This window comes from Kaistella sp. PBT33-4, from assembly GCF_029194425.1.
Taxonomy (GTDB): domain Bacteria; phylum Bacteroidota; class Bacteroidia; order Flavobacteriales; family Weeksellaceae; genus Marnyiella.
The window spans coordinates 517668-575338 of the sequence record NZ_JARFYL010000003.1 but is presented as its reverse complement, the minus strand read 5'-3'; the positions used below and the strand labels follow the sequence as shown (position 1 = coordinate 575338).

Here is a 57671-nt window from a genome sequence, read left to right as displayed (position 1 = left end):
GAAACAGCAGAAACATTAACGAAAATTGATGACGACTGGTTTGAAGTGGTGACCAACAAAGGTACAATACACAGAGCAAGAGCTGTGGCTATAGCCGGTGGGTTGGGAACTTTCTCACCGCGTAAGCCGGAACATCTCGAGAATCTGGACAAATTTGAAGAAAACGGTGTTGAGTATTTTGTTAAAGAGCCTGAACATTTCCGGAATAAGAGGGTAGTTATTGCAGGTGGGGGCGACTCTGCCCTGGACTGGAGTATTTTCCTGAGCAATGTGGCCAGTGAGGTGACGCTGATTCACAGACGCAATGAATTCCGCGGCGCATTGGATTCTGTGGAGAAAGTACAGGCGCTTAAAGATGCCGGCAAACTGAAACTGATCACTCCGGCCGAAGTAACCGCATTGCATGGCGATACACATCTGCAATCCATTACGGTTGATGCAGGTGGTGAAACCCGTGATATCGAAGCCGATTTCTTTATTCCTCTTTTCGGACTTACGCCTAAGCTGGGCGACCTGGCCAACTGGGGACTGGAAATTGAGAAAAACGCCATTAAAGTAAATAATGCACTGGACTATCAAACCAATATTGAAGGGGTGTACGCCGTAGGTGACATCAATACCTATCCGGGTAAACTTAAACTTATCCTTTGCGGTTTCCACGAAGCCACACTGATGTGCCAGAGTGTGTACAACCGGATGAATCCGGGTAAGAAATTCGTCCTCAAATACACAACGGTAAGTGGGGTTGACGGCTTCGACGGCAGCCGCAAGGAAGCGGAAAAGGCCGTGGTGAAGAAAATCGATTAAGTATTAATTAACTTTGAGTACCGTCATGTCTGATATCAACATAAAAATTACCGACCGCGAAGGCATTACGCACGATATTGCGGCACCCACGGATATGTCCATGAACCTTATGGAGGTTATCCGCGCTTACGAACTTGCCGAAGAAGGCACTATAGGTGTTTGCGGTGGTATGGCGATGTGTGCTTCCTGTCAGGTCTATGTTATCAATAATGGCGACAAACTGACTGAGATGGGTGATGAAGAAGATGCCATGCTGGGCGAAGCCTTCCATTTGCAGGACAACTCGCGATTGGGTTGCCAGATCCATATCAGTGAGGAAATAGAAGGTTTGGAAGTAGAAATAGCACCTTACCCATAAACCATAAGAAATACAGTTTACAGCGCGCGGATCTTTCCGGGCGCTTTTTCATTATAAAACTAAAAAAAATAGTCTGTCAAGACATTCCACTTTTATATAAATGCACTAAAGCCCATGTATTTTACATTTTTATGCAGTTCTTAGCCCTAAGGATATTCGGAATAGTAAAATAATATCTTTACATTTACATTTATATATGAGTAACGGATACTTTGGCAGTGCTATTCACGAACTGGCCGTTTTTTACAATACAGAGAATTTCTACAGTGCAGAGGCCCGGACTTCACAGCCTCCCAATATTGAGTTCTCCGGCCTGCGCAACTGGGACCGGTTCCGTTTTCAGAATAAACTGCAGAAAATTGCACAGGTTTTTCAGTTGATCCGCGATAAGCACGGCGTCTTGCCCATGGTAATCGGTTTGGCTGAAATTCAGGGTGACGCTGTGCTTCAGGAGCTGGTGGCGCAGCCTGTTTTTGAAGGTCGGTTTCGCGTGGTTCATTATGAATCCATGGATGAAAGGGGCGTGGATGTGGCGCTCATATATGACAGTTCAAAAGTGGAGGTTTTATCCAGCGAACCCATCAGTTACTTCTTTGAAATTGAAGGGACCGATCCCGAAAAATATGATACTACACGGGACGTGCTTCACGTAAAACTGAAGTATGGCATTTCCGCGGTTAATGTATTTGTATTTCATTTGCCTTCCAAAAGGGAAAAGGACATTAACAAACCCAGGCGGGATGTCATCCTCACGGATATCAGGGAAAGGATTGTTGAAATGACTGAATTGGGTGAAGCTGTTCTGCTTATGGGGGATTTCAATGAAAATCCGGATGAGGAAAACATTAGAAGCATTACTTATGGAAGCAATAATGAGAAAATACTTTCCAATCCGTTTCTGGAACTCTTTATGAAAGGTAAATTTTCAACTTATCACCGTCAATTTGGCTTACTTTTTGACCAAATGCTTATTTCTGATGATTTTTTTAAAGAAGAGGCACTTCTGAAGTATGAGTCAGCAGAAGTTTTTGATCACCCAAAGCTGAAGAGTTGGGACCGTAAGTTTGAAGGCAGACCATTCCGCACTTTTGTAGGTTCACGTTACCTGGGAGGATACAGCGATCATTTTCCCGTGCTGTTGAAATTCCGCAAAAATTATAAAAAAAATTGAAAAAAAATAGTATGAAAAACGCAACTAATATTGGCTATCTGCTGGATGCTATTGACAAGAAAATAATTCATATGCTTATGGATAATGCCAAAACATCTCTTGCGCATATCGCCAAAAATGTAGGCATATCTACTACGGCTGTTCATCAGCGTATTAAGAAACTGGAACAGGCGGGCGTTATTGAAAACTCAATCTCCTTCCTGAATGCACGTAAAATAGGTTACAAAGTGGTAGCCTATATCGGTGTTTTCCTGGAGCAGCCCAACCAGTATCCGGATGTGGTAAAAGCGCTGAAAGAAGTTAATGAGGTTGTGGAAGCTCATTACACCACCGGAAACTATACCGTCTTCCTGAAGGTCCTGTGCAAGGACAATGATCACCTGATGGAGATACTGAACAAACTTCAAAAACTGAAAGGCGTTACCAGAACGGAGACTTTCATTTCGCTGGAACAGAGCATCGGCCGACAGCTCAAAGTGTGATATTTTAATGAATTTTAGCTGAAGATAAATGGAAATCAATAAGTATCTGGACTCAACTTATCTGAAGACCCCGGAACAGTCGGGGCTTTCTGAAAAGGAAACACTTGAAACCGTCCTTTCGCTGGTGGATGAGGCAATTGCAAATAATATTTTCGCTGTCATGATCCGCCCGGATTATGTGAAACAGGTTAAAGAATATATTTCTGATAAAACGGCGGACGTAAAGGTGGGTACTGTGATTGGATTTCATGAAGGTACCAACTCCACAGAAGCAAAACTGGGTGAAGCCCGTAAAGCAATTGATGACGGCGCTGATGAACTGGATTTCGTGATTAATTATGAAGCTTACAAAAAAGGTCAATTTGATCTTGTAGAAGATGAGGTGGTGCAATGCACACGCTTCTGCCTCGATCATAATAAGGTAGCTAAATGGATTATTGAAATTGCCGCGCTTACCGACGCCCAGGTAGCAGAAATTACTACGCTGATTGCAAAATGGATCACTGAAAACTTCCCCGGAAAGGAAGACCAGGTCTTTGTGAAATCCTCCACAGGATTCTATGTTACAGAAGGTGGTAAACCAAACGGTGCTACTTTTGAGGGCATAAAAATCATGCTGGACCATGCCGGAAAGCTTCCTGTAAAAGCCGCCGGCGGTGTGCGCTCTCCCGATGATGCCGAAAAGATGATAAGTTTGGGTGTTAAAAGGATTGGAACGTCTTCAGCTTTGGCTTTACTTAAAAACTCGGGCTCTTCGGCAGGTTATTAAATCATTGCTCCATAAAAAAATGAACCCACAGACAATCTGTGGGTTTTATATTTTAGGAAAACTGATGTTCTCTGTAGAAATTACTGGCTTCTTCAATTACACCATCCATTTCTTCCAAAGTGAAAACCTCTAAAAATTTCCTTCTGAAATCCTTGAAATGTGGGATGCCGCGGAAGTAATTGCTGTAGTGCTGCCTCATCTCAATAAGTCCCAGACGTTCGCCTTTCCACTCAGCACTCCATTCCGCATGCTGACGGACCGCCAGCAGCCGGTCTTCGATGGTGGGCTCCGGTAAATGCTCGCCGGTGGCAAAGAAATGTTTTATTTCGTTGAAAATCCAGGGATAACCAATGGCACCACGTCCGATCATAATACCGTCGCAGTCGTATTTCGTTCTGTATTCCAGTGCTTTTTCCGCCGAATCGACATCACCATTGCCAAAGATTGGAATTTCAATATTCGGGTTGTTCTTTACCTTGGAGATATAGTCCCAGTCGGCCTGGCCTTTATACATCTGTGCGCGTGTTCTGGCATGGATCGTGAGTGCCTTGATTCCGGTTTCCTGCAGCCTTTCTGCCACCTCCATAATATTGATGGTTTCGGTGTCCCAGCCCAAACGGGTTTTCACTGTTACGGGTAAATGCGTGGAATTGACCACCGCTTTCGTAAGCCGGATCATCAGGTCAATGTCTTTCAGTACGCCGGCGCCGGCACCTTTGCAGACGACCTTCTTCACCGGACAGCCAAAATTGATATCCACCAAATCAGGGTTTACGGTTTCAACAATCCTGGCCGAAAGTGCCATCGCTTCCTCATCACCACCGAAAATCTGTATGCCCACAGGCCTTTCGTAATCGAAGATATCTAGCTTTTTACGGCTTTTCATGGCATCACGGATCAGGCCTTCAGAGGAGATGAATTCAGAGTACATCATATCCGCGCCATGCATTTTGCAGAGCCTTCGGAACGGTGGGTCCGAAACATCTTCCATAGGAGCCAAAAGCAGGGGGAAATCCGGAAGTTCAATATTGCCAATTTTAACCATTCTGCAAAGATAAGGAATTGGATTGTTAGAAGTAAAGACGTTAAGACGTTAAGTCGTAAAGGTGTAGTGGCGTTGGGGGTGAAATCGTAAAGTTGTAAAGCTGCAAAATCGGATGGCTAAAAAGATGTTCAGTTGTAAAGTTTTGAAATCCAGAAGTATTGGGTGTAAAAGTTGTTTAGTTGATTAGCGCCGGGGCAATTTGCTGGTCGTGAAGTGGTTTTGGAGAGCGAACCATCATTGCGAATTTACGCTTTCCTATACGCGACTTTACGCCCAACAACTTTACACCATTATTTCAGTGAGTTATAGAACGCATTCAATTGATTGGTGATTTTTTCAGTTTGATGCCGAAGTTCAATGTATTCTTCCTCAGAAATTAGATCCAGATCACATGCCAGGACTAGAAAACTGATAACCTCTAATCCTGTACTGTACGCAATATTTATGAATCTGGATTTATCCTTATTCGTGCTTTTTCCCGTGCCCTCCGCAATGTTTGCCATTATGCCCGTCGCTGCCCTCCTGAGTTGGTTAGTAATGCCGAACCTTTCCTCGTCTGGAAATTTACGGGATACCAGATATATATCCTTTACCAGATTGCGTGCGTTCTGCCAAACTTCAAGTTTTTCAAAGTAGAAAGTGTACATGGTTCATGGTATTGTGTTCAGTGTGAAACAATGTTGCCATAAAATCGAAGAATTGCAAAGTTGCTAGGTTGAACATCTGCAAATTGGCCCCAACTAAAGTACGCAATTCTTTTTTTACAAAATTAACTGAATAAACAACTTAACGAATTAACGACTTTACGCCTTACAACTTTACGATTTCCCACTTCTTAGAAACTCGCCTTCAGCTGCATACTCCCGATGTGAATCGTTCGCTCACCAGAGTTACGACCTTCATAGTTCACATTCAGCGTGATGAAGGAATTGATAGCCTGCTGCAGGAACAGACTCCACAGCTGGTTTTTTCCCGGTTTAAGCCCGTCCAGCATCTGGTTTCCAACAATGGAAAAGTTGTTTCCCGTAAAATCATTATTGATGAAAGAGAAATTGGCGCGTACCGACGTCCTGTTTCTTTCCCACTGAAGAGCACCTGTAAGATCAAGGGTTTTAAGAAATTCTTCACCGTCTGCCCTGTCTTTTTTTCGGAGTGCCGCAGATAGTTCGGCCTGCATGCTTTCGGAGAATTTGTACGTGGCTTTAGGTTTGGTTTCAAAATTATTCAGGATGAAATCGCGCGTGTCAAAGATCTGAGAGGCGTTTTCTATATGGTGCAACGAGTTTTCCCAATCGAAACGCAGACTTTTAGTAATACCGTAGCCCACATTCAGGAAGTGGGAATTTTGGTTCCGTTCTTCATTGCTGAAATTGGCGTTTACCAGATTATTATTGGCTATAAAACGGTAGTTCCCATTCCAGGCAGACTTTTCGGTTGGGTTAAACTGTGCCGAGACCAGGATATTTTGGTTTTTCAGGATCTGATCTTCATCTTTCTCGAAAGGGTTCAGCACCAGTACACGGTCCTTTTTGTAAAATGAGTTCTGCGAGTTCAGCGAAATGTTGAAATTCCAACGTTTCAGAAATTCATTCGATGAATTTAATACAGCCGACGGATTTACAAAAAGCGCCAACTGAAGTTTATTTTTATTGGACGGGATATAATTTACCGAGTTGGTGTAGATCCGGATGTACTGGGCCAGATCCGCATATTCAGCAATCTCGAATTCATCCAGCTGCTGCACACCGTCACCGTTGTAGTCGGTCCATTTATAAACACCCTGGCCGTCGGTCACCTTTATATACTGAAATTCGCGCTGCGCTTCCTGCCCGTTTCCCAATTCGTAAAAAGCCTGCAGTCGCATACCGTTATTGAACAGTTGCTGATTGTACAGAATGTTTCCGACTACAAAGTCATTGTTCAGCTGAGTCAACAGATCATCATTCTGATAATAAAACTTGCGGTAATGAACCAGGGCGTTAAGCGTAGTCCTCTCGCTTTTTATTATCTGGCTTTCCACCATAAGGCCCACAATATGATTTTGGTCTTCCAGCTGATTGTTCCGGATGGAATCGTTGTCGCGGAAATAGACCTTCGCCAAAAGTTTTGTACGCGCCGAGTCACCGATGCGTTTCTGAGCAAAAACCTCCTTCCAGCTGAAACTGGTCACATCAAACAGATCGGTGTCATTGAACTTTTTCACATTATGTTCCAGACTTCCGCCCAGTCCCCAACTTCCTTTTTCACCCTGACGTTCCGAAATGACAGCACTGCGGATGAACTTTGTGTCCTGAAATGTGGCTTTGGTGTCCAGATAGGAAAAATTACCTTTAATATTGAATTTACCCGTGATCCAACCAAAGTCCAGGTCATTCTTAAAGCCTTTGTAGAAGTCCTTTTCGTCCAGGAAGTTCATGCGGTAGTTCAGGAAGGATAAGTTTTTCCACTGGTTCAGGAAACTGAATATAAACCGGTTCTGTGTGCGGTTATTAAACTCGTTCGTCAGGTTAAAATCGCGGGAAAATTCCACATCATTAATGCGGTCCAGGATATGGAACTGCGAATTGATATGCTGATATTCAAACGTAGGAGTTCCCTTCCAGTTCTGATTAGTGAAAGTCTTGTGTCCGAAGATCCGTGCGGCGTAACCGAGGTTCTGCTTTGCATCTTTGGAAGAAAAAAGGTTGATGTCATAATTGCTGAAGGAAATGTCAGTGCCAATTTTCCCGTCATTCAGGAGATACTCGGCATTATAGGAGAATACCTGTGCTTTTTGGGGTGAAGGCAGTTTACGGACTGCCCGGTACTCGCCCTGATTGGGTCCCACATACTGGAAAACCCTTCCGTTATTTGTGGTTTGCGCCAGCGTATAATCGCCCAGCTGGTTTCCGAAATAGGTGAAGGCAACCTGGTAGAGGGTTAAGGTTTGATCGGCCGAAAATTCATAATAATCACCATTCGGGTCGTTTACGAGCCTGTAAAGGATTTTATTTACATCATATTCCGCAACTGTTCCCGACGGTGCAAACATGAGGTCAGGATTGTTGCCGGCATCTACCAGCACCTGTTGGTCGGCATCGCTGAGGTTTAAGGCCAGTGGTGCGTTTTTATTGTCCTGTTCCAGGAACCAACTGAAGCCCGTGCGAAAACGTTCGCGTTCGTGCCTAACCTCACCCGTGAAAAGATATCGGGAGTAATTTCTGTTCGTATAATTATAGGAAATCGTGATGAAGTTCTGCCGGAAGATGGGGCGGAAACTGGTAAAAGTTACTTCGCCGGTATTGTAGTTTACGGTATAATCCAGATTTTCACCTCTTTTCATCAGGATACCGTCTATATAGACCTGCTCTGACCCGGAGATTACGGTGATGAAGTTCTCGCCGTTTTTTCCCGTCAGCCGGTAAGGTCCCTGATTGCCTTCTATACCCTGGAAACGTATCCTGTGAAATTCACTTCTCGCTACGCCACCCGCGACGTCCAGAAACGTTTTGTTTTCTTTACCGAATGAGGTCTGAAACTGCAAACCCATGCTCCGGCGCTGGTAGCGCCCAAAATAGGTGCGGTTATCCTCCAGGTCCAGATGCCCGGCCCGCAGGATAGAACGGTCCTTAATATTGAGCTGCATGTAAATCTTGTCAAATTCCTCCAGGGTCTGCGTATAGCCGTCGGCCTGAATGGGCAGATTATGATCCGAGATTGAGGCAAGGATGGAAACGTCCGGTGACAGTTTGCCTGTAATCTGCAGGTCCATTGAGCTTTGCACCGAAGAACCCTGGTTATTGCCAAATGTGACTCCGCGGATTATCGATCCTTTGGAATTAAGGTCGCCCAGGAATTTCTGTCTGTCATTTTTTACAAGTACAGCTTCATCAACAATGACACGGTTCTGGGTACGGATAAAGTCCAGCGTATCGCGGGTAAAAACATCCTGCTCCAGTTTGGCTGTAAGAATGGAATCTTTTTTGATGCTGTCTTTTGGAAGATTAGGATTTTTCCAACTGAAAACCTGTGCTTTATGCAGAATAAAGCAGGACAGGAACAGGATGAAAAACAGGAATTTTTTTGCCAAAACGATTACACAAAAGCGGTGTAAAAGTAACGAAAAATATACTCCTGAATTGTGGTGTTTTACTTAACATAAAATTAAAGCTCAGGATTTTCTCTTTTCAATATTAAAGAGTAATTTTGCAGTATCAATAATTTAAACTTAAAATTTTATTAAAATGAAAAAAATCTTTACCATTTTCGGAGTGCTTGCGCTTTCAGTCGCAGCAAACGCACAGCAGCTATTGACTAATCCTGGTTTTGAAGGTGATTTGACAGGATGGGCTTCCGGGCCTACTGGATCTTACACTTCTCCTACTATTTCTACTACAGCGCCACATAGCGGGACCAAGTCTGCCGGATATGCAGGTGCCACGGCAACTACAGGTTTTTATCAAAACGTTCCAGTGACCGGAGGTACTTCATATACGATTTCTTTCTGGTACAAATCATCTGGAGACGGAACCGATGCAAGGCTATGGAGTACGTACAAGAATGGTTCAACAATCGTTTACACAACGCCAAATGCAGATACGGATTCATTCAGAACCAATAATGCTTATCTGCCAGACGCTGCTGCATGGACACAATATACTGCTACCATGCCTGCTGAAGCATCAGCCAATAGTTTAGATGTTGCAGTAAGAGTTTACAGTGGTGGAACAGCCTATTTTGATGATTTTTCCGCTGCAGTAACAGGTTCACTATCTGTAATGGATCCAAAAACTTTTGACAAACAAATTCTAATGAATACGCTTGTTTTAGATCAAATTACATTTAGATTGCCAATGCGCTCCACAGTAAATATATATACTATGGAAGGACGTCTAGTAAGTTCTGACCGCGTATCTGATGGCCAGTCTTTGGATGCATCCTCCCTGGAAGACGGTTATTATATCGTTACAGTTGATAATGGTTCATCAAAAATCAGCAGAAAAATCCTTAAGAAATAATTTTCTTTAAGATATTATGAAGGCTGCTCAGAAATGGGCAGCCTTTTTTGTGCTCAACCTTTCGCTGGTTCCATCAATCCTGCAATGTGTACGCGTTCATTAATACCATCCCCGTCTTGCGGTATTGATTACCGCACTTAGATTGAGGACCAGGGTGAACCTGATTCTTTGGGCATAATCTTTAAACGAAGGTTCAAACCCAAGAGTGGAGTAGACCGGAAGGTAGACTTCCAGGAAATCCGGGATTATGCGCACCTTCACACCGCTGTCCCAAATGAATTTCGGATCTGCTGACCTGTTTTTGTACATACCCGCATCAGCATAAATATTAAACATTTTCCAGATGTGAGAATCAACATTAAGGGAAGTGATCCACTGATTGGCTGTTGAATCTATCAAAGATTTAAATCCACCATCGGCCATTATAAACTGCTGCGAAAGCAGACCGGAAGTCGCACTCTGACCCAACAGACCATAAGAGAATGAGTAATTGGAAACACGCGAGATCCCAAAATCAAAGATTTCATTACGCGTTTTATTGTTCAGAAAATATCCCGCAAAAAGCCGGAACGCGATTTTTTTGTTGGCTGCATATTCATACCGGTAAGTTGCTTCTGCCGCCACTTTGTTGAAATCCTGCATTCCCTGCACATAAGCACCGAAAAACTTCTCGTGAATCAGTCCGTTGTCTGCAAAGGCATAATTTACGTTCCAAAGGTTATACCGGTTATATTCATTCTCAAATATCATTTCCGGCGTCAGGTCCTTTTCATAATGATTAAATGAAACGCCTAAACTCCTTGAGATTGCACTGCGCGGCTCTTTAGCAAAATTAATTGAAGCACTTGCCGTAAACTTTCGGTAACTCAGGTCATAATCATAATGAAAATAAGAGCCGGAGACTCCCATATTCAGGCTTTGGAAAAAGCTTTCGGGCGGCATGATGCTGTAAGTCACACTTCCGGAACCAGTAATCTGCCCGGTTCCCGTACTGTAATAGGGCGTCAGTGAGTAGGCAAATTTATGATTGAAGAGTGACTCGTTCCGAAAATTCAGACCGAGCAGGACCTTGTCATATGCATTAAAGGTAAGACGCGGATTCAGATAAATCTCATTGTACTCGGGATTGGGAATGTCCTTAATGAGTTTCAGCTTTATTTTTTTCATGTTGCTGAACAAACCTTTGGTGTACAGATAGTTGTCACGGAAATTCTTCTCCGGAAAAAAATGACCGCTGTTGATCACAATTTTATCAGCATCCATTTCTGGAACGATATAAACGTCCTGAGAAGGATGTTCCGGCGTGCCGAACCAGTGTGTTTTAGTACCTCCCTGTTCGGAGATTGTCTCCAGTTTAAAGGGTACCGGATCATAGGTGTTCTTGCGGACGGTTACTTCCAGATTGCCGTCGGCTCTTTTAAATTTCTTAAGGTTAAAGTTGACTCTGTGCTTACGCGACATGAGTTTGTCCAAAAATACAGAAGAGTAATGCGAGCGCATGGCCAGTCTGTCCAGGAAGTGGCCGGTGTCAATCTGCTGCGCAGCATTGGACTGAAGATATTCGCTCAGAAAGTCTTCAAATTCAGAGGTGCCCATCTTTTCGGCCACAAAGTTCAGCAGACTGCCCATTTCAAAGTTGCTCACCGTCATTTCATTGAAATTGCTGAGGTCTTTGAAGTCTTCATCAACTTTCTGATCAAGATTCTGCGTCATCATGTACTGGTACGCAATACCGTAGCGCTCAATCAGCTTGAGACGGGAAGCATGAAAGAGCTTCAGCGGTTTGATTCCGATAATTGAGGCCTCTGTAAGCTGGCCCAGCAATTTATGGTCTCCGTAATATTTTTTGAGGTACTGAAGTTCCAGGTAGGTCTTGATACCGTTTTTAAACCAGTGGTCGTCATCCTTATTGGTGATCAGTCCCTGTTCCAGGATGTTCTTGGAGATGATGCTGAAATAATCGAGGTCAGCATTTTCTTCCGGGGTAAAGAGCGGGAAGCGGAACTTCCAGAATGCGATATCGTCATTACCGAAAAAATCTTCCTTATTCCGGAATTTTTCTGAAATGAAAATCTTTGAGGGTACAAGTCCCGTTTTACTTTGCAGATATTCCAGCTGTTGCGGAATTTTATTTTTAAGATGCTGTTGCTCTTCTGCCTCCAGGCGGTAGCCAAAATCAACCTTAGTCTGAACTCCACCTGTTTGAAAAGTCAGGGTGGGATAAATGTTAAATGAGATCAGAAATTCCGGATCTGCTTTCAGCAAACCTGTGTAGTAATTAGGATGCAGTTCCGTAAGGTTGCTTTTTGAATGATAGTCGGTTGGTAAATCCAGGTTTACTGTCCAGTGCGTGCTATGGTTGGCTGTTTCCTCAATGTCCAGGAACCTGCGCTCATTGCCGTTGGCTTCAGCAAAGCTGTCCGGTACCAGAAAAAAGTATTTAAGAGCAATATTTTGCTCAGACATTCCATAACCGGTGAATTTGGCTAACGGAAGCTGCAATTGATACTTAAGGAGCAGTTTTACACTCGCGCCCGGCTGAAGGGGTTGAGCCAACTGAATATAAAGGTTTTCAGAATTAAGATCGGCCGGGGAAGTTATCTCAGATAGATCTGTTTTAACTTCAAGGGTTTTCAGCTTCCCGAGCTCCTGAGGTTGTGCAAAATGAAGTTCCTTGTTCCTGTCTTCTATTTTCCTGTCGTAAAGGGGTGTGCCACGATTTTTATAGGCAGCAATCCAGTTCAGCAGCTGTACTTCTGTCTGTGCTGAATCCGTTTTATTGTAATAGCGGAGTTCCTGGGTTACATTAAGCGTCCGGAGGTCCTGTTCCAGTTTGGCCTGTAGGTAAATGCTGTCTCTTTGTGCCGATGCCAGCACAAAAAATCCTCCGAATAAAAAACCTGCAATTAATCTCTTCAAAATAACCAAAGGCCAAATATAAAGTAATGCTTTTTATTTAGCAGGATAATCCCTATCAAAAAGCAGACCCGAATCGCTCCGGGTCTGTTCACACTTAAAATAAATATACTATGATTATTTCTGGGTGAGCTCAAAATCACCTTTAATCCTAACCTGGTCGCTGATTACTGCTTCCGGGAAGCCTGGACCTACATTAAAATCAGATCTTTTTATAGTAGCCATAACCTGGTACCCGTGGGTGTCTTTCTTATTCATCTGGTTTACAACCGAACCGCGGTATACCAACGTAACGGTAACAGGTTTTGTAACACCGTGCATGGTAAGATTGCCGTTTACATTATAATAGTTTTTCTGTGATCCCTTTGTGATTGAGGTAGAGGTGAAAGTCATCTTTGGATGATTGGCCACATCAAAGAAGTCTGCGCTTCTGAGGTGATTGTCACGGGCCTCAATATGCGTATTAATTGAATTCACATCAACTTCAAAAGTTAGTTTTGAATTCAGGAAATTCTTCTCATCGGCATTGATGGTCAGATTTGCAGTTTCAAAGTTACCGGTGATATCACTGATGGTAAGGTGAATTACCGAAAACTGGATTCGGGAGTGTGCGGGGTCGCTCACCAATACTTTCTGTGCATATACACTAACACTAAGCATGATAAGCATTAATAAAGACATTAATTTTTTCATAACTGATTTTTTTTACTGATTAATTTATGGTACAAAGATAGCGTAGTGCCATTCTGCCGGGGTTGATGTATGTTAAGAAATCCTCAGTTGCAGTTGCCGTCAGTATCACAACTGTCGCCATTGATTATCTTCAGGCCGTGGTCACCTTCGGAAAATTCTTTCCACGATTTTTCCAGAATTTCCAGAAAAAGTTCGGGTTGTTGCGCACCGGAAACGCCGTATTTATCATTGAAAACAAAGAAAGGAACGGAACTGAATCCTAGCTTTGAAGCCATCTGCATATCCTGGGACACGGCATAAGCAAATTCGTCAGATTCGAGGGCAGCCCTGATATCATTTTCCAAAAGGCCCGCCTGTATGCCCAGATCTACCAGTGTAGTTACATCGTCAATATTCTTACCGTCAAGAAACTGCGCACGGAACAGTACTTCTTCAATTTCGCTGCCCAGGTTTTTGGTTTTTGCCAACTGGATCAGCAGGTGTGCTTTGTAGGAATTGGCCACTTTCTGATTTTCAAAATTAAAGTCAATGCCTGCCTCTCTGCCGGCATTTTCAGCATGTGAGTGCATGGCCTGCGCCTGCTGCCGGGAAATTCCTTTCCTTTCTGCAAAAAATTCAAATGGATCACGTTCAGCTTGCGTCTCCAGAGACGGATCCAACTGGAAACTGTGCCATTCCACAGTTACACCCGCTGCCTCTGGAAATTGTGACATTGCTTTTTCAAATTTCTTTTTTCCTACATAACAGAACGGGCATCGTACGTCACTCCAGATATTTATTTTCATGATATTGTTGTTATAAATAATTACAAATTTACGGTTATCCAGCGTCATTCCCGTTGATGTAGGTTAACTGTGCTGATAGCCGCAACTGTATTTATTATTTAATGCGCTGATTTTTAAGCATAAATTTAACTAAATTTGTTAGATGTCCGTCCGGTTTTACAAACCACATCCAGCATTGCGGCCCTACGTCCAGAACCTGGGGTATATCAATCTGGCGCCCGGTCTGGATGGTGATGCCAATTTTGATTTCTTTCCGCATGGCTTTTCGGGACTTATCCTAAACCTTGCACCCGACAGGATGATTTACGATGCTGTACAGGACTGTGAACTGAAAACCTTTTTCCGCTTCAGCGGGCAATTCGATTCACACAGGACTTACCGTTGTCGTACGGCTCATTTTGTTTTTATCAACTTTACACCTTACGGGGCTTATTTTCTACTGGGTTTGCCTCAGGATGAGTTCAGGAATTCGAAAATAGAGATGGAAGACATCTTTCCCAAACTTAAAGCGTTTTGTACGCTGCTGGAAGACCTGGGGAGCAATGCAGATGTCATTTTAAGAGTTTTACAATCATGGTTGCTACAGAAAGCACGTTCTGTGACCAGCACTTCCTGTGGGACAATGGAATATGCAATTTCAAGAATCAGGCAGGGCAGTGGTACGGCGAGTGTCCGGAATCTCTGTTCGGATGTGGCTATGTCTATTACCAGCCTCGAAGACCATTTTAAGGAGAAAATAGGTCTTACCCCAAAGATGTACAGCCGCATTGAAAGGTTTAATCAATGTCTGCGGTTTATTCAAACCCGTCCGGAAATGTCATGGTGCGATATTGCGCAGGAGTTTGGCTATTTTGACCAAAACCATTTCATTCGTGAGTTTAAGAGATTTTATGGTTATACACCGTCTCTTATGCAGTCCAGTGAATGGAACATGTCCAGGCTGATCACTTTATAACCTTTTCGGGATTTTTTACTATCATAAAAAACTTTAATCTGCCAACTTTGTGTGGTAGTGTCAATTCTATCGGCAATTATCACTCAACTAAAAGATAGTATTATGAAAACAAAATCAACACTTGCATTAATAGTTCTGCTGGCGGGAACCATGCTTACTCCTGCCCAATTCCTCAAAAAGCTGGAGCGGAAAGTGGAACAGAAGGTGAACCAGCGTATTGACCGTCATACAGACCGTGCCATTGACAGAGGGTTGAATGAAGTGGAGGGTACCGTGAAAGATACGTCTAAGAAGGTGTCAACTGCAGCCGGGAATCAAAAATCTAATGTACAAACAAATACCGGGATTAAGACCGAGGCGAGTTCCGCATTTGATTTTGAAGCCGGAAGCCGGACAATATTTACGGACGATTTCCTTAGATATCCGGCAGGCGATTTTCCCTCCGGCTGGAATACGAATGGCAGCGGTGAGATTGTTACACTACGGGGTCAGGGTGGCAAATGGCTTAAAGTACCTGATAATACAGCAGTTTTTCCGGAAATCAAAGGTGCATTGCCTCAGAATTTCACTGTTGAGTTTGACCTTGTATACCCGGATTCCGGTCTGCGGCCGCCAGTTACTTTTGGGTTTTCCGAAGTGCAGAATCCGGCCAAGAACACACTTCAGCATAAAAGTATTTTTTATTTCCTGATTCCACCTTCCGTAAAACAGTTTATAGGTTATTCCACAAGTCTGTATTCCGGTCGGGAAAACACCACCGAATGGCCGGTAGACCGCATGGCAAACAAGAACATACGCGCCAGCATAAGCGTGAACGGTACCCGGATCCGGCTGTATATGGGAAATCAGAAAATATTTGATTTGCCCAAAGGTTTCGATAAAAGTGCGTACCGAAATAATTTTCATTTCCGGGCAGCACCTCTAATGCCGAAACCCACCGATGGTTTCTACATTAGCAATCTTCGGATTGCAGAGGTTAAATAGGGATTCAAATAAACTGAAATCATGAAATCGATCTATACCTTGCTTTTTTCGCTCCTAATATCCTGTCTACAAGGGCAGGAAGAAAAAAAGGCGAAGGTGTTCGAAAATCCATCAAATGCACGGCCCTTTCGGTACAATGATAAGTTGTGTTTTGATTATAAGGTAAACTACAAAGGTGTCTTTGGCGGGCGGGAGGTCGCGGGATGTTTCTATATTAATGGAGAAACCGGAGCGGTGCTCAGTTTTGGTTTCGACAGTACCAAGCAGGCCGGCTGCAGTTACGATATGAACCATCTTGATTTCTATGCATACATTCAAACCCTGAAAGGGAATACCTATACCTATTATAATTCGGCACAGCGGGAGCAGGGAACACATAATACTATACTGAAACATTATGTAAGGACCGGGAACACCGATGATTCGGGTCCAGAAAATATGTTTACCATGAAGAAATTCACCTACAAAAATGAGTTTCGCGAATTTGCCGGTAACGAATTTAAGGGCCGAAAATATGTAAGCCTGGATGGTGAGATAAGTGTGTTCATACTTACAGACAGCAACTTCCCCGAAGCTTTTGAAGGTCTTAAGTTTCTGGGTGCCTACGGTATTGGTTTCCTGGAAACTTCAAAAGGAAACTTCCTTGTCTTGGGTTACGAACAGGGCGAAAGCCGGTCTGAGACCTTGAGTTTCAAAAAAGTGGCCGGTAGCGATTGCTTCCATCCGTCTGCGTTTCGGCGTGAAGAAGACACACGCGTAGTGGAGGCACTAGCCCATGCAGAGGAAGATGGCGCGAAGGTAGAGGAAAAACTAGCAAAACTGTCCGACTCAAAAGATCCATGCGCTGCGCTTAAAATGAAGGTGCTGGCAGAGCAGAAAAAACAGAACGAAGGCAAAAAGGAACAGTTGAATTATCTGAAGGACACCCGTATAGATTACAGTAAACATTCGGACATGGAAAAAGCCTTTTCCAAATATGACCACTTCGAAAGCTTTAAGCTGATGCGTTTGCAGGACGAATATAAGATATGCCAGATAGAAGAGGGACTGGCCAGAAACAAATACAAAGGTGAAGAACTGAGCCGGGCATCCAAACGCCGCAGCTGCCTTCAGAACAAAGTGGAAGAGTTTAAAGCCATCGAACTGGAAGTTGATGCGACCAAAGCAAGGAACCGCAATAACACCACCAGGCTAAATGAGGAACTTAGACCGATATTTATGAAGATTCCCGAGGCTATGAAGAAAAACCCTTGCAGCTAATCCACCTGATGCGCCTGTATAAAGATGTTCAAATACTTTAGTCGAATTAGAGAATTACAACCTGAGTAAACCTCTGAAACCGCGTGCCGCATAATAGGAGTCAGCGCCGTTGTGATAGATAAATACCGTTCCATAGCGGTAATCTCCAAAAATAGCCCCACCTAGCTTACGTATATTTTCTGGTGTTACCAGCCAGCTTGAGGTCTTTGTGTCAAACGTGCCAAGGGACTGCAGATAGCGATACTGATCTTCATCCAGCATTTCAATGCCTATTTCAGCTGCGGCATCCATTGCGTTGTTTTTGGGTTTGTTTTCCTTCCTTTTGTCGAGCGCCACTTTATCATAGCAGAAGCTCCGTCTGCCTTTTGGGCTTTCAGCAGCGCAATCCATAAACAGATATTTGCCAGATTCAGCATCGAAACCTACAACATCGGGCTCACCGCCGGTGTCTTCCATTTTCTGGAGGATTTCAAGCTTCTCCGGATTGGCTTCCAGCTTTTCCTTAATTGCAGGCCATTGCAGGCCATTGTGGCGTTGAGGGTTTTGGTGGAAACGGGTTTGGAGGAGGGTCAATATGTTATGCGTTAACATGGTGATGAATTTTTATGAAATAGAATCTCTGTATAAATTTATAAATCTTTATTTTGAAATCGTGTATCAAACATCATCGGTGAAGTACTGATCACCTTTATTTTTCCTTCACTATTTTCAAGTAAAAGTGAATCCGAAATGTAATCTCTATCAAAAATTCTTAAATTCTCGGGCTTCTTGACTGTACCATTCACAAATTCATTTTTTATCCTACTAGCAATGGAACTTTTCTCTTTACCATTATAACCAAATAGAATGTTCATGGTACGAAAAAGAATGGTTGGGATTTGTATAACCAACAAAATATTTATATGTGAAGTTATTTAGCTTAGTTAACATTGTGTCATAATTCGTACTTTGTATAGATATCATTACACTGACGGCTAACGGTTGGGTATTTCTGCAGACGGGATAAAAATACGAAATCTACTACTTGCTAAAATCTTAATTAATCGCTAAAATCTTCGATGAAAACTTCATGCCTGCTTTGTAGAAATAGCTTGTTACCAGCAGTTTTTTTTATTTCCTGACGTTTTGATTATATAACATTTTTCCCATTCCATTCTGAAAAATGATAAAAATTAAACCCACTAATACTTTAAATGACGCTGAAAATATTTCAGAATTTATTCCTAAAGTGTTTATATCATCTGAAATATTTTTGTTCATATTTCTAATTTTTAGCAACGTAAATAATTTGTTAATTAGTTCAGGAATTGATTCAAAAAGTAATAAAATACCAATTGCTAAAATTGCAACTTGTAATAAACTTTCAGAATTTAATTTTTCGAAATTTATCTTTTCGTCCAAAAATTTCTTAGGCTTTAATCTTGCAATAATTATGTCGGGATTTATTATAAGAAGGTAGAATACTACAACAATTAGTATCACAACAATTATTAAATAAATCCAAGTTTGCATGATTCCATTTTTACTATCGAATGGAAAAAATATATCAGAATTTATTAAGTAAGTTAACTGTTGAGGGAAAAAGTTAAAGATTAAAGTGAACACTGAATATAGTCCAAAAACTCTAAATATTATCCGAAGTAAATTTTTTATTTGCATTGTAATTTTTTAAAATTGCTGGTAACTCTCAAATATACGCATCTCACTCAAACCACCAGTACTCCGTAACATGTAATGATCAACCAATTGAAACTAAGTATATGATTCCAAAAAAAAATATCCAAAACACCTGCGCATTTTGGATATTGGAATTTATTGATTTTCAAACTATTTCTTCGGTATTTCCTTCAGTATTTCTTTCAGGAAGCTCCAGAATTTTTGGGCTGAAGGAATGTTGGCTCTTTCGTCCGGCGAGTGTGCCCCGCGGATGGTTGGTCCAAAACTTACCATTTCCATCTTTGGGTAATTAGCGCCGATGATGCCGCATTCCAGTCCTGCATGACAAGCTACAACATGAGGCTTGCTGCCAAAATCCCTCTCGTAAATATTTTCCATCAGTTTCACGATATCCGATCCGGGTTTTGGTTTCCAGCCGGGGTAGGAGCCACTGAATTCAACCTCCATTCCGGCAAGTTCGAACACTGATTTCAGCTGCTCTGCAACAGCATATTTTGAAGATTCTACAGAAGAACGGGAAAGGTTTAAGATTTTGAGTTCACCGTTTTTAAGTTCCACCCGGGCTACGTTATTGGAGGTTTCTACCAGATCTGCCACATCGGGACTCATGCGGTATACACCATTGTGAGCCGACTTAAGCGCAAGGATTATCCTCCGGGAATCCTCCTGCGAAATCGCTTTTTCATTGCTTGAAAAGTTTTCAATGTTGATTTGAAGGTCTTTTTCTACACTTGCAAACTCCTCCAGGATGGCTTCCTTAAGTTCCGTAGCCTGCTCTATGAACTCTACGGAGTTGCGTACGGACAGTATGGCCATCGCCTCACGCGGAATAGCATTGCGAAGTCCACCGCCGTCTACACTGATAAGCTGGATGTTCTCGTTTGCAATACCTGTGTACAGAAGTCTGCCCAGGATAACGTTGGCATTTCCGAATCCTTTATGAATATCCATACCGGAGTGGCCTCCCTGCAGTCCCTTGATTTCTATCTTTACGATCTGTCCTTTAGCCTCTTCTAGATTATATGTCTGTGAAGCAGTTACATCAATTCCGCCGGCACAGCCAATGTCGATTTCATCATCTTCCTCAGTATCGAGGTTCAGGAGGATTTCGCCCTGTAATGTGCTGGGTTTCAGGCCCATTGCCCCGGTCATTCCGGTTTCTTCGTCTATCGTGAAAAGGGCTTCCAGTGCCGGGTGAGGAATGTCCCTGCTTTCCAGGACGGCCATTATTGCAGCCACACCAAGTCCGTTGTCGGCACCCAGGGTAGTTCCTTTGGCCTTCAGCCAGTCTCCGTCCACCTCCATTTCAATTCCCTGACTGTTAAAATCAAAATTAACATCGGAGTTTTTCTGATGCACCATATCCAGGTGGGACTGAAGCACCACAGTTTTGCGGTCTTCCATACCTGCAGTCGCGGGCTTTTTAATGATTACATTGCCAACTTCGTCTACAGTTGTTTCGAGTCCCAGCTTTTCGCCGAAATTCTTCATGAATTCAATAACACGCTCCTCTTTTTTGGATGGTCTTGGCACTGCATTCAGCGCAGTAAAGTTTTTCCAGACGGATTGCGGTTCTATTTGTGTAATGTCCATATGTAAAGTGTATTTTTAGAATCTAATGTTTTTAGGGTTATATAATGCAGTGCTTCAACAGCCGCATTCACCATAAACAGGTGTGGTAATGGTGCGGTTTTCTTTTTTAATTAAAACGGTAAGCTGCCCCGTAAACATCATGGTTTCATCCTGCTCACTGGTCTTTTTACCGCTCATGCTGATCCTGTACTCGGAATCCTCCAGCACTTTGCTGAAATTAGACGGGTCAAAATCGCCTTCTTCCATCGGAATCTTAATCATATGGCCGTCCAGTTTAATATAGGCATTGTTTCCATAGTCATCCACATATACATACTGCTCATTTTCATACTCCTTCTGATTCCTGGCAAAATAACAGGAGCAGCCTTCAACCTCCGCAGGCATTGGAAAACTCTGAAGCATTGATTTCGCTGCCGCTTCCGGCTCTGCAGGTTCTATTGATACAGTTGTTGTGGAGTCGGATGTTTGACTTATGGAATCACTGGTATATTCTTTTTTACAGGAATGAAATGTTATTAGGCTAAATAAACCGAGGAGAAAATGTTTTCTGATAATTGTCTTCATATTGTTCATGTGCAGTGGCACAAATATAGTAAATATGAGGAACTCCCTTGGGCACTGGCCCGAGGAAGATTGCTCACCTAATGCGGCTTAATGATAACAATATTTCCGGATCTTTTGTCAGGATGACTGTAATTACCCTCGCTCCCTTTCCAAAAGTACCATCATTAAAAAACTGAGTACGACAAGGGTTTCATCTTCATCTGCAATATCGGTAAGGCGGGCCAGCTGGAATTTCCGCCCGAAAAGCGACGGCATTTTCTTTAAGCGGAAATACGCGTTGCCGGCATTATCCCGAACGGTGTAGGAGGGGTTCAGGAAATAACCGGAAAGCATACCGATAAGTGGAATTTCGCCCACGATGCCGTCCAGAACTTTTATCCAGCCATTGTCTTCATTGATCTGGTACTTTGTTTGTCCGTTCCCATCAGCAATGTCGTACTGTGATTTCCACAGTGAACGCATTCCTCTGCGGGAAAGGTTGCCGAACTGTTTTCCGGTTTTCTGATCAGTAATGGCATAGGACGCATTGAAATCAATCCACTGGTTGGCCTTTATCCTGAAAAGTTCCTTAGTCCTGCTTTCGTCGCTGAAGACAATGACATCTTCTTTCAGTTTAAACATTTTCTGACGCACGTACGCTACATAGTTTCCGTTCCTGTCGGTAATGTTAAAATCACTGGAAAGTGTTGTGATCTTAAATTTGAAATCAAGGGGGTAGTTCAGGTTTTGCAGCATTCCGATTTATTTTTGCATTAAAGATATTAAAAGAAGGCAGATTTGCACCCTGAGCTTATATATTTTATTTTTGTTGAATGGAGTATCCCAGTAAAGTTTTGGCCAAAGCCGTAGAGGAGATTTCCGGACTTCCGGGAATCGGTAAGAAGTCGGCTCTCAGGCTTGCGCTGCATTTGCTCCGGCAGCCCGAAAGTCAGGCTATTGTGTTGGGTGAATCTCTGCAGAAACTCGTTACGGAAATCAAGTATTGCCGGGAATGCCACAATTTTTCCGATGCGGAAGTTTGCGATATATGCTCCAATCCTAAGAGGAATGACGAGGTGCTCTGTATTGTAGAAGATGTACGGGACGTAATGGCTATTGAGAATACCGGGAAGTTTAGAGGCAGATATCTTGTACTTGGAGGTAAGATTTCGCCAATGGAAGGTATAGGTCCCAGCCATCTCAATATAGCTGCCATACAGCGCAAACTGGAGAACGGTTCCGTTAAAGAATTGATTTTTGCACTTAGCGCTACTATGGAGGGAGACACGACCGCCTATTATATCTATAAAAAGTTTAAGGACCTCCAGGTGAATTTTTCCACAATTGCCCGCGGAATCTCGGTGGGCGACGAACTGGAGTATGCAGATGAAATATCACTCGGACGCTCTATTCAGAACAGAGTTCCTTACGACGAAAAGGATTAACCGAAAGATTCTTAAAGCAGATTAGAATAACAGGATGACGGTTTCGGTAATAATTCCCATGTACAACGCGGCGCAGAGCATTGAAAGATGCCTGGACTCTGTAAAGGCGCAAACCTGGAGGGGAAACTTTGAGATCATTATTGTAAATGACGGTTCTACGGACCGAAGTGCCGAAGTCGTTCAGGAATATATGGTCAGAAATCCTGATTTGGATATTTCCATTATTCATCAACAGAACCAAGGCGTCTCAAAAGCGCGGAATGTGGCAATGGAAAGATCGAAGGGTGAGTATATTGCCTTTTTGGATGCAGACGACGTTTGGCTGCCGGAAAAGACAGCAAAGCAAATGCTGCTACTGAATGATGAGCGTTTGCAAATTGATTTTATATCCTGTCTCATCAACAAAGACAAACTCCGGTTTCCGTATTTTTCCAAAGAAGGATTAGCAGATGTGACATTCAGGAAATTATTGATCAGAAACGGTATTGCAAGCCCAACTGCAATTTTTAAGAGAAAAATCCTTTTAAATACAGGATATTTTGACAGTGATCAGAGATATGCTGAGGACCACAATTATTGGCTAAGGATTTCGAAGAAAAATAAAATGTATATTTTGGCTGAAAATTTAGTGTTTGCGGGCAATGGTAAGAGAACGTTTGGCGTGTCGGGTCTCTCCGCCAATTTAACTGAAATGGAAAAGGGTTTTCAGAAAAACCTGTCGGAGATGTACCGTGCGGGCAGAATCGGGTCCTCTGAGCTTATTATTTACTCTACATTCTACAGTTTAAAATATGTGTTTCGGTTGTTCAGAAATTTATTTTATACATTGAAGGGCAAGTAAACGTCTATTGATACAAATGGAACTTTCGGTAATCATAGTCAATTATAACGTCACGCAGCTGCTGGAGAAGTGCCTGCAGTCGCTGCACAGGTTTATCGGGAATGTTGCCTATGAGGTTATCGTCATCGATAATGCATCGCCGGACACATCCTGGAAAGAACTTCGAAACCGCTTTCCACAGGTTCACTTTATTTCATCCGCCACCAATATTGGTTTTTCGAAAGCTAATAACAAGGCAGTTCTGGAGGCCAAGGGCGATTTTATACTGCTTTTGAATCCCGATACCGAACTGGAAGGGTACTATATGCAGGAACTGTTAAGCTTTGCCCGGAAAAGAACAGATTTTGGCTGTCTGGGCGTCAGGATGCACGATGCTAAAGGAAATTATCTGCCTGAAAGCAAACGTGATGTTCCCAATATGGTTAATTCATTCCGAAAGCTTTATGTGTTTTCCGGAAATAAAAATTCCAGGTCCTATTACCGGAACGACATTGCGGAGGACGCAATCGCTGAAGTGGAAATTCTTACGGGTGCTTTCCTGCTGATGAAGAAAGAGGTCTACCTTCAGGTGGGCGGCCTGGATGAAAGATATTTTATGTATGGCGAAGATATCGACCTTTGCTACAGCGTCTTGCAGAAGGGATACCGCAACTGGTATTACGGCAAATATTCAATCCTGCACCATAAAGGGCAGAGTACAGTTAAGGATATTAAATACCTGCAGAGATTCTACGGTGCCATGCAGCTCTTTATTGAAAAGTATTACCGGAAAGACAAGCCTTTACAGTACCGTGTACTTCGGGTAGGCCTTATGGTACGCTATGCGCTCGAGAAAATGAAGTTAAAAATAAAAGCGGTCTAGATAAATCTGACCGCTTTATATATTTTTTAAAGGAGCTTGCTTAGTTAGCTGCCGGAGTCTGTACCGGAGCCGGAGTATTCTGAGCCGGTGCTGATTGTGCAGGAGCTTCAGTTCTTGCAGGAACAGCCGTATTCACTTTAGGCTTGGCTGTAAGGATAACACTCAGCATGGAGATTACTACAATGGTAATACCCAACGTCCAGGTTGCTTTTTCCATGAAATCGTTGGTACGCTGTACACCAAACTGAGCCGAAGATGCACCACCGAATGTAGATGAAAGACCGCCGCCTTTTGGATTTTGCGCCATGATGATGATCACCAGAAGAACACAGGCTATCATGATTAATACCATGAACAAAGTAAATATCGTACTCATTGAATTATAACAGTTTTAGAGTTGGCAAATTTAACTTTTTTTTAATGAACTGCAAAAATAACTGTGCACTATCTTGAGGTAATTGCAGTTTTGCACTCTGTTAATAAAAAAACGGTGGCATTTGCCACCGTTTCTTAGATCTTTCTTTCTGTCTTACTTGAAATCTGCGGCAGTTGCCTGATTAACCTGATAAGAGCTTACTTTAAAATCTACATCCATACCGCCAATGTTCTGGCTGAAGGAGTAAGGCATTTTCACACCCGCTACCTCCTTATAATTGCCCCAGGTCACAGGAATGGTCTGGCCACTCTGAGTCTTAACCTCACCGGTTTTAAGTCCGGTTTTGGTGCTGTAGTAATAAGTAGCGTTCTTGCCTTTTACTACATAAGCATCTTCACCGTTGTTTTTCTCAATTCCGGTAACCTTGAAATCGGAAGATTTTCCGAAGGTAAGTTCAGGGAAAAGTTCTGTTTCCTGAGCCATTTCAGCCGCAGTTTCTGCCGGAAGCGGCATCTTCTGACCCTGAGCCTCCATATATCCGGTTTTACCGTCAAAAACTATTTTTTGGAGTGTATTACCCATCATCTGAATATCCATCAGCGTCTTTCCGCCTTTACCCTGTATCAGTTTAAGCATAAGGTCCATACCCTGTACTTTTGCAGTGGCATTGGTTGTGATGAAGTTCACTTTCTGCACATTGGCAAGGCCTCCAATAGCTGCAATATATTTGTCAGCTACGGCTGCCGGAGTGATGCTGGCATCAGCCGCTATTGCCACTGGTTTTGCCACCGGATTCGCCTGGCTGTCGTAATATTTTACAGGGTAACCCAGTTTTTCCAGACCTTCGGAAATTTCTGCCACTTTACCGGCAATAAAAATTCTGGATTTGTTTGGAAGGATAGTAGCTTTCACCGCATTGGAAACATCAGCCGCCGTTACTCTGTCAATAGACTTCAGGTAATTGGTGTAAAAATCAGCCGGAAGGCTTTGTGTCCTGGTGTTCACCGCAAATCTGGCGATGGTCTCCGGTCTTTCAAGTGAACGGATAAAATCTCCTTTCAGTTTCGCTTTTGCATTGGCAAGTTCCTCAGGAGTTACCTTGGAAATAGCGTTAAGTTCATTCATGAATTCCTTCACTGCCTTGTCTGTAACTTCGTTACGAACACTGGAAGATGCCGAGAACATTGGGGAATACTTGCTTGTAGAAAGGGAAGAGTATGCACCATAGGTAAAAGCATTTTTCTCACGTAGGTTCATGAAAAGTCTGGCCTCACCACCGCCACCCAGGATGTAGTTCGCAATGGCTGCGGCAAAATACCTGTTGTCGTTCATTTTCAGATCATGCAGGTTGTTCACGCTGATTACGGACTGTACTGCTGTAGGTACATCTACGATGTCAATCTGTGTGGCAGTAACATTCGTTGCGGGCTCCAGCGCTGCATATTTTGTATTGGACTTTTTCCAGCCGTTGAAATTCTTTTCAACAAGCTTTTTTACTTCGTCATATTTTACATCGCCAACGATTACGAGGTAAGCATTGTCCGGTGCATAATGTTTCTTGAAGGTGTTCTGCACGTCGGCCAGTGTTACTGCTTTAATTGAAGCTTCTGTTTCAAACTCACCTCGGGAAGTGTTTTTTCCATAAATAACCGCATTGGAAACTCTGGAGGCAATGGCATCAGCACTTTTCTCTTCGGTCTTCAGGCCTTCAATCATTCTTTCCTTAGACTTCTCCACCTCTTCAGCCGAGAATTTTGGATTAATGATGGCATCAGACATCATTCCAAGTATTTCAGGGAAATATTTTGAGAGTGAGTTGGCAAAAGCACCTCCGGAAGAGAAGTTAAGGCTTGCTCCAAGATAATCTACTCTTTTGTTAAAGGCATCTTTACTCATTTTGGCAGTTCCTTCACCAATCTGGTCGGCCATGATCTGGCTTACACCTACGATGTTCCCTTCGTAATAAGGGGGCCTGTCCATGGAAATGGTAGCGCTCACACGCGGCAGTTTGTTGTTTTCAACCACCATCACCGTAAGACCGTTTTTCAGTGTGAAAGTCTTGGGCTGGGCAATGTTGATTACCGGTGTTGGTCCGGCCACCGGCATTTTGTTGATGTCTATTTTCTGGGCGCTCATCATTCCTGAAATAAGGAATGCAACCGCGATATATTTAAAGTTGAATTTCATAAGAATTTTAATTTTTGTTTGATTTCACCTCGTAAATTCTGCAATTACTTCGATTCAGGAACATAGTTCAAAATTACACGCTGATTAGGGCTCAGGTATTTCTTCGCTGCATTCATAATGTCCTGACGTGTAATTCCGCGGTAGATATCAATTTCTTTGTTGATAAGGTTGGTATCGCCCATCAGCATATAATTGTGCACCAGTGAATGTGCAATTCCCTGGATGGATGAGTTTGAGTTCACGAAGTTGTTTTCAAACTGATTCTGAAGTTTCTGGTAGTCCTCTTCAGAAATCATCGTAGTCTGCATTTTCTTAATCTCGGCATCGATATCCTTCTGAAGTACTTCTTTGGAAGTCGCGCCCATTGGGATTGCGAAGAAGCCGAAGATTCCGTAATCTTCCAGTCCCTGGCTGAATGCCTGAACCTGAAGTGCTTTTTTCTCCTCGTCTACGAGTTTCTTATAAAGTACGGAAGATTTACCTGCGCTCAGATAAGCGGAGACCATATTCAGGATATAAGCATCGCGCTCTTTGGCACCCGGCGTTCTGTAGGCGAAAACATAAGCGGGCAGCTGGATATTCTTATCCGTTACCGTCACTTCCTTCTGAGTCGTAATTGGATCTTCTTTCGCGTAGTTCTTAGGATAAACTGTTCCTTTTGGAATGCTTCCGTAATACTCCTGTATCCATTTTTTTGTCTGCTCCGGCTTAATGTCACCTGCAACAACTAAAACGGCATTATTGGGTACATAATATTTCTTATAGAAATTCTGGAATTCTTCCAGTTTTGCCGCGTTCAGGTCTTCCATGGAACCAATTGTGGTCCAGCGGTAAGGGTGCTTGGAGAAAAGGTTGGACTGAAGTGCTGTCATGATGTTACCGTAAGGCTGGTTGTCCATACGCAGACGCTTCTCTTCCTTTACAACTTCACGCTGAGTGTCTACACCGATCTGGTTGATCACACCGCTTCTGAGCCTTTCGGCCTCCATCCACAAGCCAAGCTGCTCGTTATTTGAAGGGAAAGTTTCATAGTAATAAGTACGGTCGTTGCTTGTATTGGCATTGTTTGTTCCACCGTTTGAGGACACCACTTTGAACCACTCGCCACGCTTGATATTGGCTGTACCTTCAAAAAGGAGGTGCTCAAAAAAGTGCGCGAAACCGGATCTTCCCGGATCTTCATCCTTTGCACCTACATGGTACATTACACCCGTTGTAACCACTGGTGCCGTATTATCCTGATGAAGGATGACATGCAAGCCGTTTGGCAGCTTATACTCTTCGAACTTGATTTGCTGCGCATTTAGCATCATGCTCACAAAAGCAACTGCAGCAGCAGAAAGTATTCTTCTTTTCATGAAATTAATTTATTTAAATAAAATTAGTAATAATAACCCTCAAATTGTTACACCCAAAACCTAATTAAGCCGATTTAACTGACAATAAATTTGCGGTCACGGATCAACTGTGCAATCTGCAGCATATCTTCGCCGATAAGCCTGTCATCCTCAAGCTTGGCTACTTTCGAACGTAGTATACTGTAGTTTTCTTCAATGACCGGGGAACAAACTGCTGGACGTCTGAATTCCAGACCCTGTGCAGCAAACATCAGTTCCACAGCAAGTATATTCACAAGATTGTCCAGCACCTGGTTGAACTTACGTCCTGAAATGCTGCCCATTGAGACGTGGTCTTCCTGACCAAGACTTGTCGGGATGCTGTCCGCAGAGGCCGGGAAGCATAGTGTCTTGTTTTCAGTTACCAAGGCTGCTGTTGTGTACTGCGGAATCATAAATCCTGAATTTAGGCCCGAACTTTCTGTGAGCAGTCTTGGTAAGCCAAATTTACCTTCCAGCAACAGATAGCTTCTCCGGTCAGAAATATTTCCTAATTCAGCCGCGGCCAGTGTGGCGTAATCAAGAGGTAATGCCATAAGCTGCCCGTGGAAGTTTCCGCCCGAAATTGTTTCTTCGGCACTTAAAACGATAGGATTATCTGTAACAGAATTTAGTTCAGTCTCGGCGAGTTGTTTCAAATGTTCAAAAGCATTGCGGCTGGCGCCGTGCACCTGCGGGATGCAGCGGAAAGAGTAGGGATCCTGTACCCTGTCGCAGAATTCATGTGATTTCAGGTTGTCCGAATTTTCAAGCAATTTAACCATTCGTGCGGCTACCTTCTGGCTTCCCGCGAAAGGGCGGATTTCATGCAGTTCCCTGCGGAAAGGGCTGGCAGATCCTCTGTAGGCTTCCAGCGACATTGCGGCAGTAACATCGGCCAGATCCAGCAGGTATTCCATCTTCTCAAGACCTTTTATGGCATGTGCCAGGATGAACTGGGTACCGTTTATAAGACCAAGACCTTCTTTAGGCCCCAGTTTAAGTGGCTGTAATCCATGTCTGTTCAGTGCGTCGGAAGTGGGAACCGGCACTCCGTTTTCCCAAACCTGTCCCAGGCCTAATAGGGGCAAAACCATATGAGCAAGCGGCGCCAGGTCACCTGAAGCACCTACTGAACCCTGCTCCGGAACACACGGAATAAGGTCTTTTTCAAGCATCAGGATCATCCGTTCAATCACTTCCAGTGTAACGCCGGAAAAACCGCGGGAAAGTGCGTGTATCTTAGCGATCATCATAATGCGGGAAAGTTCCCTGTCAATAGGTTTGCCTACGCCCACCGCATGCGAGATAATCAGGTTATGCTGAAGCTGCGCGGTTTCTTCCTCGGAAATCTTTACATCGCAAAGTGGGCCAAAGCCCGTATTGATGCCGTAAACGGTGCGGTTGGACTCTACAATTTCGCGCACATTCCGCTGGGACTGAAGTATTTGCTGCCGGGATTGATCGCTTAGTTGTGCCAGTGACGGATTTTTTGCTATTTCTAAAATTTGATGGAAAGTTAAAGTATCTGTTCCGTAGGTCATGAGTGATAAAATTTGGTCTTAAAAGTACGGTTTTTTGACGATAAGAAAAGTTCTCTAAAGTTTTACCTATTTTTGAACCTGTGAATCCACAGCTCGAACTTCAGTTAAAAACCCTCTCCTCAGATCCCGGCGTTTACCGTTATTATGATAAGAACGGGCAGCTTCTTTATGTGGGTAAAGCCAAAAACCTGAAGAACCGCGTCCTCAGTTATTTCAACAAAAATCTGTCCGGTTACCGTACACGTATTATGGTAGGGAAGATCTTCCGCCTGGAAACCACAATCGTTCCCAGTGAGTATGACGCTTTGCTGCTGGAGAATAATCTGATTAAGGAGCATCAGCCGTTTTACAACGTCATGATGAAGGACGACAAAACCTATCCCTGGATTTGTATTAAAAACGAAGATTTTCCAAGGATTTTTATGACGCGAACCATGATTAAGGACGGTTCCGAGTATTACGGACCTTTTGCCAAAGTAAGACCTGCGCGCGTTCTGCTGGATACTGTGCGAAGCATTTACAAACTGCGGAGCTGTAACCTGAACCTGGCGCCACCCAAAATTGAAGAAGGAAAGTACAGGGTTTGTCTGGAATACCATATCAAAAACTGCAAAGGTCCCTGCGAAATGCTGGAGTCCAAAGAGGCTTACGATAAGAAAATAGATGCCATCCGCGGTATCATTAAAGGAGATTTCCGCCAGGCACGTAATTATCTTGTGGATGAAATGCAGGCCTACGCCGAAAATCTGGAATTCGAAAATGCCCAGATGGTGAAGGAGAGACTGGATTTGCTGGAAAGTTATCAGTCCAAACACACGGTGGTAAACCCCAATATTAATGACGTGGATGTTTTCGGCATGACCAGCGACGAAACGGCTGCTTATGTGAATTACTTCAAGATACAGAACGGAAGCATTATCCAGAGTTACACTATTGAAATCAAGAAGGTAATTGAGGAATCGGACGAGGATATCCTGGAGCAGGCACTTGTGGAGATACGGCAGAAATTCAACTCAGACAGTGTGGAGATCCTGCTTCCTTTCCATCTTAATTTTGAGATTCCCGGCGTAAAACTGATTGTTCCCAAAGTGGGAGATAAGAAACGGATAGTGGAACTCTCCGAGAAAAATGCAAAGGAATACCGCATCGAGAAACTGAAGCAGGTTCAGATCGTTGATCCCGAAAGGCATACCAACCGCATTATGGCCGAAATGCAGAAATTACTGCGTATGCCGGAGGAACCCAGGCATATTGAAGGTTTCGATAATTCCAATATTCAGGGAACCAATCCAGTGTCATCCTGTGTCGTGTTCAAAAACGGCAAGCCCAGTAAAGCGGATTACCGCATATTCCATGTAAAATCGGTGGAAGGACCCAATGATTTTGCCAGTATGGAGGAGGTGATTTACCGCCGCTACCGCCGTTTACTGGAGGAAAACGAGCCATTGCCGCAGCTTATATTAATAGACGGTGGCAAAGGACAGCTGTCATCGGCCGTAAAGAGTCTCAAGTTGTTGGGTCTTTACGGCAAGATTACAGTTATTGGGATTGCAAAACGTTTAGAAGAAATTTTCTTTCCGGAAGATTCCATCCCGCTTTACCTGGATAAGAAATCGGAAACACTTAAAATTCTCCAGCGGGTTCGTGACGAGGCGCACCGCTTCGGCCTGAAGCACCACCGTACAAGGCGTAAAAATTCAACCATAAAAAGTGAACTGGAAGAAATTCCCGGAATTGGAGATAAGGCAATTGAATTACTTTTCTCCAAACTGAAATCGGTAAAGCGCATTAAGGAAGCACCGCTGGAAACGCTGGAAGAAATTTTGGGGCGGTCCAAAGGAGGCATTGTATGGAAATATTTTAATCCGGAGGGGCAACGCGGTGACGGTCTGTAACCTGATTTTTTTCAAACTTTTTCATTTTCGCAAAATTTGCCATGCTTTTTTATGGATTTTTTGCAGAAACTTTTGAAAATATTATTTGCAATAAAAAAAATTGTATATTTGCACCACAATTAGAACGGGTCACAGCCTTTGCTTCTTCTGTTGCAGTCTAGAATTACCATTTTTTTCTCTCAGTTTTCGCACCAACCGCCGCCGTTTTTTAGCCATATTTCCATTGATTGATTTTGTTCAGTCTCCGTAATCAGTTAAAAAAATCCGTTTTAATTATATTTGAAAACGCGATCCGTAAAACAGTGTAACGGAAAAAGGACAATTTTAAAACAATAATATACGATTATCATTTATGGCAGATTCTTTCTCAAAAAAAGAAAATTTCAAGAAAAAACTTCAGAAAGCAAAAGAAAAAGCGCAGAAGCGTGAAGAGCGCAAGACCAATAACAATAAAGGAAAAAGTCTGGACGATATGTTGCTGTACGTAGATGCCAATGGGCAGCTTACGGATGTAAGACCGGAAGACCAGGAAAAAATAGAGATTAACGCAGAGGATATCCAGTTAGGGGCTGCACCTATTGAAGCTGAAGAGCTTGTAAAAACGGGAATCGTAACCTTCCTTAGTGATAAAGGTTATGGCTTCATCACAGAAAACAGTACCAAGGACAATATCTTCTTCCACGAAAATAACTGTGCACACCAGGTAAAGAAGGGAAATAAAGTTTCCTTCGAAAAAGAAAGATCTCCAAAAGGTTTTTCTGCGGTAAACATTCAGATCATAAAATAGAATACAATAATTTTTTAATATCAATACCATGCAAGAAGGCACAGTAAAATTTTTCAACGAAACCAAAGGTTTCGGATTCATCACTCCATCAAACGGCGGAGAAGATATCTTTGTACATACAACCGGACTGGTAGACAGAATCCGCGAGAATGACAAAGTTACCTTTGATGTAAAGCAGGGAAATAAAGGAATGAACGCAGTAAATGTTAAATTGGCATAAGCTGTTTTTATCATCATACTCTAAATAAAGCTCCGCAAGGAGCTTTATTTTTTTTGGCTTTCTTTTCATGCTATCGAACTGCAGAAATTATAGATTCAGTTTTTTAGAAAGGCACTTTTATAACATAACTGAGCAATTTTTCTATAAAATATCAGGCATAAAATTTTCCGTAAATTTGTGTCCCCCAAAAAGAGTATTGCCCCATGGATTATTTGAAAGGATTGAATGAAGCACAGTATGAAGCTGTTACCACCCTGGAAGGACCGCTTATGGTTCTCGCCGGCGCCGGTTCCGGTAAAACGCGTGTGCTTACCATGCGTATTGCCCACCTCATCACCAATCTAGTGGATCCCTTTCATATCCTCGCGCTTACCTTTACCAATAAGGCCGCCAAGGAAATGAAGGAAAGGATTGCAAAAGTGGTGGGGCATAGCGAAGCACGTTCGCTCTGGATGGGGACTTTTCACTCCGTATTTGCCAGAATCCTGCGAAGCGAAGCGCATTATCTGGGCTATCCTTCCAATTTCACCATTTACGATTCCCAGGACTCGCTGAATGTGCTGAAAAAGGTGCTCAAAGATGCCAATATTGACGCCGACCTTTACAAACCCAAAAAGGTGATGGCCCGAATTTCCAATTATAAAAACAACCTCATTACCGTGAAGGCTTATTTGGCGAATCCGGAGCTTATAGAAAATGATGAGCGTGCCAATATGAAGCATATGGGTCTGATTTACCAGAAATATGTGGAAGCTTGTTATAAAAATGGTGCCATGGATTTTGACGACCTTCTTTTAAGGACTAATGAATTGCTCACCCGGTTTCCGGAAGTACTGGCCAAATACCAGGACCGCTTCCGCTATATTTTGGTTGATGAGTATCAGGATACCAACCACTCACAGTACCTCATTGTAAAGGCTTTGGCTTCCAAATTCGAGAATATATGTGTGGTGGGCGATGATGCCCAGTCCATCTACTCCTTCCGTGGAGCCAACATCCACAATATCCTGAACTTTAAGAAAGACTATCCGGATGCGGTAACGGTTTCGCTGGAGCAGAACTACCGTTCTACCCAAAATATAGTGAATGCGGCCAATGTCGTAATCTCAAAGAACGTACAGCAGTTCAAGAAAAATGTATTCAGCGATAATGAAGAGGGTGAAAAGATCAAGGTGTACCGTTCACTTTCCGATGCCGATGAAGCCAACTTTGTAGCCTCCAATATTTGGGAGCTGCACAACACGCAGCAGCGTAAGTTTACGGATTTTGCGATCCTGTACCGTACCAACTCCCAGACCAGGGCTTTCGAAGATGCCCTCAGACGCAAAAACATTCCTTACCGTGTCTATGGCGGATTGTCCTTTTACCAGCGTAAAGAGGTGAAGGACCTGGTAGCGTACCTTCGTTTGCTTATCAACGAAAATGACGGCGAGGCTCTTTCGCGAATCATCAATTATCCCGCCCGTGGAATTGGTGAAACTACCCAGAATAAGCTTATCGTTTTTGCCGATTCACAGAATGTTTCCATCACAACTGTTCTGGGCAATCTTGGCATGTACGCGCCCTTGCTTGGACTTAATAACGGTATCCTGACCAAACTGGCAGATTTCTGGGCGATGATCCAGGCCTTTAAGGTCATGTTGAAGACCGAAAATGCATACACCGTAGCCATGGAAGTGGCCAAGCGTACCGGCCTGATTAAATTCCTGAAAGATGACCAGACACCGGAAGGTATTTCACGTCTGGAGAACGTTCAGGAACTCATGAACTCCATGCAGGGTTTTATAGAGGAACAGCAGCAGCTGGAAGACGGTGATCCTTCACTTTCCAATTTCCTGGAGAATATCGCGCTTTCGGCAGATACCCAAAATGATAAGAAGGAGGAAGGTGACCAGGTTTCACTGATGACCATTCACCTTTCCAAAGGACTTGAGTTTCCGGTAGTCCATTTGGTGGGCCTTGAGGAAAACCTTTTCCCAAGTTTCATGAGTTCATCCACCCGCGAGGAGTTGGAAGAAGAGCGCCGCTTGTTTTATGTAGCACTTACGCGTGCGGAAAAACAGGCTTTTTTCTCTTATGCCGTTTCACGCTTTCAGTGGGGGAAGATTACAGATGCCGAACCTTCCCGTTTTTTAAGCGAAATGGATACCGCGCATCTGGAATTCATTAATCCCGCCATTGAAAGCCGCTTTGTAAATCATTCCGGTCTTAAGTCAAGCATTTTTGATGATGAACCGGCAGCGCCCAGATTCTTCAAAAAGAAAGAAGAGAAAAAGACCATACAGCGGAGTGAACCGTTACCTGCTTCCCAGAAACTGAAGCCCGTAGCCACGGCCCGCATCATTAACCCGAGCGGTGCCTCATCGGAAAATATTGAGGTGGGCGACCAGGTACGTCACGACCGTTTCGGTGTGGGCGAAGTGATCTTTCTGGACGGTACCGATCCGCAGAATATCAAGGCAAAAGTGAAATTCCAGCACGAAGGCGAAAAGAACCTTATACTGAAATTTGCGAAGTTGACTAAGATTTAAGAGAAGCTGGAAGAAGGAAACTGAAGGATTAAAACAGTTGCATTCTGAGTTTGTATTGCGGGAATGGGACGCAGGCAGAATGACGCGGCACCTCCGGAGATAAACTTACTAAGGGAACGCTTCTTCGCCGTGCTTCTTTATCATAATTATGTTCTTGCGTAGTGTGTTTTTTTTTCCGGTTTACTCTTATAGTTTCCATCTGTGGGCTGTATTGGGTTAATATTTTCATTTTTTTTGGTTAAATAATGTCCGGATGTAAATCTGAATGTATTTTTCATTAATTTTATTTCTTATTGAAGTAAACTTATTAACCATTAAAAACACAAATTATGTCCACATCTGTAGCAAAGGCGTATGCCAACACCGTGAGGAAAAATCAGAAAGTTTTATATGCCGTTTGGGAGCCCGGTTTACCGGTGGAGCTTGGCGACTACGGCACCATGAACGGGAATATCTTTGTTCCGCTGGGAAATATCAGGGAAATCGAAGCCCTGAAGGATTTTAAGATTACCACACGGAAGGATACTACGCAGGATGAGAAAACATTTACCTCTCAGAGAGGGGTAGAATATAAGCTGATACCCAAAGCCAGTGCTTCGGTTCAGGGTATTCCGGTGAAGGCATCCATAGAATTTAATTTTTCAGAGGAGAACGCCGTATTTTTCAATGCCGCCGGCTGCGTTTTCGAGATGATTGAAAACAAACATCAGCTCGGACAGAAAATTAAGGAAATCCATGAGGCTGACAGGAGTATATGGAAGAAGGATTTCGTCCTGGTTACCTCTGTGGTGCATGCAAAACGTGCGCTGATTTTGGTTTCCACCTCCAGCGATTTTGCCATCGGTTTTGAAGCCGCGGGTGAGGTTCCGGCAATTGATTTGGCCAGTGCTTCGCTTAATCTGAATCTTAAATTTCAAAAATCGAGCGGCTACAAGGTAAATGCAGAAGAAGGCCTTATACCTTTAATTGGCTTGGGTAAAATTCAGCGGAAATCTGTTTTTCACAAGGAAGATTTCGGGGCTTTATCGGACTCAGTAAAGAGCGCAGCATCACGTGAAAGAAAGGAATATGAAATGGTTTTCGACGATTATACGGCTGATAAGGAATCGGATGAGGATTGATCTCAGGTCTGGAAAATTACCGTAATCAGTTTTTCTGTATATTTAATAATCAGAGTAGGCGGAGTTGCAATATCAATAATTCTCAGGAATCTGTTAGGATTGTTTCTCCGTTTGCTTTTTTCAATTTCCTTACTTCACCAGTTCATTAAACAACCTCTCAAACGTCTTATCCAAATCGCTTGTTTTCCCGGGGTGCGGGCGCGACGTTTGGATAACCGAGCTCCGCACTGCTGTAAGCCAGCGGAAACGCTCGGGGATGTCGAAGGCTGCGATTTCACCACCGGCTTTATCGCCGTTAGCTACGTGGCGGAAATTTTCAAGGTTTTGCAGTATGGCCTCCTTATCCGTTTCACATTTCATCAGCTCAAATTTTTCCGGACAAAGATGAAAGTCCACACGGATGTACTTTTCTCTTTTCGAAAACATCACCAAACCGATATTGAAGAACTCTTCACGCTCCACTTTCGGTACCAGACGGATTACAGCGTATTCGTAAATTTTAACCTCTTGCATTTTGGGCTTCTTTTACAAAGTTAGCAGAGTTCTCCAGCCTGGTTTTCATGAAAGTAAAATATACTTCCCGGATCTGTTCAGGCGTTTCGTCGGTATCTTTCCAGTGCAGCCAGTCATCAGGAATAAGTTCCACAATTTGGCGCAGCATTTCAGTATTCAGTACAGTTTTGGCAAAAGCATCAGCTTCGTCCAGCAGGCTGGCCTGTGACAGGAGCACATGGTCCTTCACATAAGCGAAAGGACTTAAAGCAAGCTTTTCAAAATTCATCCATGAATGGTGGAAGTAAAAGGAAGCACCGTTATCGATGACCCAAAGCTCTTTATTCCACATCAGAAGGTTGGTGTTTTTGTGGGTACGATCTATATTGGTAATAAATGCGTCGAGCCAGACAATTTTTGAAGCCAGCAGCGGATCCACTTTTACAGAAGCGTCATAAGCAATGGCGCCAGAAAGAAAGTGCAGTGCGAGATTAACACCTTCAGAAAACTTCAGTAAATCCTGGATTTCTTCATCGGCTTCGGTACGGCCAAAGTCCACATCCAGGTTAGCGAACACCAACTCAGGAATCTTCAGACCCAGAACTTCAGCGATCTTGCCGCCCAAAAGTTCGGAAATCAGCATTTTTACGCCGTGTCCTCCGCCCCTGAACTTGAGTACATATTTAAAATCGTCATCGGCTTCTGCCAGGGCCGGCAGTGAGCCGCCTTCCCGAAGTGGAAGGATGTAGCGCATCACCGTAACCGTCCGTAAAGATAAATCCCGCATAGATTACAAATTAACGCTAAAAGCGCGAAATAAAAAAGTTGCCCAAAAAGAGCAACCAAAAACGGTTCAAGTTTTCTCTACTCTCTACTCTCTAATCTTTATTCTTTCTTCTTTCCTCTTTGGTCACTCTTTCCTCTTCCTATAATGTTCATCCCGAAACATAATGTTATAAACCAAATATAAGCCCAGACTGATTGCGATTATAAAGAAAATGAATGGCAGGATGCCATAGCCTAGTATAGAATAACTGGATGGAATACGCATCAGCAGAGCGGCACCAATGATCATTGCAGCAATGATCAGTCCGGAAGTGATTCTGTTCGCCACTTTCTGAAAACCGTCTGTCAGCCTGTCTTCATCCAGTGCCTGGATCTTCAGTTCAAATTCATTGGCAGCCATGCGCTCGGTAATCTTGTTAAGACGTCCGGGCAGGTTTTCGGCCAGTTTTTTATTGTCCAGCAGGTAACCGTAGAAGTTTTCCGGCTTCAGTTCCTGTTTCATTTTCTGGTTCACCATTTTCTCCATAAACCTCCGTATGGCCTGCTGCAAATCGTACTTTGGAGTAAGTACGGCAATAATCTGGTCCAGGTTCAGCAGGATCTTACCAAGTATGTTGAGTTCTACGGCGAGTTTAATACCCTGATCTGCTGCAATTCGGTTCATTTGCAGCAACACACGACCGGTTTCCATGTCCTCCGCGTTGGTACTTGTGCTGTCCATTACCAGCCTGTTAATGTTCTTTCTGAATGAATCTACATTGGCTGTTACATTATCAAATTCGCTCATTTCCAGCAAAGCTTCGCTAATGGCATCACCATCCTTTTTGCTCATTCCTACCAGTAGCATCATGATCTTTTCCTGAAGCTTGGGACTGAATTTAGCCACCATGCCCAAATCCATCAGAGCTACTTTATTGTCCGTTGTTAGGTGAATGTTACCGGGATGCGGATCGGCATGCGCGAAACCGTCTACAATGATCTGTTTCAGATATGCTTCTACAAGATCATCGATGAGTGGGTTGAAATCCACTTCCGTGCGGATGAGTTTTCCGAGTGAAGTAATTTTCTTGCCTGCAATAAAATCCATCGTGAGAACCTTGGACGAAGAATATTCGACCACAGGAGATGGAATGATGAGGTAATCGAACATCTTAAGGTTTTCTCTCAGGATGGTCAGATTCTGGGCTTCCTTATTATAGTCCAGTTCATTAAGCAGGATATAGCGGAGTTCCTCTATAATATCGTTCAAAGCATACTTCCGGGCTGCCTTGGAATGTGAGACCGCCAAATCGGCCATTTGCTGCAGTGTATCCAGGTCTTCCAGAAAATTCCTGCGCACTCCGGGGCGCTGTATTTTAACAGCAACTATCCGCCCTGAGTGCAGTACTGCTTTATGCACCTGCCCAATAGATGCGCTGGCCAGCGGCACGGGATCAAATTCAACAAAAGCCTTTTTTATGCGGACGCCAATTTCCTCCTCAAATATCTTTTCCACTTCTTCATAGGAGATGGTTTCCACATCGTCCTGTAGGTTTGCCAGTGCCTTCAGGTAATGGTCGGGCAACAAATCAGGCCGGGTGGAAAGCAACTGGCCCAATTTTACATAAGTGGGCCCCATTTTCTTGAGGTCTTCCACAAGTTCCTCAGGTTTTTGGCTGAATTCCAAATCCGTTTCGGCCTCTTCCTTCAATGCTGTATTTGCTGTGGATTTTACGATGTCGCTGTCGTAATATTTCAGGATGAAACTGAAAAATTTGGTGTAGTTGCTGAGTTGCTCCAGGGCCATAAGGATATTTTTCCTCAGTAAAGAAAAAAATGTACCACTAACCTTATATTCTGAATACTAAAAAAAATATAATCGACAGGGTAGGTCCGAATTATATTTTACCCACGTACATTCACGTCTGTATTCCAAGTTGGGCCTCCTGACATCGTGCAATTTCCTATATTTGCTTTATGTGCAGGTTCCCCAGTTGTGCATAAGATGATTTTGAGTCGGATAACTCTGCAAAATTTAAGAAACTTATACAGATACTGCTTAATTTCACGGTTGTAATTGCGTTAATCCAGCAAAGCGGGATCACTATTTCTTTATTACTTAAGATTTTTCAGTATAATGATGAAATATCGAATACGGAATTGAGAAACCATGTAATTATTTACAAGTTTGCCCAAATATTTATAACCATAATTTTTCTTTTGATTACTAAATTTCATAAGAAAACCAAGCTGTTTTCGATCATATATCTGCTGACTGGAGTTTTCATCGCTTTCAAGATTCCTGTTGAGTGGTTCTTTGTAACAGATTCTTATTGGATGATTATTATAATAGGGTCCTGTATCTATTTGTTGGCGATACTTTTATATTTTAAACCGAATTCCTCCAACAAGACAAAATGTATAACTCAATGAAAATGTTGTTTTACATAAGAATGCTGAAGAAAAAAGAATTGAATAATGAAAATTAAGTACTTTCTTTTGCTGGTTTTCTCTATAGGTATTGCATTAACTGTGTACACTGGTACACGGTATATCAAAGGCGTAGAAATAGAATCAACGACTGCTCCAATCACGAACTATCAACAATTGGATATCCATTGTGCTGCCCACATTAGAGACACGAGTTCTATGCAAATTTTCTTTGATGGACAGTCGTATACGGTGACGCTGTCGGATGAGCTCTGTGAGGAGATAAGGGAGAATACCGTCACGCCTACACTTTTTTACTATCAGGAAAAAGATGTGGTTTTTCAGGAAGGACTTTTAATGCCCAAAGTATATATCTCACTATCTTTTTTTTCTGCAATCTTACTTCCGCTAATAGGCTTTATTGTCTACAGAAAAGAATTAAACAATAGTGTTTCCAGCATGTAACTCGGCCTACGCAACATAAAATATTTTATCTAATTATCTTCATCGGGTGTAATGCGCAGCTTTTTATAAGTAGATACACGTCCAGCATGCGGATATCCACCCTACGTACCTTCCCGCAATTTCCTATCTTTGCTTCATGTCACACAACAACGATAAAAGGCTCTTTCTGATTGATGCCTATGCCATGATTTTCCGTGGATATTACGCTCTGATCCGCAGTCCGCGAATGACGAGTGACGGCAAGGATACTTCCGCGATATTTGGATTTACGAACTCGCTTATCGAACTGATCCGCCGGGAAAAACCTTCGCATTTAGCCGTGGTTTTTGATGTGGGTGTGGCAAGTGTAAGAACTGTTGATTTTGCTGATTATAAGGCCAACCGAAGTGAAACCCCGGAAGCGATTACCATTGCTATCCCATACATTCACCGTATTCTTCAGGCTATGCATGTACCCATCCTGGGTGTGGAAGGCTATGAGGCGGACGATGTGATTGGCACCATTGCCTGCAAGGCTGAAAAAGAAGGTTATACCACTTATATGGTTACCCCCGACAAAGATTTTGCGCAGCTAGTCACTGAAAAAATAAAAATCTACAAACCGGGTATCAAAGGCGCGGAATTTGAAATCCTGGGTGTGGAGGAGGTGAAAGCCAAATATGAGATTGAAGATCCAAAACAGGTCATTGATTTCCTGGCCATGATGGGCGATTCCGTAGATAATATCCCCGGACTTGACGGTGTGGGCGAAAAGACCGCCAAAAAGTTCCTGAAGGAATACGGTAATATTGAAAATCTGCTGGCAAATACGGATCAGATTAAAGGAAAGCTCCGCGAAAAAGTGGAAGCAAGTGCGGAGCGCGGAATCCTTTCAAAGAAACTGGCCACTATTATCTGTGATGCGCCAATTGAGTTTCATCAGGAACAGTATGATCTTGAAATCCCGGATTTTGAGCAGGTTAAATCTGTTTTTGATGAACTGGAGTTCCGGCGTCTATACGAAAACCTTTACCGGGCTTTCGCACCTTCAGCAAATGAGAACAGTGAGGTTAACAAACTTGCCGGCTTTGAGCAGGTGAATGTAAATAATGCTGATGAATCCCGGACTGCCGGACCGACCCAGCTGGATCTTTTTGCCAATTATGAAGAGCTGGACAGAGCAACCGAAACCAAAACCACAATTGAAAGCAATGACCATCTTTATCAGTTTGCGGATACGGCTGCAGCGCAGGAACTGTTGGTAAGCAACCTGCTGAAGCAGCGTGCGGTAAGTTTCGATACTGAACTCAACTCGCTGAATGAAATGGAGGCAGATATCGTGGGCATCAGCTTCTGTTACCGCAAAGGACTGGCTTATTACGTGCCGCTTTCGGAAAACCGTGATGAGGCTTTGCAGACGCTGGAAAGATTCCGTCCGTTTTTCGAAAAGGAGGATATTGTAAAAATAGCCCACAATCTGAAGGTAGATTTCAAGATCCTTCAGCAATATGGTATAGATGTAAAGGGAGCCATGTTCGACACGATGATCGCGCATTACCTGCTGAACCCGGACGGCCGCCATGGTCTTGATTATCTGTCGGAAGTTTTCCTGCAGTACAAACCTGTCGCTATCGAGACACTCATTGGCAAAAAAGGCAGGAAACAAGGCACCTTACGAGATCTGTCCGTGGAAGAGCAGACCGCCTTCGTGGCCGAAGATGCCGATATTACCTGGCAGCTGTACGAACTATTTGCTCCTCAGCTCAAAAAGGAAGACCTGGAAGATCTTTTCTATAAAGTTGAAATGCCGTTGATGGAAGTTCTGGCAAAGATGGAACTGGAAGGCGTTTCCCTGGACCTGGCTTGGCTGCAGCAGGAGAGTAAAGACCTGGAGGATGATCTGCGCGCGTTGGAGAAGAAGATATTTGAACTCTCGGGCGAAGAGTTCAACATGAATTCGCCGCGCCAGCTGGGCGAAATTCTTTTCGACAAACTGCAACTTGATCCAAAAGCCAAAAAGACCAAGACCGGACAGTACGCCACCTCCGAAGATATTCTGCAGAAGCTTTCATCCAAACACGAAATCATAAAGCATATCCTGGAGTACCGAACCTATCAGAAACTGAAGTCCACGTATGTGGATGCGCTTCCGCAGCAGATAGACAAGGATGACAACCGTGTGCACACCACTTTTTCCCAAACCACGGCCGCAACCGGCCGTCTGGCAAGTGTGAATCCCAACCTGCAGAATATTCCAATACGAACTGAGCGCGGGCAGCAAATCAGGGGTGCATTTGTAGCCGGTGAGGGAAAGAAAATTATTTCGGCAGATTACTCCCAGATTGAACTTAGACTTATTGCGGAGATTTCCAATGAGGATAATATGATCCAGGCATTCCGGAACGGTGAGGATATTCACGCATCTACAGCGTCCAAACTCTTCAATATTCCTCTGGAGGAAGTCAGCAAAACCCAGCGCAGCCAGGCCAAAACAGTCAACTTTGGGATTATCTATGGACAGGGTGCTTTTGCCCTGGCCGAGCAGACCGGTCTTTCCAGAACTGAAGCTAAACACATGATCGAAGCTTATTTTGAAACCTATCCGCAACTCAAAAAATATATGTCGGAACAGGTAAAGAAAGCGCAGGAGCAGGGTTATGTGGAAACAGTACTGAAGCGCAAAAGGCATTTGAAAGATATTAATTCTGCCAACTTTGTGGTGAAGGCTCATGCGGAAAGAAATGCCGTGAACGCACCGATACAGGGAAGCGCCGCGGACGTTATAAAACTGGCCATGATTAAAATAGATAAGAAGTTAACGGAACGGAATATGGAAACCAAAATGCTTCTGCAGGTTCATGATGAACTCCTTTTTGAAGCACCTGTTGAGGAGGTAGAGGCAGTAACTGAACTCATACGGACCGAAATGGAATCGGCGCTGGAAACCAAAGTTCCACTGCTTGTGGAAGTGGGAGCCGGCGCAAACTGGCTGGAGGCACATTAACATTAATTTTAAATAAATAATTGGAAATGAAAGCGGTACTTTTTTTGCGGAACCAAACCGGATATCACCATGGAGAGGATTATGGAAGTTTATCCAAGGCATGCTGCCGTGGTAGACGATTTTAAAAATTCCGGAAAAGTTTTGGGCATAGGCCCCTACGGTAACCCGGGAGAAGGCTCAATGGGAATATTTACTGACATAGCTTCGGCTGAGGAATTCAGTAGAATAGACCCGTTCGTGCTGGAAGGAATTGTTTCCGAAATCACCATCAGGGAATGGAATGACTCGCTGTTGGGATAGCTTAGCTTGAAGTGAAATTTCTAAAATAAAGCATTCCGCCGCGGAATGCTTTTTGTGTCAGATTCCTGCGCAGTACTGATGGCTAACGGATTAGGAGCCGATTATCCAATATTAATATAAATATTGATCTTGAAAACAAAATATACCGCCGTTTCGCACACAGATGCGAACGGTTACAGATACATCACTGTTGAAAATGATGAAAACGATGTAAGGATTTACACGCTTAAGAACGGTTTACAGGTTTACCTGGCTCAAAACTTGGACGCCCCGCGTATACAAACCTATATTCCGGTTCGAACAGGCAGCAATAATGATCCTGCTGACAATACAGGACTGGCTCACTATCTGGAGCATATGATGTTCAAAGGAACCTCAAAGATAGGTACATTGGATTGGGAGAGTGAAAGCGCGTTGCTGGAGGAGATCGCTGAACTTTACGAGCAGCATAAAGCTGAAACAGACCCAGAACGGAAAAAAGACATTTACAGGAAAATTGATGAGGTTTCCCAGCGGGCAAGCAAGTTTGCTTTGGCCAACGAATATGACAAGTGTATTTCAGCACTGGGCGCATCCGGAACGAATGCCCACACCTGGCTGAATGAGACCGTTTATAAGAACAATATTCCGAAAAATGAACTTGAACGATGGCTAAAGATTGAAAAAGAGAGGTTCAGCCAACTTGTCCTGCGTCTGTTCCATACCGAACTGGAATCAGTGTATGAAGAGTTCAACCGTGCGCAGGATCACGATGGGAGGCTGGTCAATAATGCGCTTATGGAACTGCTGTTCCCGACCCACCAGAACGGGCAGCAAACAACGCTTGGAAAGGCAGAACACCTGAAGAATCCTTCCATGAAGGCCATACACCGTTATTTTGACGAGTTTTATGTGCCGAACAATTATGCCATGGTCTTGGTGGGCGATCTTGAATTTAACGAGACCATCCGCCTGGTTGATGAATATTTCGGTGAATTCAGTTACCGCGAACTGCCTGCTAAAACTCCTGTGGTGGAAGAGCCTATGACGGGCATTGTGAGCCGCATGGTAAAAAGTCCTACGGTGCCGAGATTGCAGCTGGCCTGGAGAACCGACAGCTATGGAACAGATGAAGCCTTGCTGGCAGATCTGACCGCGCACATCCTAAGCAATAGTGGCGAAGCCGGGCTTTTGGACCTTCACATCAATAACGCACAAAAAGCACTTTATGCTACAGCATATGCCACCGCATATAATGAATATGGCAATTTTTCAATAGTTGTAGTGCCTAAGGAGGAGCAGACTTTGGATGAGGCTAAAGAACTTGTCCTGGCAGAACTTGAAAAAATAAAGCAGGGGGATTTTCCGGAATGGTTGCTGCCTGCAATCATCAACGACTTCAAGGTACAGCGTGTGAAAGGTCTTGAAACTGCTGACGGTCTGGCTACAAACCTCTACCAAACTTATATCCGAAAACAAACGTGGCAGGAAGAACTTGCGGAAATGGACAGGTATGAATCCATCAGCAAGGAAGAAATTGTTCAGTTTGCCAATAGGTTTTTCCTCGATAATTACGTCATTGTTTACAAAGAAAAAGGGGTAAACGAAGATCTTTTACGTGTAGAAAATCCCGGAATTACGCCCGTGACCATCAACCGCGATGCCGAATCAGATTTTTTAAAATCTTTGCTGGCAGAAAAAACAGGAGACATCCAGCCCGAATTCATCGACTATAAAAATGAGATTGAAGTGATGGTGCATGACGGTGTAAAATTCAATTTTGTGGCAAACCGTTTCAATAATCTGGCGCAGGTACACTATATTTTTCCCTTCGGCAGTGATCATGACCGCGAACTTGCCCTGGCCACACAGGTGCTGCAGTACCTTGGTACTGCGGCTATATCGCCGGATGAACTGAAGCAGGAATTTTATAAAATCGGGATATCGCATGAATTTAAGACCGCACCGGATCAGTTAACTATAAGTTTAACCGGTCTTGAAGAAAATATGGTTAAAGGTGTGGAACTTCTGCATCACTGGATTCAGGATGCCTTACCCGACGGGGCTGTTTACGATGAATATATAGAAACCATACTGGAGAGCCGCAATGCCGCAAAACGCGATAAGGGCAGGATTATGCGTGCACTTCAGAATTATGCTAAGTTCGGCACGGAATCGCGTTCCCGTGACGTAGTTTCTGAGCAAAGACTGCGCGAAATTACCTGCAAAGAACTTACGGACAAGTTAAAGGAACTTTTTTCCTTCCCTCACGAGATCTTCCTGTACGGGAACAGCATGCAGGATCTTAAAGCGGCCTGCATACCATTTCTCAGAAAGATCACAGCCACAGTTCCGCAAAGAAAAATATACCCCCAGCCGGAAACGGGAGGCAAAGTATACTTTGTAGATTATGACATGGTGCAGACGGAGCTCAGTTTGCTGGGACGCGCGGGAAAGGTAGATACTTCCACTTTTGGACGCATTAATGTTTTTAATGAGTATTTCGGCAGCGGTCTTTCCTCCATTATCTTTCAGGAACTGCGTGAAAGCAGAAGTTTGGCCTATTCGGCTTACGCTGTTTATCAGTCGTCACCCGAATTACAGGACGCGGACTACATTACCACTTATATTGGTACGCAACCGGACAAGCTGGAAACTGCAGTGCAGGCTATGGAAGAGTTAATGGTGAATCTTCCGAAATATGAGGCACAGTTTGAAAGTGCCCGGCAGGCTACTCTGAAGCAACTGGCCTCCGGCCGTGTAACAAGGACCAATATTTTCTTCAATCATCTCAGATTGCAGAAGCTGGGCATTGACTATGATTTACGGAAAGATATGTATGCGGAGGTGGCAGAACTTACCCTGGACGGACTGGAAAAATTCTATAAGGAAAAAATTCAGCCTGTAAAATATAATGTCGCTGTAATGGGGAAACGTGAGAACCTTGATCAGGAAGTCCTGGGACATATGGGCACTGTCAGTGAGCTTACGCTGGACGAAGTTTTTGGCTACTAAGAGAAGATTATTTCATTCAAAAACCTCATTATTTACGGATAATGAGGTTTTTCTTTAGCGGTGACTTCAGGCGGAAGTAAGCTGTTTCCCTGCGCAGGATAGTGGCCGCCGCATCATGTTCCATAGGAATTCTTTGAAGATTTTGGATGAAGGAATCGGTTTTGATTCCGGCCGTGCCGAAACTGTAGACATGGGGATACCTTTGGTACATCTGCTCGAAGAAAGATTTGCTTACGCCATAATCCGTGAAGGGAAATGCGAATGCATCCTGCAGGAAACCGTTCGTTTTCATGAAATCCAAACTTCGGAATGTGGTTTCCAACTGCTCATCAACAGTCAGTTCTGAATAATAAGGATGATCCCAACTGTGCGCTCCAATGCCAAAGCCTTTACTTTTGAGTTCCTGCAGCTGGGTGAGGTCCAGATAGGGTTTATTGACCCGGATATATTCAGTAAAATTAAGGCCAATGGATTCGGCAATCAGATCCAGCAATGCCCGCCGTTTATATGCGGTCTTTAAAATATAATGGCTTATTTCCTGTACGCCGGCATTTTGTAAACCGCTTATACTTTGCAGCAGTTTCAGATCGGCTTGTTCAGTTTGGATTTTTTCAACCAGCAGACTGGCCTTACACCGAAAAAGCATATCCTGCTGATCCACAAACGCAGGATTCACAAAATTTACCGCATAAATTCCTTTTCGTTCCAGAATTGGAGCTGCGACATGCAGAAATTCGGAAAGACCATCATCAAAGGTTAGCAGAGCCACTTTCTTACCCACCGGAACTCCGGATTTCTTAAAATTTGTGAAGCTCTGCCAGTCTTCTGCAAAGATGAAATGTTTCAGCAGGTAATCAAGATCTTTTTCAAACTCCTTTTCAGACTTTACCCGATACAAATGCTTCAGATGAGGCAAAGGTTGATCCGAAACCGTGTGATAAAGAGGAATACAGTAATCCAGCGGGTAGTTTTGGGCGTTCAGTGGACCCGAAAATTTAGACACGAGATTGATGACTAGGTCTTTAAAAGGCATATTCAAATATAAGTAAAGATAAGCTGTTAAACCTTCGTACCTAAGCTTTGGTGTTCAATCTGAAGTGTTCCCAAACGTTCGCGGTATATGCTGATGACTTCCAACAGTTCTTCAGGTGTGAATTCCAGATACCTGTGATTAAAATTATAGTTTTCTTCGTTGATGCGCAGGAGGTTCTTCCTTGTAATAAGCGTTCCGCGCCTTTGTGTACGGGTCTTGACAGTTCTGTAAACGATCCGTAACTCGTCAATCTGATCCCATTCGTAAAAATCCTTTCCGTAAACCGTGATCCCTTCGGCGGTAAGCTTGACTAAAACCTTATTTTGGGTACGGATCATCTCGATAATAAGCAGGACGGTGAGAGGCACGTAATACGCAATTGCCAGGAAGGTGATGAGGTGGCGCGCCGACTCGGTGAAAAGGAAAACGAGCAGGAGCGGCGTAAAAAGCAGAAAGGCTTTCAGATAATTTTTCAGCAGCACCTTCAGCGAAGCTTTTATATAAACAGGATTCATTTTGCCTAAAAATAGTCAAAAAGGAGGTGGTTTCACAAGTTATTGACTCTAACCGCCAACTTTTCAGTAGTATATAACTAGGTCGGCGAGGTGAGTATATTTTGGTACAATTTATAATTTTCATCATCAAAACAAACAAAAATTATCTTACCGATACTCCGATCGTGGACGAAATCCTGAGCCGCAGTTACCGCAATGCGGGCGGCACGTTCCTTTGGAAATCCGTAGACTCCTGTGCTGATGTTTGGAAAGGCAACCGACTTACAGCCATTTTTTAAAGCTAAGTTCAGGGAACTCGCATAGCAGTTAGCCAGCTGCGCGTCCTCACCATTATTTCCGCCTTTCCAGACTGGCCCTACAGTGTGGATGACGTACTTTGCCGGAAGATTGCCGGCGGTCGTAATTACAGCTTCCCCGGTCTTGCAGCCACCCTGACGTGCAATAATTTTCCGGCAATCTGCCAGAATTTCAGGACCGCCGGCATGGTGTATAGCGCCATCTACACCGCCGCCACCCAGAAGTGAACTGTTGGCGGCATTAACAACGGCATCGCAGGTAATTTTAGTGATATCTCCCTTAATCAATTCAATCATATTCAAAGCTAAAAAAATCCCGCGACAAAAGCCACGGGATCTGTGATATGAGTTATGAAAATCTTATTTGACGATTTTCATTTCATCGATAAGCCATTTTGCATCGGCATACTTATCAATGATGAAAAGAATATATTTGGTATCAACCATAATGTTCCGGCTGAAACGGGGATCGAAGTTAATGTCACTCATGGTTCCTTCCCATTGTCTGTCGAAGTTCAGACCGATCAAGTTACCATTTGCATCAAGGGCCGGACTTCCGGAATTACCACCGGTGGTATGGTTGGTAGCCGTGAAGTTGACAGGAACATCGCCAGTCTTATCCTTGTAAATACCGTAATCTTTGGAATTATACAGGTCGATGAGTTTTTTCGGCACATCAAATTCATAATCTCCAGGGATATATTTCTCCATAATTCCCGCCACGTGGGTCTGATAGCCATAAGTTACAGCATCCCTTGGATTGGAGCCCTTCACCTGACCGTAGGTTACACGCAGGGTAGAGTTGGCATCAGGGAAGAACTGACGGTCCTTATCGGTTTCCATTTGCTGGGCCATGTATTTTTTCTGAAGCACATCGATTTCAGCCTGAAGTGAAGAAACTTTGGCATCTGTAGAAGAAAGATAGGCTTCTCTCATTGCAGCAGCCAGTTTCAGTATCGGATCATTTTTCAGCGTCTTTATCAGTTCCGTTGGATTCGCAAAAACCTTATTGATGTCAGTATCCACAGTAGCACCGTTAAATGCTTTTCTACCTGTAATAATGGAGTTTTTGGACCATTCCTCGATTACCGGGATATTCTTCTTATCGTCCTTGTACTGGCTGAAATTTGCAGGAAGGAATTGCTGTGGTGTCTTATTGGCATAAAGTGCAAGCAGTTCAGCAGTTACGACAGCATCAAGCTCACCACTGTAGTTTTTGTAAAAACCTGCCAAACGGTCAGTGAAGGCCGTCATGGTCTTGCTGTCTATTTTCCCCGCTTCATAATTCTGCATAAAACTTAAATACTGATTAGCCAGGGTAAGTGTCTCTGCGTTCCGCACCACTTCGGTATAGTACGCGCGGTTCAGGGCGTAAGGAGCCTGTTCGGTATAAAGTCGGTTCAGGCCGTCGATGGTAGGCTTGATCGTAGCGTTTTTGGCAATCAGTGACTGCTCATAGCGCTGCTTTTTACCCACGGCATCCGATTTTTTAAGGCCTTCCACTTCGCCTATCCATTTTTTCCAGTAGTTGGCAATGGAAGCGTACTTGGAAGCATATTTAATACGGGTGGCGGCATCTGTACGCATTTTAGCGTCAAGTGTTTTCAGTGCTACCTCACGAACTGAAATCATGGCCGGGTCAATCTCGGTCATTACTTTTTCCACTGCAATAGCCGGAAGATATTCTGTTGTTCTGCCAGGGAAACCAAAAACAAAGGTAAAATCATTTTCCTGCTTGTCCTTTATAGAGACCGGAAGGAAATATTTCGGTTTGTAGGGAACATTATCTTTGGAATATTCCGCAGGCTTGTTGTTCTTATCAGCATAAATCCTGAACATCGCAAAATCACCTGTATGACGTGGCCATACCCAGTTGTCCGTATCCGAACCGAATTTACCTATGCTGGACGGCGGTGCACCTACCAAACGGACATCTTTGTACGTCTCAATTACATATGCGTAATATTTATTGCCATAATACATAGGTTTTACAACCACCTTTTGCCAGGGCTCAAGTTTGAAAGCGGCTTTGGCTTTTTCAATGTTTTTATTAATCAGCTCTTCAGCTGCTTTTCCTTCCAAATTTTGAGTGCCGGCCAGCACTGTTCCGGTAACTTCCTTTATGTCAGCAATAAAATCAACTGTCACTCCCGGATTTGGCAGTTCGCCGGTCATGTTTTTGGCCCAAAAGCCATCTGTAAGATAATCGTTCTGAACTGAACTGTGACTTTGGATCTGTCCGTAACCACAGTGATGATTGGTGAGCAGAAGCCCCTGAGGCGAAATAATTTCCGCAGTACACCCACCATTGAACTGAACTACCGCATCTTTAATACTTGGTTTGGAAGTGTCAAAGATCTGTTTTGCGGAAATCTTCATTCCCAGTTGCTTCATCTCCTTTTCATTAAGCTCGGTGGGAATCCACATTCCGCCGTACTGCTGCCCGAAGGCCAGGGCTGCAGGAAGTAAGAGTGCTGTTATCAGCACTTTTCTTGTATTAATCATATATCCTGAATTATTTTTCCGGTTAAGAGACCTATAAGTCTCAGGTTTAAACAAAATTGCCCTAAAAATACAGAATTTTAGGGACTTGGGAAAACCGTCCTCGGGAAGACCTGCACCCCTAAAAAACTACTTAGTGGCTTTTTTTTTCCAGCCGGGCAGCGGCACTGCACGAAATCTCCATGAGATCTTTCCATTCGCTCTTATGCCGGAAAGGTATGGTATACCATCCACCCATAGGTCTGCCTTCTGCCGGAGTGAAAACACTGACTCCCGAAAGCTTCTCGGCTCTACTCAGGGTTTCGCCTGATAGTTTGACAACCAAGAAATCCCGCCAAAACATGGCACCGGCTTTTCCGTTTGGCATTTTTACACAAAGGGCACCAAACATTTTTCCTGGTTTGGCTTCAGGAATCTGTGTGGTCAGTTCATTAAAATAGAGTTCTGCGTCAGACATTGTTTTATTTATTTGATGAAAAATTCTTGTGTTGTATCCTCACTGCGTTCAGTATTGCTAATAGTGCTACGCCCACATCCGCAAAAACAGCTTCCCACATCGAAGCTAAACCGCCCGCACCCAAAATCAGTACGACCGCTTTTACGCCAAATGCCATGATGATGTTTTGCCAGACTATCTTTTTGGTTTCGCGACCTATCCGGATTGCCATTGGGATCCGGGAAGGCCTGTCGTCCTGAATCACCACATCAGCAGTTTCAACAGTAGCGTCGCTGCCAAGTCCACCCATGGCTATTCCCACATCGCTCAAGGCGACCACAGGGGCATCGTTTACGCCATCACCAACAAAGGCCACGCTTTTCTGCCCGGATTTAAGTGCCTTTACCTTAGTGACCTTATCTTCAGGTAACAGATCACCATCAGCATCCGTAATGCCAATTTTATCTGCAACCTCCTTTACTACAGCTGTTTTGTCGCCGCTAAGCATTGTAATATTGACACCCAGTTTTTTAAGTTCTTTCACCGCATCGGCTGCATCTTTTTTAATCTGATCGGAAATGGTAAGATATCCAGCGAATTTCCCGGTTACAGCAACAGCCACAAGTGTGTCTGAAATGGATGAATGTTCAATTTGATGATCAATATTAAATTTGTCCATCAGCTTAAAATTACCGGCCAGATATTCCTTTCCATCTAAAATTCCTCTTAATCCATGTCCGGCAATTTCTTCAAAATTCTGTACTTCTGTATGGATTACAGGCCCTACAAATTCCCGGATTGCCGTCGCGATTGGATGGGTAGATTTGCTTTCAAGAGTGTTGATACGCTGTAAAACTTCATCTTTGTTAAAACCTTCCCGAATGTATACTTCCTGAACCTTAAAAACACCTTCTGTCATGGTTCCGGTTTTATCCATAACTACATGCCTTATCCCTGCCAGTACATCCAGGAAATTACTTCCTTTAAATAGAATACCGTTTCGGCTGCCGGCGCCAATGCCTCCAAAATATCCGAGAGGAATGGAAATGACTAAAGCACACGGGCAGGAAATCACGAGAAACACAAGCGCCCGGTACAGCCAGTCCCGGAATTCATAATCAGCTATCAAGAAATAGGGTAACAGACAGATGGACAATGCGAGCACGACGACGATGGGCGTGTACACTCTGGCAAATTTGCGTATAAAAAGTTCGGTTTTCGCTTTTTGGGAAGTGGCGTTCTGAACCATTTCCAGAATGCGTGACAGTTTTGAATCTTCGTAGGGAGTGGTAACTTCTACCAGAGACAAAGTGTTGACATTAATCATTCCCGCAAGCACGATATCGCCGCTTTTGTATGTGCGGGGCTTGCTTTCACCTGTGAGCGCAGCGGTATTGAATGATGCCGATTCGGTAATCAGTTTTCCGTCCAAAGCCAGTTTTTCACCCGGCTTTAGTTGGATCATCTGTCCATTTGCTGCACTCTGAGCTTTAATGAGTCTCGGAATTTTGTTTTCTATAACCGTCACCTCATCCGGCCGTTGGTCCAGCAGCGACTTGATGTTCAGTTTGGCCTTTTGGACAGCCATAGCCTGGAAAACTTCGCCTACGGAATAGAACAGCATTACGGCCACGGCCTCCGGATATTCGCCAATAGCAAAAGCACCAATGGTTGCAATGGTCATCAGGAAAAATTCAGAAAAAAAATCGCCGTGCTTAATACTGTGCCAGGCTTCCTTTATTACCGGAAAACCAACCGGTATATAAGACGCCAGGTATAATGCCAGTCTTAAGCCCTCATTTAACCAGTCTGGCTTCAGTACATACTGAAGCAGCAGTCCTATACTAAGTAACGTTAGTGATATAATGGCAGGCAGAAAGTGCTGAACAGTTGTTTTTTCGCCCGAGTCGTGGCTGTGGTCGTGATCATGACCATCTTCTGTTTTATTCTCGCTTTTATCTTTAGGAGATGGTCTAGTATTAGGGCCGTTTTCCTGCGGTTTTTCCTCAATACTGCAGCATTCTTTTGACATAATATAAGGGGTATTTTAGGCAAGATACAAAACCGGCACCACAATTCTCATGGCATTACTTTTGAATTTAAGTCGGAAACTTAATCATGGAGGTTCTTTCTGTACAAATCCTGTGGCTTCTCATTTTAGCTGTACCCATAGCATGTATTGCCTGGACAGTAACTCATGAAGAAATTTTCCGGGAGCCCCGTGAGTACTGCGTGAAGAAGTCGCAGGAAGAAGAAAAGCTGCTGAGCCGCAAATTCTTTTATCTGTTTACCTGCGAATACTGTTTCAGTCATTACGTGACGGCATTTTTCCTTATCGTCACAGAATACAAACTGCTGTTTGAAGACTGGCGGGGATATCTGATTTCTTTTTTTGCGCTGGTATTCATGGCCAATGTGTATATGAGCCTTTTTGCCTATTTGAGGCAAAGCCTTAAAGTGGAAAAAATAGAAGCCAAGTTAAAGGATAATGAATGGCATGAGGTGAAGGAGGAAATTGACGAGAAGAAAGATGACCGATAATTTAATAAAAACATTAAAACGATAATATTATGGAAGAGCAGGACAGGTTGCAGAAGTATACCTTTGGAGGGTATACTGTAGTAACAAATTTCGAAACAGTTGAAGATGCTGAGCAGTATGCCGCCGAAAAGGGGGGTGAACTTATAGAAGTTGGTTTTACGGATGGTTCAGATAATCCAACACCTAATGAAGACGGCAAGCTTATAGAGGACAGGCGTGTTTTCCGGGTTGCGCTGGATCCGGAATATAAGGTTTACTATGGTCACGATGAAGGATTTCAGGACATGGCGCAGGATATCCTGGAAGAGATGAAGCGTAAGGAAGACGATGTACTTCCCGAGGACTGGTTGGCCGACCAAAACATTGCCACCGGAGACAGGATCATCGTGGTAAAGGATGGTGAGATCAATACAGTGACTACGCGTGAACGGATTAAGTTCCTGATGCGGGGCAATTTATATGAGCTGGCTGTGAAGGTAAATCATTAGTTTTCAGCCGCTGTGGATTAAGTCTCTCGGGGTTTGCGGCGGCGAAGCCGCCGCAAACCCCGAGAGACTGTTTAACTTATCAAATCCAGAAACTGCTGTTCATCCAGCACTTCTATGGTGCCGATTTCCTGTGCTTTCTTCAGTTTGCTGCCCGCTTTTTCACCAACTACCAGATAATTGAGGTTCTTGGAAACCGCTGATATGTTTTTACCGCCATGTTTCTCCACCATCTCTTCAGCTTCATCGCGCGTGAAAAGAGAGAGTTTTCCGGTGAAAAGGAAAGTTTTGCCCTCAAGAGTATTGCTCAAGACTTCGTTCGTGTTTTCTCCTGCTTCCAGCTGCACTCCATAGGACTTCAGACGCTCCAGCATCAGCAGGTTTTCAGGATTCTGCAGAAATGCGGTGATGCTTACAGCAATCTTACCGCCAATATCCTCCACCTGAACCAGTTCATCAGCCCTGGCATTTTTAAGTTCTTCAATGCTTGGGAAGTTTTTAGCCAGCTTTTTCGCTACTGTTTCCCCAACATGCTTGATTCCGATGCCGTAAAGGACTTTTTCAAAAGGAATTTCCTTTGATTTTTCAATGCCGTCTATAATGTTCTGTGCCGATCTTTCGGCCATCCTTTCCAACGGTAAAAGCTGCTCTTTTGTCAAAGCGTAAAAATCGGCTGGGTTTTCCACCAGTTTCGCCCGGTAAAGCTGTTCAATGGTTTCGCTCCCCAGATTATCTATGTTCAGGGCTTTGCGCGAGACATAATGAATCATCCTTCCTACCACCTGGGGCGGACAGTGCAGGTCATTCGGGCAAAAATGAATGGCCTGGTCTTCTACCTTCACCAGCTCAGTTCCACACTCGGGGCAGTTTTTGATGTACTCCACAGGTGAGCTGCCTGGCGCTCTTTTTTCCTGATTTACCCCCACAATCTTCGGAATGATTTCGCCGCCTTTCTCAACATAAACAAAGTCATGATCGTGAAGGTCTAGTTTGGCTATGATGTCCTCGTTGTGTAAACTTGCCCGTTTCACTACAGTTCCTGCAAGCAGAACAGGCTTCAGGTTGGCCACCGGTGTTATGGCGCCGGTCCGTCCCACCTGGTAGGTAACCTTCTGAAGTTCGGTCTCCACTTTCTCTGCCTTGAACTTGTGCGCTGTGGCCCACCGTGGGGATTTTGCTGTGTAACCCAACTTTTTCTGCTGAGCCAGGCTGTTCACTTTCACTACAATTCCGTCTATATCAAAGCTCAATTCATGACGGTGGCTATCCCAGTAGGTTATGAACTCCTTTACTTCGTCCAGGTTTTTACAAAGTTTCATCTGCTCCGAAATTCTGAAACCCCACGACTTCGTTTTCTGCAAAAGTTCCCAATGCGTTGCAGCGGTATTTTCTTCGGAAATAAACTGATACAGAACGGAAGACAGTCCGCGTTTCCTAACTTCTGCCGAATCCTGAATCTTCAGACTGCCGCTGGCTGTATTCCGCGGGTTCATGAACGGGTCGAAACCTTCTTCCTCCCGTCTCTTATTGATTTTTTCAAAGTTTTTTCGGGTCAGGTAAATCTCGCCTCTAACGTAGAATTTATCAGGAAAATCACCTTTTATCTGCAATGGTATGTCGGAAATAGTCTTTACGTTAGGTGTAATTTCATCGCCGCGGAAACCGTCGCCCCGTGTTACTGCCTCCTTCAGCAGGCCGTTTTCATAAAGGATTGAAATGGAGGCTCCGTCATATTTGAGTTCTGCCACATACTCAACAGGTTCGTCTAAAGTTCGCTGCAGCCGTTTTTCCCAATCTTCCAAATCGACGAAATCATAAGAATTGTCCAGGGAATACATTCTGAACTGGTGGGTAACAGTAGGGAAGTTTTTGGTAATGGCTCCTCCCACCCGCATTGTAGGTGAATTGGCGTCATAAAATTCCGGATGTTTTGCTTCCAATTCCTGAAGTTCCTTCAGCAGCGTATCAAATTCAAAATCAGAAATGGAAGGCTCATCCAGCGTGTAATAGTTATAGTTATGCTGATGAAGTTCTGTGCGCAGGTCTTCTATTTTTTTTTGAATATTGTCGGTCATCGCGAAGTCGTTTCAGCAAAAATAAGGAAAGTTGGCAAGTAGCAGCGGCAAATTTATCCTAGGTGATGCTGCTGTCTTTGCCTTTTTATAAGCGCTTGGCAGGCTGACCGATTAAACCTATTTTTGTAAAAAAATTGAGATGCAGAATTATCTGGAATTCGACTTTAAGATTAAGCCGTTACAACCCTGGAATGAGATCCTGATGGCTGAACTGATTGAAGTGGGCTTCGACAGTTTTACAGAAGAGCATGACGGTATCCTGGCCTATATTCCTAAAGATATTTTTGATGAAAAGGAGCTTTCCGGTATTGCATTGATGAATAACGAGGACATTAAAATTTCCTATACCTTCCGCGAAATGCCCAATATCAACTGGAACGAAGAGTGGGAAAAGAATTTTGAACCTATTTATGTGGCCGATAAAGTGCTTATCCGCGCTGAGTTTCATGAGCCTAACCCAAATCTTCACGAAATCGTGATCCAACCAAAGATGTCATTCGGTACCGGCCATCATCCAACTACTCATTTGATGATTGAGCAGATGCTGGAAATGGATTTCAGGGACAAAACCGTTTTGGATATGGGCTGCGGAACTTCAGTACTGGCTATTTTTGCCAAACAGAGAGGTGCCGGCAGGACAGTTGCAATTGATATTGACGAGTGGTCGGTGGAAAATTCAAAGGAAAATGCAGCGCGGAATAATGTGGAACTTGATATATCATTGGGAACTGCAGACAATCTTGGTAGCGAAAGATTCGACGTTATCCTGGCTAATATTAACCGCAATATCCTGATTTCGGATATTCCGACCTACGACGGTGTTTTGAACAGCGGCGGGCAACTTCTTCTTTCGGGACTTTGCTTTTTTGATGTAGATGATATTCTGGAAGTTTGTAGCAAATGCAATCTAGTCCTGAAAAACAAACAGCAGCGCGAGGAATGGATGTCCCTGCTCCTGGAAAAGAACTAGGTTAATTAAACGGTTCGCGGTTTTTCTCTTCAATCCATTTGCCCATATACTTAGTGCTCTGGAACTGATGATGCTGTAAGATCTGGCCCATAAAATTTTTCGCCCTTAATTCACTTAAATTTTCGGAGATATGGACTAATTTGCTTGAGAAATCAGGCAGAAACAGGTC

At 43.6% G+C, this 57671-nt stretch carries 50 protein-coding genes (2 of these 50 cut by a window edge); 24 read left to right on the top strand and 26 right to left on the bottom strand.

Translation table 11 applies throughout. The annotated features are described in order from the left end of the window. The 5 genes from P0M11_RS08740 to deoC form a co-directional block, all read left to right on the top strand. A protein-coding gene (locus P0M11_RS08740; RefSeq protein WP_275625313.1) for an NAD(P)/FAD-dependent oxidoreductase crosses the window boundary here: on the top strand, positions 1 to 807 show its 3' portion. 249 nt of this gene lie to the left of the window's left edge; only the last 807 of its 1056 coding nucleotides appear in the window; the start codon falls outside the window, past its left edge; its stop codon occupies positions 805 to 807. A gap of 25 nt (positions 808 to 832) precedes the next feature. Then, positions 833 to 1165, top strand: coding sequence for a 2Fe-2S iron-sulfur cluster-binding protein (locus tag P0M11_RS08735; RefSeq protein ID WP_275625312.1), 333 nt, complete (start codon positions 833 to 835; stop codon positions 1163 to 1165). A gap of 196 nt (positions 1166 to 1361) precedes the next feature. After that, on the top strand, positions 1362 to 2336 hold the full coding sequence (locus P0M11_RS08730; protein ID WP_275625311.1) for an endonuclease/exonuclease/phosphatase family protein: 975 nt from the start codon (positions 1362 to 1364) through the stop codon (positions 2334 to 2336). 11 nt (positions 2337 to 2347) lie between these two features. Next, complete coding sequence (locus P0M11_RS08725; protein ID WP_158063402.1) at positions 2348 to 2818, top strand: Lrp/AsnC ligand binding domain-containing protein; 471 nt, start codon at positions 2348 to 2350, stop codon at positions 2816 to 2818. Between the two features lie 28 nt (positions 2819 to 2846). After that, the gene (deoC, locus tag P0M11_RS08720; RefSeq protein WP_275625310.1) at positions 2847 to 3587 is read left to right on the top strand and encodes a deoxyribose-phosphate aldolase; all 741 of its coding nucleotides are present in this window, start codon (positions 2847 to 2849) and stop codon (positions 3585 to 3587) included. A 52-nt stretch (positions 3588 to 3639) separates the two neighbouring features. Here the strand turns inward: deoC and dusB are convergent, their stop codons facing one another. From dusB to P0M11_RS08705, 3 genes are all read right to left on the bottom strand, one after another. Next, the gene (dusB, locus tag P0M11_RS08715; protein ID WP_158063404.1) at positions 3640 to 4632 is read right to left on the bottom strand and encodes a tRNA dihydrouridine synthase DusB; all 993 of its coding nucleotides are present in this window, start codon (positions 4630 to 4632) and stop codon (positions 3640 to 3642) included. A gap of 290 nt (positions 4633 to 4922) precedes the next feature. After that, positions 4923 to 5279: a four helix bundle protein gene (locus P0M11_RS08710; RefSeq protein WP_275625309.1), complete on the bottom strand. Its 357-nt coding sequence runs from the start codon at positions 5277 to 5279 to the stop codon at positions 4923 to 4925. A gap of 188 nt (positions 5280 to 5467) precedes the next feature. Next, positions 5468 to 8653 carry a hypothetical protein gene (locus P0M11_RS08705; protein WP_275625351.1) on the bottom strand — a complete coding sequence of 1062 codons (3186 nt, stop codon included), beginning with the start codon at positions 8651 to 8653 and terminating at the stop codon, positions 5468 to 5470. A 202-nt stretch (positions 8654 to 8855) separates the two neighbouring features. Here P0M11_RS08705 and P0M11_RS08700 point away from each other — a divergent pair, with 202 nt between their 5' ends. After that, positions 8856 to 9629: a T9SS type A sorting domain-containing protein gene (locus P0M11_RS08700; protein ID WP_275625308.1), complete on the top strand. Its 774-nt coding sequence runs from the start codon at positions 8856 to 8858 to the stop codon at positions 9627 to 9629. 99 nt (positions 9630 to 9728) lie between these two features. Here the strand turns inward: P0M11_RS08700 and P0M11_RS08695 are convergent, their stop codons facing one another. The 3 genes from P0M11_RS08695 to P0M11_RS08685 form a co-directional block, all read right to left on the bottom strand. After that, positions 9729 to 12548, bottom strand: a complete 2820-nt coding sequence (locus P0M11_RS08695; protein WP_275625307.1) for an aminopeptidase — start codon at positions 12546 to 12548, stop codon at positions 9729 to 9731. A 114-nt stretch (positions 12549 to 12662) separates the two neighbouring features. Then, positions 12663 to 13238 carry a YceI family protein gene (locus P0M11_RS08690; RefSeq protein WP_275625306.1) on the bottom strand — a complete coding sequence of 192 codons (576 nt, stop codon included), beginning with the start codon at positions 13236 to 13238 and terminating at the stop codon, positions 12663 to 12665. Between the two features lie 83 nt (positions 13239 to 13321). Then, a complete protein-coding gene (locus tag P0M11_RS08685) occupies positions 13322 to 14023 on the bottom strand; it encodes a DsbA family oxidoreductase (protein ID WP_275625305.1) in 702 nt (233 codons plus the stop codon). Between the two features lie 142 nt (positions 14024 to 14165). Between P0M11_RS08685 and P0M11_RS08680 the strand changes: the two genes are divergently transcribed. From P0M11_RS08680 to P0M11_RS08670, 3 genes are all read left to right on the top strand, one after another. Continuing rightward, entirely contained in the window at positions 14166 to 14978 is an 813-nt protein-coding gene (locus P0M11_RS08680) for a helix-turn-helix domain-containing protein (protein WP_275625304.1), read from the top strand. A 102-nt stretch (positions 14979 to 15080) separates the two neighbouring features. Beyond that, entirely contained in the window at positions 15081 to 15962 is an 882-nt protein-coding gene (locus tag P0M11_RS08675; protein WP_275625303.1) for a hypothetical protein, read from the top strand. A 21-nt stretch (positions 15963 to 15983) separates the two neighbouring features. Next, entirely contained in the window at positions 15984 to 17222 is a 1239-nt protein-coding gene (locus P0M11_RS08670; RefSeq protein ID WP_275625302.1) for a hypothetical protein, read from the top strand. Positions 17223 to 17276: 54 nt separating this feature from the next. Here the strand turns inward: P0M11_RS08670 and P0M11_RS08665 are convergent, their stop codons facing one another. The 5 genes from P0M11_RS08665 to P0M11_RS08645 all read right to left on the bottom strand — a co-directional run bounded on the left by P0M11_RS08665 (position 17277) and on the right by P0M11_RS08645 (position 21791). Then, entirely contained in the window at positions 17277 to 17813 is a 537-nt protein-coding gene (locus P0M11_RS08665) for a DUF4256 domain-containing protein (RefSeq protein ID WP_275625301.1), read from the bottom strand. A 519-nt stretch (positions 17814 to 18332) separates the two neighbouring features. Continuing rightward, positions 18333 to 18734, bottom strand: coding sequence for a hypothetical protein (locus tag P0M11_RS08660; protein ID WP_275625300.1), 402 nt, complete (start codon positions 18732 to 18734; stop codon positions 18333 to 18335). A gap of 315 nt (positions 18735 to 19049) precedes the next feature. Further along, a complete protein-coding gene (locus P0M11_RS08655; RefSeq protein WP_275625299.1) occupies positions 19050 to 20492 on the bottom strand; it encodes an aminoacyl-histidine dipeptidase in 1443 nt (480 codons plus the stop codon). A gap of 54 nt (positions 20493 to 20546) precedes the next feature. Beyond that, complete coding sequence (locus P0M11_RS08650) at positions 20547 to 21056, bottom strand: hypothetical protein (RefSeq protein WP_275625298.1); 510 nt, start codon at positions 21054 to 21056, stop codon at positions 20547 to 20549. 132 nt (positions 21057 to 21188) lie between these two features. Next, on the bottom strand, positions 21189 to 21791 hold the full coding sequence (locus P0M11_RS08645) for a hypothetical protein (RefSeq protein ID WP_275625297.1): 603 nt from the start codon (positions 21789 to 21791) through the stop codon (positions 21189 to 21191). A 77-nt stretch (positions 21792 to 21868) separates the two neighbouring features. Here P0M11_RS08645 and recR point away from each other — a divergent pair, with 77 nt between their 5' ends. Genes recR through P0M11_RS08630 form a run of 3 tightly spaced genes read left to right on the top strand, consistent with a single transcriptional unit; the run spans position 21869 to position 24183 of the window. Further along, a complete protein-coding gene (recR, locus tag P0M11_RS08640) occupies positions 21869 to 22480 on the top strand; it encodes a recombination mediator RecR (RefSeq protein ID WP_275625296.1) in 612 nt (203 codons plus the stop codon). Positions 22481 to 22514: 34 nt separating this feature from the next. Continuing rightward, positions 22515 to 23321 (top strand): glycosyltransferase family A protein, encoded by an 807-nt coding sequence (locus P0M11_RS08635; RefSeq protein WP_275625295.1) that lies wholly within the window; start codon positions 22515 to 22517, stop codon positions 23319 to 23321. Positions 23322 to 23331: 10 nt separating this feature from the next. Further along, complete coding sequence (locus P0M11_RS08630) at positions 23332 to 24183, top strand: glycosyltransferase family 2 protein (RefSeq protein WP_275625350.1); 852 nt, start codon at positions 23332 to 23334, stop codon at positions 24181 to 24183. A 40-nt stretch (positions 24184 to 24223) separates the two neighbouring features. Here P0M11_RS08630 and secG read toward each other — a convergent pair whose 3' ends face one another. From secG to hutH, 4 genes are all read right to left on the bottom strand, one after another. Continuing rightward, a complete protein-coding gene (gene secG, locus P0M11_RS08625; RefSeq protein WP_158063417.1) occupies positions 24224 to 24559 on the bottom strand; it encodes a preprotein translocase subunit SecG in 336 nt (111 codons plus the stop codon). Positions 24560 to 24712: 153 nt separating this feature from the next. Continuing rightward, positions 24713 to 26746, bottom strand: coding sequence for a pitrilysin family protein (locus P0M11_RS08620; protein ID WP_275625294.1), 2034 nt, complete (start codon positions 26744 to 26746; stop codon positions 24713 to 24715). A 44-nt stretch (positions 26747 to 26790) separates the two neighbouring features. Further along, positions 26791 to 28104: a pitrilysin family protein gene (locus P0M11_RS08615; protein WP_158063419.1), complete on the bottom strand. Its 1314-nt coding sequence runs from the start codon at positions 28102 to 28104 to the stop codon at positions 26791 to 26793. Between the two features lie 74 nt (positions 28105 to 28178). Next, entirely contained in the window at positions 28179 to 29666 is a 1488-nt protein-coding gene (gene hutH, locus P0M11_RS08610) for a histidine ammonia-lyase (RefSeq protein WP_275625293.1), read from the bottom strand. An 80-nt stretch (positions 29667 to 29746) separates the two neighbouring features. Here hutH and uvrC point away from each other — a divergent pair, with 80 nt between their 5' ends. The 5 genes from uvrC to P0M11_RS08585 all read left to right on the top strand — a co-directional run bounded on the left by uvrC (position 29747) and on the right by P0M11_RS08585 (position 36220). After that, a complete protein-coding gene (uvrC, locus tag P0M11_RS08605; protein ID WP_275625292.1) occupies positions 29747 to 31561 on the top strand; it encodes an excinuclease ABC subunit UvrC in 1815 nt (604 codons plus the stop codon). Between the two features lie 352 nt (positions 31562 to 31913). Further along, a complete protein-coding gene (locus P0M11_RS08600; RefSeq protein WP_158063421.1) occupies positions 31914 to 32348 on the top strand; it encodes a cold shock domain-containing protein in 435 nt (144 codons plus the stop codon). Positions 32349 to 32376: 28 nt separating this feature from the next. Further along, a complete protein-coding gene (locus P0M11_RS08595; RefSeq protein WP_275625291.1) occupies positions 32377 to 32568 on the top strand; it encodes a cold-shock protein in 192 nt (63 codons plus the stop codon). Between the two features lie 203 nt (positions 32569 to 32771). After that, the gene (locus tag P0M11_RS08590; RefSeq protein ID WP_275625290.1) at positions 32772 to 35099 is read left to right on the top strand and encodes a UvrD-helicase domain-containing protein; all 2328 of its coding nucleotides are present in this window, start codon (positions 32772 to 32774) and stop codon (positions 35097 to 35099) included. A gap of 329 nt (positions 35100 to 35428) precedes the next feature. After that, on the top strand, positions 35429 to 36220 hold the full coding sequence (locus P0M11_RS08585; protein ID WP_275625289.1) for a hypothetical protein: 792 nt from the start codon (positions 35429 to 35431) through the stop codon (positions 36218 to 36220). A 129-nt stretch (positions 36221 to 36349) separates the two neighbouring features. On the opposite strand, the gene P0M11_RS08580 is transcribed toward P0M11_RS08585, so the two are convergent. The 3 genes from P0M11_RS08580 to P0M11_RS08570 form a co-directional block, all read right to left on the bottom strand. Continuing rightward, positions 36350 to 36733 carry a DUF3037 domain-containing protein gene (locus P0M11_RS08580; protein ID WP_275625288.1) on the bottom strand — a complete coding sequence of 128 codons (384 nt, stop codon included), beginning with the start codon at positions 36731 to 36733 and terminating at the stop codon, positions 36350 to 36352. Further along, the gene (locus P0M11_RS08575) at positions 36720 to 37499 is read right to left on the bottom strand and encodes a HipA family kinase (RefSeq protein WP_275625287.1); all 780 of its coding nucleotides are present in this window, start codon (positions 37497 to 37499) and stop codon (positions 36720 to 36722) included. Before P0M11_RS08575 ends, P0M11_RS08580 begins: the two co-directional genes overlap by 14 nt. Before the next feature lie 123 nt (positions 37500 to 37622). Then, positions 37623 to 39284 carry an AarF/UbiB family protein gene (locus P0M11_RS08570; protein ID WP_275625286.1) on the bottom strand — a complete coding sequence of 554 codons (1662 nt, stop codon included), beginning with the start codon at positions 39282 to 39284 and terminating at the stop codon, positions 37623 to 37625. A gap of 671 nt (positions 39285 to 39955) precedes the next feature. Between P0M11_RS08570 and P0M11_RS08565 the strand changes: the two genes are divergently transcribed. The 4 genes from P0M11_RS08565 (at position 39956) to P0M11_RS08550 (ending at position 46649) form a co-directional block, all read left to right on the top strand. Continuing rightward, complete coding sequence (locus P0M11_RS08565) at positions 39956 to 40372, top strand: hypothetical protein (RefSeq protein ID WP_275625285.1); 417 nt, start codon at positions 39956 to 39958, stop codon at positions 40370 to 40372. Between the two features lie 136 nt (positions 40373 to 40508). Further along, a complete protein-coding gene (gene polA, locus P0M11_RS08560) occupies positions 40509 to 43355 on the top strand; it encodes a DNA polymerase I (protein ID WP_275625284.1) in 2847 nt (948 codons plus the stop codon). 63 nt (positions 43356 to 43418) lie between these two features. Further along, positions 43419 to 43655 (top strand): YciI family protein, encoded by a 237-nt coding sequence (locus P0M11_RS08555; protein WP_345774360.1) that lies wholly within the window; start codon positions 43419 to 43421, stop codon positions 43653 to 43655. A 126-nt stretch (positions 43656 to 43781) separates the two neighbouring features. Beyond that, positions 43782 to 46649, top strand: coding sequence for an insulinase family protein (locus P0M11_RS08550; RefSeq protein WP_275625349.1), 2868 nt, complete (start codon positions 43782 to 43784; stop codon positions 46647 to 46649). Between the two features lie 28 nt (positions 46650 to 46677). Here P0M11_RS08550 and P0M11_RS08545 read toward each other — a convergent pair whose 3' ends face one another. From P0M11_RS08545 to P0M11_RS08520, 6 genes are all read right to left on the bottom strand, one after another. Further along, complete coding sequence (locus tag P0M11_RS08545; RefSeq protein WP_275625282.1) at positions 46678 to 47682, bottom strand: polysaccharide deacetylase family protein; 1005 nt, start codon at positions 47680 to 47682, stop codon at positions 46678 to 46680. 26 nt (positions 47683 to 47708) lie between these two features. After that, complete coding sequence (locus P0M11_RS08540) at positions 47709 to 48197, bottom strand: hypothetical protein (RefSeq protein WP_275625281.1); 489 nt, start codon at positions 48195 to 48197, stop codon at positions 47709 to 47711. Between the two features lie 77 nt (positions 48198 to 48274). Continuing rightward, on the bottom strand, positions 48275 to 48790 hold the full coding sequence (locus P0M11_RS08535) for an O-acetyl-ADP-ribose deacetylase (RefSeq protein ID WP_275625280.1): 516 nt from the start codon (positions 48788 to 48790) through the stop codon (positions 48275 to 48277). A 63-nt stretch (positions 48791 to 48853) separates the two neighbouring features. Further along, positions 48854 to 50998 (bottom strand): S46 family peptidase, encoded by a 2145-nt coding sequence (locus P0M11_RS08530; RefSeq protein WP_275625279.1) that lies wholly within the window; start codon positions 50996 to 50998, stop codon positions 48854 to 48856. 130 nt (positions 50999 to 51128) lie between these two features. After that, on the bottom strand, positions 51129 to 51452 hold the full coding sequence (locus P0M11_RS08525; protein ID WP_275625278.1) for a hypothetical protein: 324 nt from the start codon (positions 51450 to 51452) through the stop codon (positions 51129 to 51131). A gap of 4 nt (positions 51453 to 51456) precedes the next feature. After that, positions 51457 to 53463, bottom strand: coding sequence for a heavy metal translocating P-type ATPase (locus tag P0M11_RS08520; RefSeq protein ID WP_275625277.1), 2007 nt, complete (start codon positions 53461 to 53463; stop codon positions 51457 to 51459). An 86-nt stretch (positions 53464 to 53549) separates the two neighbouring features. On the opposite strand from P0M11_RS08520, the gene P0M11_RS08515 reads away from it, so the two are divergent. Both P0M11_RS08515 and P0M11_RS08510 read left to right on the top strand, forming a co-directional pair. Next, entirely contained in the window at positions 53550 to 53972 is a 423-nt protein-coding gene (locus P0M11_RS08515) for a hypothetical protein (protein WP_275625276.1), read from the top strand. Between the two features lie 29 nt (positions 53973 to 54001). Further along, complete coding sequence (locus tag P0M11_RS08510) at positions 54002 to 54460, top strand: hypothetical protein (RefSeq protein ID WP_275625275.1); 459 nt, start codon at positions 54002 to 54004, stop codon at positions 54458 to 54460. A 71-nt stretch (positions 54461 to 54531) separates the two neighbouring features. Here the strand turns inward: P0M11_RS08510 and ligA are convergent, their stop codons facing one another. Continuing rightward, on the bottom strand, positions 54532 to 56532 hold the full coding sequence (ligA, locus tag P0M11_RS08505) for an NAD-dependent DNA ligase LigA (RefSeq protein ID WP_275625274.1): 2001 nt from the start codon (positions 56530 to 56532) through the stop codon (positions 54532 to 54534). Positions 56533 to 56671: 139 nt separating this feature from the next. Between ligA and prmA the strand changes: the two genes are divergently transcribed. After that, the gene (gene prmA / locus P0M11_RS08500; protein ID WP_275625273.1) at positions 56672 to 57502 is read left to right on the top strand and encodes a 50S ribosomal protein L11 methyltransferase; all 831 of its coding nucleotides are present in this window, start codon (positions 56672 to 56674) and stop codon (positions 57500 to 57502) included. Between the two features lies 1 nt (position 57503). On the opposite strand, the gene P0M11_RS08495 is transcribed toward prmA, so the two are convergent. Beyond that, positions 57504 to 57671 carry the end of a glycosyltransferase family 4 protein gene (locus P0M11_RS08495; RefSeq protein ID WP_275625272.1) on the bottom strand. Its footprint extends 1056 nt past the window's final position, so 168 of the gene's 1224 nt are visible here — the last part of the coding sequence; its start codon lies off the right edge, out of view; its stop codon occupies positions 57504 to 57506.

Bases quoted from the DNA above. Each gene is read 5' to 3' on its own strand.
- P0M11_RS08735 (WP_275625312.1), top strand. From the start codon at position 833: ATGTCTGATATCAACATAAAAATTACCGACCGCGAAGGCATTACGCAC.
- P0M11_RS08730 (WP_275625311.1), top strand. From the start codon at position 1,362: ATGAGTAACGGATACTTTGGCAGTGCTATTCACGAACTGGCCGTTTTT.
- P0M11_RS08725 (WP_158063402.1), top strand. From the start codon at position 2,348: ATGAAAAACGCAACTAATATTGGCTATCTGCTGGATGCTATTGACAAG.
- deoC (WP_275625310.1), top strand. From the start codon at position 2,847: ATGGAAATCAATAAGTATCTGGACTCAACTTATCTGAAGACCCCGGAA.
- dusB (WP_158063404.1), bottom strand. From the start codon at position 4,632: ATGGTTAAAATTGGCAATATTGAACTTCCGGATTTCCCCCTGCTTTTG.
- P0M11_RS08710 (WP_275625309.1), bottom strand. From the start codon at position 5,279: ATGTACACTTTCTACTTTGAAAAACTTGAAGTTTGGCAGAACGCACGC.
- P0M11_RS08700 (WP_275625308.1), top strand. From the start codon at position 8,856: ATGAAAAAAATCTTTACCATTTTCGGAGTGCTTGCGCTTTCAGTCGCA.
- P0M11_RS08690 (WP_275625306.1), bottom strand. From the start codon at position 13,238: ATGAAAAAATTAATGTCTTTATTAATGCTTATCATGCTTAGTGTTAGT.
- P0M11_RS08685 (WP_275625305.1), bottom strand. From the start codon at position 14,023: ATGAAAATAAATATCTGGAGTGACGTACGATGCCCGTTCTGTTATGTA.
- P0M11_RS08680 (WP_275625304.1), top strand. From the start codon at position 14,166: ATGTCCGTCCGGTTTTACAAACCACATCCAGCATTGCGGCCCTACGTC.
- P0M11_RS08675 (WP_275625303.1), top strand. From the start codon at position 15,081: ATGAAAACAAAATCAACACTTGCATTAATAGTTCTGCTGGCGGGAACC.
- P0M11_RS08670 (WP_275625302.1), top strand. From the start codon at position 15,984: ATGAAATCGATCTATACCTTGCTTTTTTCGCTCCTAATATCCTGTCTA.
- P0M11_RS08665 (WP_275625301.1), bottom strand. From the start codon at position 17,813: ATGTTAACGCATAACATATTGACCCTCCTCCAAACCCGTTTCCACCAA.
- P0M11_RS08660 (WP_275625300.1), bottom strand. From the start codon at position 18,734: ATGCAAACTTGGATTTATTTAATAATTGTTGTGATACTAATTGTTGTA.
- P0M11_RS08655 (WP_275625299.1), bottom strand. From the start codon at position 20,492: ATGGACATTACACAAATAGAACCGCAATCCGTCTGGAAAAACTTTACT.
- P0M11_RS08650 (WP_275625298.1), bottom strand. From the start codon at position 21,056: ATGAAGACAATTATCAGAAAACATTTTCTCCTCGGTTTATTTAGCCTA.
- P0M11_RS08645 (WP_275625297.1), bottom strand. From the start codon at position 21,791: ATGCTGCAAAACCTGAACTACCCCCTTGATTTCAAATTTAAGATCACA.
- recR (WP_275625296.1), top strand. From the start codon at position 21,869: ATGGAGTATCCCAGTAAAGTTTTGGCCAAAGCCGTAGAGGAGATTTCC.
- P0M11_RS08635 (WP_275625295.1), top strand. From the start codon at position 22,515: ATGACGGTTTCGGTAATAATTCCCATGTACAACGCGGCGCAGAGCATT.
- secG (WP_158063417.1), bottom strand. From the start codon at position 24,559: ATGAGTACGATATTTACTTTGTTCATGGTATTAATCATGATAGCCTGT.
- P0M11_RS08620 (WP_275625294.1), bottom strand. From the start codon at position 26,746: ATGAAATTCAACTTTAAATATATCGCGGTTGCATTCCTTATTTCAGGA.
- P0M11_RS08615 (WP_158063419.1), bottom strand. From the start codon at position 28,104: ATGAAAAGAAGAATACTTTCTGCTGCTGCAGTTGCTTTTGTGAGCATG.
- hutH (WP_275625293.1), bottom strand. From the start codon at position 29,666: ATGACCTACGGAACAGATACTTTAACTTTCCATCAAATTTTAGAAATA.
- P0M11_RS08600 (WP_158063421.1), top strand. From the start codon at position 31,914: ATGGCAGATTCTTTCTCAAAAAAAGAAAATTTCAAGAAAAAACTTCAG.
- P0M11_RS08595 (WP_275625291.1), top strand. From the start codon at position 32,377: ATGCAAGAAGGCACAGTAAAATTTTTCAACGAAACCAAAGGTTTCGGA.
- P0M11_RS08590 (WP_275625290.1), top strand. From the start codon at position 32,772: ATGGATTATTTGAAAGGATTGAATGAAGCACAGTATGAAGCTGTTACC.
- P0M11_RS08585 (WP_275625289.1), top strand. From the start codon at position 35,429: ATGTCCACATCTGTAGCAAAGGCGTATGCCAACACCGTGAGGAAAAAT.
- P0M11_RS08580 (WP_275625288.1), bottom strand. From the start codon at position 36,733: ATGCAAGAGGTTAAAATTTACGAATACGCTGTAATCCGTCTGGTACCG.
- P0M11_RS08575 (WP_275625287.1), bottom strand. From the start codon at position 37,499: ATGCGGGATTTATCTTTACGGACGGTTACGGTGATGCGCTACATCCTT.
- P0M11_RS08570 (WP_275625286.1), bottom strand. From the start codon at position 39,284: ATGGCCCTGGAGCAACTCAGCAACTACACCAAATTTTTCAGTTTCATC.
- P0M11_RS08565 (WP_275625285.1), top strand. From the start codon at position 39,956: ATGAAAATTAAGTACTTTCTTTTGCTGGTTTTCTCTATAGGTATTGCA.
- polA (WP_275625284.1), top strand. From the start codon at position 40,509: ATGTCACACAACAACGATAAAAGGCTCTTTCTGATTGATGCCTATGCC.
- P0M11_RS08545 (WP_275625282.1), bottom strand. From the start codon at position 47,682: ATGCCTTTTAAAGACCTAGTCATCAATCTCGTGTCTAAATTTTCGGGT.
- P0M11_RS08540 (WP_275625281.1), bottom strand. From the start codon at position 48,197: ATGAATCCTGTTTATATAAAAGCTTCGCTGAAGGTGCTGCTGAAAAAT.
- P0M11_RS08535 (WP_275625280.1), bottom strand. From the start codon at position 48,790: ATGATTGAATTGATTAAGGGAGATATCACTAAAATTACCTGCGATGCC.
- P0M11_RS08530 (WP_275625279.1), bottom strand. From the start codon at position 50,998: ATGATTAATACAAGAAAAGTGCTGATAACAGCACTCTTACTTCCTGCA.
- P0M11_RS08525 (WP_275625278.1), bottom strand. From the start codon at position 51,452: ATGTCTGACGCAGAACTCTATTTTAATGAACTGACCACACAGATTCCT.
- P0M11_RS08520 (WP_275625277.1), bottom strand. From the start codon at position 53,463: ATGTCAAAAGAATGCTGCAGTATTGAGGAAAAACCGCAGGAAAACGGC.
- P0M11_RS08515 (WP_275625276.1), top strand. From the start codon at position 53,550: ATGGAGGTTCTTTCTGTACAAATCCTGTGGCTTCTCATTTTAGCTGTA.
- P0M11_RS08510 (WP_275625275.1), top strand. From the start codon at position 54,002: ATGGAAGAGCAGGACAGGTTGCAGAAGTATACCTTTGGAGGGTATACT.
- ligA (WP_275625274.1), bottom strand. From the start codon at position 56,532: ATGACCGACAATATTCAAAAAAAAATAGAAGACCTGCGCACAGAACTT.
- prmA (WP_275625273.1), top strand. From the start codon at position 56,672: ATGCAGAATTATCTGGAATTCGACTTTAAGATTAAGCCGTTACAACCC.